The organism is Brevibacterium pigmentatum, from assembly GCF_011617465.1.
GTDB classification, from domain to species: domain Bacteria; phylum Actinomycetota; class Actinomycetes; order Actinomycetales; family Brevibacteriaceae; genus Brevibacterium; species Brevibacterium pigmentatum.
In genome coordinates, this window is sequence record NZ_CP050153.1 from 228,942 (window position 1) to 285,967 (window position 57,026).

Genomic DNA, 57,026 nt, shown 5'->3' on the forward strand with positions numbered 1-57,026 from the left:
AGGTCGGCGATCTCGCGGGAGAACCCGGTAGTCAGGCCCACCTTGATCCCACGCTCACGCAGGGTCGACAGGGCCTCCTCGATTCCGGGCAGCGGACGCGGAGGATTCTTGGTGTAGGTCTCGCGCAGCTCGGCACGGAACCAATGCCAAGCCCGCTCGTGGACCTCCTCGGTGACCTCGATTCCGCCGAGGCGAAGCAGATTCTCGATCGCCCAGTGCTTCTCCGTGCCCATCCACTTCTGGAAGACCTCATCGGAGTAGTCCGCGCCCTCCCTTTCGGTAGCCTCGCGCAGCACGCGGTAGACCTCGTCACGTTCGTCGATGGTGGTTCCGGCCATGTCGAAGACGGCAAGTTCAGTCATGTCGATTCTCTTTCTCTTGCGGTGGTGCCCACGTAAGTCCGCGGACAGAATTGGTTGGGTACGAGGCTCAGCGCACGGCTCGGCGCAGCCACATGGACAGGGCTTCGACTGCGAGGACGACCGCGACCATGAGGATGAGCACCGTCGTCACGACATCGAACTGGTTGACCCGCGAGGCGTTGAGCAGCAGGAATCCGATCCCGCCGGCGCCGACGACGCCGAGCAGCGTGGCCGAGCGGATGTTCGTGTCGAGCAGGTACATGATGTGGGCGACGAACGCCGGTGCCGCCTGCCGCAGGGTGGCCGAGAAGAACACCTGCGCCTCACCGGCTCCGGTGGCCCGCACCGCCTCCTGGACCTGGAGGTCCGTCTCCTCGATCGAGTCGGCGATGAGCTTCGAGAGCAGGCCGATTGCGCCGATGGACAGGGCCAGTGTTCCGGCCACCTCGCCGAGTCCGGAGATGACGACGAAGATGATCGCGAGGATGAGTTCGGGGATGCCGCGGACGACGACGATGAGGACGCGGAACGTCTTGTGCACCGCCCGATTCGCCACGACATTGCGGGCGGCGAGGATGCCGATGGGCAGCGCGAGGATCGCCCCGATGAACGTCGCCGCCAGTGAGATCTGGATGGTGACGAGCAGCTGCTCGACGAGGTTGGCAAGCGTCCCGCCGGTCGAGGGCGGTAAGAACAGCGCCAGGGTCTGCGGCAGGTCGAGCAAACCCGCGGCCAGAGCCGACCATGACACGTCCACCCGCCACAGAGCGGCGATCGTGAGGACGATGAGCACCGCCGCCGAGGCGAAACGACGGAACCGTGCCACGCTCCACGGTGGGGTGAGGTTGAGATCGCCGACCCCGGTGGCCCGACCCCGGTTGAAGATCCGGTCGACCCAGGTGCCGCCGGTGATCTTCGCCCCCGTCGAGGCCATGAGCGCTGCCCGGATGGAGCCGGAGACGAGTTCGATGACGATGCACAGGACGAGCACGATGACCGCCAGCGCCATCCCGCGCTGGTAGTCCAAGGTGCGCAGCGAGTCCGCGATGGCCAGGCCGATTCCGCCGACGCCGACATAGCCGAGCAGCACCGAGGTGCGCAGGTTGATGTCGAAGCGGTGCAGGGCCGTGGCGATGAGCTGCGGCATGAGCGTCTGCGGGATCGCGGTGAGGATCTGCTGGGAGCGGCTGCCGCCGAGGGCTTCGATCGATTCTCGGGGTCCGTCGTCGAGCTCTTCGATGGCATCGGCGTAGAGCTTGCCGATCATCCCCACCGAATGGATGCCCATGGCGATGATGCCGGCTGTGGCGCCGAGGCCGAACATCCGCAGGAACACAATGGCGAGCACGAGGTCGGGAATCGCCCTGGCGAGGACGATGAGGGTGCGCGCTGTCCACTGCGAACCGCGACCCATCCGGGTGGGACGAGCGGCGAAGAGGGCGACGGGGATCGAGAGCACGACGGAGAGCAGAGTCGCCAGGAACACGATCGCCAAGGTCTCGACGACAAGCGAGACCGTCTCACCGAACGCCGGGAAGTCGAGCGGGACGATGCGGGAGAAGAACCCCACGGCATTGTCGAACGACGAGGCGATCGTGGCGATGTCGATGCCGAGTGACCACACCGACCAGGCGCCGGCGACGGCGAGGCCGATGAGCACGATGACGGCCACGGCGGAGTTTCCCGACGGTCGGGGACGCTGCGGTTCGACGACGGCGGGAGCCTCTCGGTCGAGCACGAGACTCATCGGGTGGCTCCCACCCGGGCGGCCGCCTCGGTGTCGGACCTTGCCATCTGCGATCCGGCAGTGTTCGTCTCGCGCTCGCTCGCCTCGGCGGTGGTGTCCATTCCGGACACGCTCGAGTAGATCTGGGAGGCCTCCTCGGCGCTGAGCCCGGCGGTCGTGCGGTCGAGGACGACCTGGCCGGTGCGCAGACCGATGATCCGGTCGGCGAAATCGATGGCCAGCTGCACCTGGTGCAGGGAGGCGATGACGGTGAGGTCATCCTCGGCGGAGATCTGCCACAGCAGGTCGATGACGTCGCGGGCCGATACCGGGTCGAGGGAGGCGACCGGCTCATCGGCGAGGAGCACCTTCGGGTGCTGCATGAGTGCGCGGGCGATCGCGACCCGCTGCTGCTGACCGCCGGAGAGCGTGTCGGCGCGCTGGTAGGCGCGGTCGGCGAGACCGACCCGGTCGAGTTTCTTCAGGGCTTCGCTGCGGATAGCCTTCGGGTACATCATCAGCGTGATGCGCGGTCCGCGCAGCGATCCCAGTGCCCCGGCGCAGACGTTCTCGAGCACGGACATCGGACCGACGAGGTTGAAGGACTGGAAGATGACGCCGATGTCGCGGCGCACGGCCTTCAACTCCGATCGGCGCAGCCGGTCCATGTCCTCACCGAGGACCCGCACCCGCCCCGAGGTGGGGGTGTGGAGTCCGTTGATGTGGCGCAGGAGGGTGGATTTCCCCGAGCCGGAGAGGCCGAGGAGGACGCTGATCCCGCCAGTGCGGAACCCGAGATTGACGTCGTCGAGACCGAGGACTCCGCCGCCGAAGTCCTTCGTCACATGGTCGAGTTGGACGGAGTAGATGGAGTCGATCTCCCTTTGGAATTCGGGCGTGGTCGGTTTGCGGGTGGGGTGCGGGAGTGTCATGGTCATCCTTCTCAGCCGATGTTCTTGCAGGCGTCGGCCTGGGTGGCGTCGCAGATGTCGCGGATCGAATCGAAGTCGGAGTCGGAGACTTCCTTGTAGCCGTAGGTGATCTCTTCGGGCAGGACGCAGTCGTCCTCGGAGTCGCAGATCCCGGCTTCGACCATGGCCGGGACGTTGGCCTTCTCACGCAGGATGTTGGTGATCTTCGCGGCCGTATCGGCGTCGAGGGAGTCGTTGTTCACCGCGATCGGGTCCTCGGTGATCGGGTCGGATTCCCACACGGGTTCGAGGCTGCCCTTGTTGACCTGACCGGACTTCTCGAGAGTGGTGAGCATGGCGTCGTGGGCGAAGGCGACGTCGCAGTCACCGGAGTTCAGCGACAGCAGCGAGGCGTCGTGGCCACCGGACATCACCTGTTCGAGGTCCTTGTCCATGTCGATGCCCTCGTCTTGGAGGCCCTTCATCGGCACGAGGTAGCCGGAGGTCGAGGCGGCATCGACGAAGCAGACCTTCTTTCCCTTGAGGTCTTTCAGGTCTTTGACGTCCGAGCCCTTCTTCACATAAGCCAGCGAGGTGTAGGCGGGATCCTTGGCTTTGTCGTTCGTCGGTGCCGCGGCCGGTTCGATGTTGATGCCCGAGTCCTTGGCGATGACGTAGGCGAAGGGGCCGAAGGAGGCGGCGTCGATCTGGCCGGCGCGCATGCCTTCGACGACGGCGGCGTAGTCCGAGGCGTTCTGGAATTCGACCTTCTTGCCGGTCTCCTCCTCGAGCAGCTTCGTGACTTTCTCGAAGGAGGATTCCAGCGTCGAGGATGATTCGGCGGGGACGGCGGCGAAGGTGATCGTGTCGTCGCTTCCTCCTCCGGAGCTGCCGCAGGCGGCGAGCAGGGGCAGGGAGAGGAGACCGGCGGTGATCGTGCGGAACGCGCGAGAGCGGAAGGGGGAGGTCATGGTCATGGCGTGGTGGCCTTTCGGAGAGCAGTGCGGCAGAGGCGCTGAGGTGATCGTTCGAATTCATCGTGTCGAGATCACCGGAGAATGTCTATACAAGTAAGGGAAGTTCACCGACTGGACATGACAACTTCACGGTCGGTTCGGAGTTACCCCGACGTATCGTGGGACCGGTCACTGAAATGGACGGGTGGGTGCAAGCCGGACGTCGCATCTCTGAGGGCATCGAATCGGCCCCGAGGCGGTCGCGGATGGGCGCGACCGCCTCGGGGCCGATTGGGTTGGTCGGTGTCAGGGCGGGGAGGGGGAGTTGCCTCAGGTGTCGGCGGTGCCACCGGAGAGGATGAGGTCGGCGATGCCGAACGACAAGGTCATGCCGATCCCCGAGGCAACGACGGCGACGGTCGTGCGTTCGTCCGGGCGCTCGAGGACGAGGTTCGTCGTCGGGCTGTCGGCGTACATGCCCAGCCACCGCTGCAGCACACGCGGGCGCTCAATCCCGAGCATCGAGGTGGCCCGGTCGAGCAGCAGCGAACCGACCCGCTCGTCGATGAAGGGTTCCGGGCTGAGGTCGTAGGCGTGTGAATCGCCGATGAGCAGGCCCTGCGGGATGTCGGTGACCATGAGGTTCGCGATGCAGCCGCGCAGCTCCGGTTCCCGTTCGTCGAGGTCGTGGCGCAGCGCCCCGGCGCCGGGCATCGCCGCGAACCCGTCGTAGCGGGCCAGGGAGGTGCCGGTGAGCATCGCGAAGCCGGTCGGAATGTGCTGCGGGGCCTCGATGAGCGACATGACGAGCGAGCAGATGCGGATCTCGTGGGATTCGGCGATCTCGGGGAAGAGGCTGGTCAGCTGATAGCCGGGGCAGACGACGACCTGCTCGGCGTGGAAGTTCCCGCGTGTCGTCGACACGGTGCCGTCGGCCACCGCGGTGACGTGCGTGTTCCAGGTGAATTCCACGCCCTGACCGGCCAGCCATGCGGCGATTCTCGGGGCGGCCTGTCGCGGGTCGACGCGCATGTCCTGCGGCAGATGTGCGCCGCCGATGGCCGGGAGGTCGGGGTTGCCGACCGCCTCGACGATCGCCTCCGGGTCGAGCAGTCGAACTTGGTCGGGGCCGCGATGGGCGGCGAACTGCTCGAGGACGGTCAGCTCGGCCTCGGTCATGGCCGGGATGAAGGTTCCGGTCTCGGCGGCCCAGAGTCCCGTGGCGGCCGCGGCGTCGAGCCAGCCCTCGCGGGCCTTCGATGCGATCGGCTGCGCGGCATCGGACTGGCCGGTGAAGCAGGCGTGGCCGAAGTTCTGGATGGACGAGCCCACGGGGCGGTCGGAACGGTCGATGATGTGGACGCTGCGGCCCTGTCGGCGGGCGAGGAATGCGGTGGCCAGGCCGAGGATGCCCGAGCCGGTGATGATGAGATCTGTTGTCGGCATTCCCTCATATTCGTGCGGTTGTCGGATAAGATGAAGATATGTATGTACAAGTTTGATGTCTGTTCACCTGAATGTGACATTCGGACTTCGTTGAGCCATGCCGAGTTCACCGAGACAGCGCTTCCTCGACTCTGAGGCGCTGTCCTCTGAGCCGTCGAATGAGCACCGTCGAAGGAGAAGTGAGGTCATGACCACCGGCCCGAGGCACCGCACCCGTCAGCAGCATGACGAGATCGCACACTATCTGCGCACGGCGATTCGTGAAGGCTCGTTCCAGCCCGGCGATGAGCTGCCCTCCGAGGCGGAACTGACGCGGAAGTTCGCGAGTTCGCGTGGACCGGTGCGGCAGGCGATGTCCGCTCTGCGCGGGGAGGGGCTGATCTCCTCGGGGCGGGGGAGGCGCACGGTCGTGCTCGACAACGTCCTCACGCAGTCCTTCGACGACGTCATCTCCTTCTCCCAGTGGTGCCACGCCTCGGACATCGTGCCTGGTCAGGTCACGCAGCGTGTGGCGCGGGAACCGGCGGAGAAATCACTGGCCGCGAGCCTGCGGATCGAAGAGGGCGATCCGATCGTCTCGGTGTTCCGGCTGCGGCTCATGGACGAAGCTCCGGCCATGGTCGAGAGGCTGAACTATCCGTTCGAGTTCGGACGTCACGTGTTGGCCTTCGACACGGATTCCGGGTCGATCTATCAGGAGCTCATCGACCAGGGCGTCGACATCAACCGGGCGTCACGCACGATCGATGCGGTCGGAGCGAACGATGACGATGCCAGGCTCCTCGAAGTCCCCGTGGGCACCCCGCTGCTGCGGGTGCGCCGGAGGGCGTTCACGACCGCCGGTGATGTCATCGAGTCCTCCGATGACCGGTACCTGCCGTGGAAGGCGAGCTTCACGATGAACTCCACCCGCGGAAACCCGAGCTCCATGTCCCTCATCTCCGGCGACTAATTCCCTAATTACTACCCGACGGCGGCACAGCAACCTCGCGCGAGGTATCTGGGCCGCCGTCACGTAGTAATAAGGGGCGGGTACAGTGACAGACACCGACTCGAGAGGACGAGCATGACCACAGAGACAGTGACACAGCAGAGCGCCTCGACCGAAACCACCCCATCCTCCACCCCCACCGGAGCCGACCACACCGAACACGTCGACCTCCTCGTCATCGGCTGGGGCAAGGGCGGTAAGACACTGGCCGGCACAATGGCTCGCGCCGGCAAGAAGGTTGCCGTCGTCGAACAGTCGGAGATGATGATCGGCGGCTCCTGCATCAACATCGCCTGCATCCCCACGAAGATCCTCGTCCACGACGCCGAGAACAAACGCGCCGATGACGACGTCGACGAATACTTCGCGAAAGCCGTCAAACGTCGCGACACCCTGACCGGGGCGATGCGGAAGAAGAACCACTCGATGCTCGCCGACCTCGATTCAGTGCTGCTGGTGAGCGGCCGCGCCGAGTTCACCGGCGAACGCGAGGTCCGCGTCACCGGCGGCGCCGACACCATGACGATCACCGCCGACACCGTCGTCGTCAACACCGGATCCGTCGCGAACATCCCACCCATCGACGGTGCCCAGCTCGGCGGCCGCATCCACGACTCCGAATCGCTGCAGCACGTCGACCCGTTCCCGAAACGCCTCGTCATCGTCGGCGGCGGGTACATCGGACTCGAGTTCGGATCGATGTTCGCCCACTTCGGCTCGCAGGTCACCGTCCTCGACCGCGGACCCCGCCCGCTAGCGAACGAAGACGACGACGTCGCCGAGGTGGTCGCCCAAGCCCTCGCCGACGACGGAGTCACCATCGTCAACGACGCCTCCGTCACTGCAGTCAACGACGGCGCTGACGCCGCGACCGTGACCTACGAGGTGGGCGGTGAGACCAAGACCATCGACGCCGAGGCGGTCCTCCTGGCCGTCGGACGCAAGCCCGCAACTGCGGACCTCGGCCTCGAGAAGGCCGGCATCGACACCGACGACCGCGGATTCATCGTCACCGATGAGTACCTGCGCAGCTCCGCCGAAGGCGTGTACGCGTTCGGCGACGTCAACGGCGGACCGATGTTCACCTACATCTCGCTCGACGACAATCGGATCCTCGCCGATCAGCTCCTCGGCGAGGGCAAACAGTCGACGAAGGACCGCGGCTCCGTGCCGTACACGATGTTCCTCACTCCGCCCGTCGCCCGCGTCGGCTTGACCGAGAAAGCCGCTCGCGACGAAGGCTATGAGATCAAGGTCGGTGCGAAGCTCCAGGCCGATATCGCAGCGGCACCGCGGGCGAAGATCGAAGGCGACCCGCGCGGAATCGTGAAGTTCGTCGTCGACGCGAAGACCGATCTCATCCTCGGCGCGGCCCTCGTCCACGTGCACTCGCAGGAGGTCATCAACACCGTGGCGCTCGCGATACGCCACGACGTCACCGCAACCGAGCTGCGCGACACGATCTACACCCACCCCTCCGCCACCGAGGCGCTCAACGAGGTGCTCGGCGCACTCAAGTGAAGCCCGCGATAGGCTCGCCATCATGAGCCGTCGCATCGTCATCACCACCGATTACCTCGAACCCGGCGACAGCGTCGACCGGCTGCTGAGGGAGCACGGACTCGAACCCGTGTATTCCCCGGCGGCCGGTCGACGCACCGAGGATGAACAGCGCAACCTCCTCAAAGGTGCGATCGGTGCCATCGTTGCGAGCGAACCGATCACCCGTGACACGCTCGCCGAGGCGGCCGACCTCCGAATCCTCGCCCGCAGCGGAGTCGGATACGACTCCGTCGAAACCACCGCGGCCCAAGAGTTCGGCATCCACGTGGCCAACACCCCCGGCGTCAACCACCACGCCGTCGCCGAACTCGCGCTCGCTCTCATGCTCAACTGCGCCAAACACTTCAGTGACGTCATCAGCGGCGTCAACGCGGGTCAGTGGCCGCGCACCGCAGGCACGGAACTGCGCGGCAAGACGCTCGGCGTCATCGGCTACGGCCCCAGCGGAAAAGCGATCGCGCAGATCGGCGCGGCCCTGGGGATGCGCGTCATCGTGGGCACTTCCCACCCCGACACCGAGGCGGGCCCGAGCATCGAATTCGCCGACGTCGACACCGTCGTCGCGGCCGCCGACTACCTCACCCTCCACGCTCGGGCGACCGGCACCCCGATCATCGGCACCGACCGACTCGCTGCGATGAAGGACACCGCGTTCGTCATCAATACCGCCCGCGGATCACTCATCGACGAGGCCGCCCTCGTCGCCGCGCTCAACAAAAAGCAGATCGCCGGTGCCGCCCTCGATGTGCTCGAGACCGAACCGATGACGAAGGACAACCCGCTGCGGAAATTCGACAACGTCTGGGTCACCTCGCACCTGGCCGGTCAGACGGTCGAAGCCCGTGAACGCGCCGGGTTGGCCGCCGCTCAAGCCGTCATCGATGTAATCGACGGAAAGGAACCCGTCGGACTCATCGTCTGAAGAGTCCTATCCTCACCTGCCGGGGCGTACCGTTGACTCATGGCGCATCCGCAGATGTTCGATGACGACGATCCGATGCTCGAGCGGGTCCGCGCGATCGCGCTCGGCCTGCCCGAATCGGCCGAGAAGATTTCGCACGGCAGACCGGCCTTCTTCACGAAGAAGATCTTCGCTCACTACGGCGGCACTGAGAAGCTGGCATCGGGGGAGATGGTGCAGCACCCGCAAGCGCTGCTCGTCCTGCTCGACCCCATGGACGCCGAGGTGGTGCTCGAGCGACTGGACTCCTTCGTTCCCATGTACCTCGGCCCCTCCGGCTGGGTCGGACTCGGACTCGACGATCTCGACGACGAGGAGCTGCGCGAACTGATTATCGATTCGTACCGCAGCACCGCCTCGGCGAGGTTGGTCAGAGAACTTGAACCCTGAGTCTCAGCGCTGCCGCTTCCGAGCCCTCGCGACAATGAGCAGAACAACACCCAGCACGGCCAGGATCAGCCCCGCGATAAATCCATAGAACGGAAATCCGTGTTGCGTCACCGAGAACTCCTGACCGGTGACGGAGTCCCCGCTGCAGGTCAGGGCCGGCGGCAGATAGTCGGCCGTGACCGAAAACCCCAGCACATCGTCACCGCCGACGGATTCCGGGCAGATCCCAAAGCCGTCAGATTTCGCGTACCACTGAAAATACTGTCCAAGCATCATCAACGACAGCACGAAGACCCCGATCGCAATGAGCCGCAGCGGCCATCGATCTCGACCCGGTTCGGCCAGCGGCGACCGGTACAGCCCGAGCAACCGGGTCACCGCGAACGCGATCAGCACACCGAGAAGCACCGCGACGCTGAGAGCGGCGAATGCCATCGAGAACATGAACATCGCCGAGGTGGCTCCGGAGTGCTCGACCATCGCCGTGCCGCTGTCGACCGAGGCGCGGCAGACGAACCCGGACGGTGCGCGATCCTCGATTTCGATCGCATCGGGGTCGACGCTGAGGGTATCGACCAGATCGGAACAGGCATCGCCGGCACCCTGTGCACGGGCGACCGCTGTTGATATCCACGACGTCACCCACTGGGCAGCGTGGAGCAGCGCGGCGACCACCAATCCGGCGCTCGGCAGGAGAAAGGCCACCCGCCACCGCGAAAGCCTGCGAATACGGCGAAGGAATCCCCGCTCCGCAGCTCGCGCGTTCGTCTCCATGCGTCCACGCTAGCCCAAGCCGCATTGTGAGAATCCCGCGTCAGTGCTTCCTCGGAGGATCTCACAGGAAGAGTTCACCCACGACATCCTGCTCGAACTCAAGGAGAATGCTCTGGCCAGCAATGCCTCGGCGGTCATAGGGTGAATACATGACGACCCCAGCGAACACCCCCGCACAGAACTCACCGATCCCCACCCTCGACCTCAACGACGGACGTGCGATCCCGCAGCTCGGGCTCGGCATCTACGCGATGAAGGGCGACGAGGGGGTCGACGCCATCGTGGGTGCCGTCGACAATGTCGGCTACCGCCTGCTCGACACCGCGGTGAATTACGAGAACGAACGCGAGGTCGGTCAGGCCATCGCCGACTGCTCCGTCGCTCGCGAGGACCTGTTCGTCACGAGCAAGATCCCCGGCCGCCACCACGGCTTCGCCGAGGCGATCGCCAGCACCGAGGAATCGCTGGCCCGCCTCGGCCTCGACTACCTCGACCTCCACCTCATCCACTGGCCCAATCCCAGCGTCGGCAAGTACGTCGACACCTGGCGCGGGCTCATCGAACTGCGCGAACGCGGGCTCGTGAAGTCCATCGGCGTCTCGAACTTCACCGAGGAGATGCTCACGGAGCTCGTCGAGAAGACCGGGGTCACCCCGGCCGTCAACCAGGTCGAGCTTCATCCGTATTTCCCGCAGACCGAGCTTGTGGCCTTCCACCGCTCCATCGGTGTGCAGACCGAGAGCTGGTCCCCGCTCTACCGTGACCAGGGACTGTTCGACGAAGCCCCCATCGCCGAGGCGGCCGCCGCCCATGGCGTGACCCCGGCCCAGGTCGTTCTGCGCTGGCATATCGAGATCGGCAGCATCCCGATCCCGAAATCCGCGAACCCGGAGCGTCAGCGCCTCAACGCCGATGTCTTCGAGCTCGAACTCACCCCCGCCGAGGTGGCGGCGATCTCCGGACTCGAGCGCGGTCGCATGAAGGACCGGGATCCGCTCACTCACGAAGAGATGTGAGGCAGCACGGCGGTTGTTGACGCCGACCGCGAGGACACGTGGAATTCCGACGGACGACCAGGGCTGACTTTCCGCTGCTCGCGCGATGGCTAGGCTCGCCCCACGTTGCCCGCTTTTGGAATCACGAGACGACTCCGGAAGCGATCGAACGGGACTTCGGCGGCAGCGTCGATGGGACGGAAGCTTCGGATGACTTCATCGTCGAGGACGCGGGGGTGCCGGTCGGCTTCATCCAACGGAGCGCAATCTGGGACTACGCGGACGAGCAACGCGAACTCATGGCTGACGCCCCTCGGGATGCGTTGACGATCGACTATTTCATCGGCGAGGTCGCTGCGACAGGCAAGGGCTTCGGCACACGGATGATCCGGGAGTTCACCGAGCTCTGCTTCGCTGACTGCCCGGCCGCCTCGGCGATCATTGTGCCGGTGATCGCTGGGAATCCGGCGTCGTGGAGGGCTCTCGAGGCTGCTGGATATGAGCGGTTCGCCGCGGGGCACATCCAGCCCGACAACCCGATCGATGACGGGTGGCACGTCATCTATCGCCGGGATCGTCCTTGAAGGTTTGGCAGTCTAGGCTCGAGGTGCAGTCGCCGTTGGTTCGTGCCTCGGTGCTGTTGTCGATGCGGAGACCGAACTCCCGGCGCTGTCATCTCTCTTCCGGTACCTCGACGAGGCTGCCCTTGATTCCCGACAGATAGCTCGCTCCCAGCGGAGTGAGCGAGAGCAGTTTTCTCTTCGCCCCGGTCCGCGGAGCATCGACCGCCGTGCTTACCAGAAATCCGGAGTCCTGCAGGCGTTTGATGGTGCGATAGAGGCCGCGTTCTGTGATCTGCCATCCCGTGGCTGCGGTGACCGCCTCGGCGATGGTGGAGATCTCGGCCGGCTGATGTGTCGCGACGAGGGAGAGCGTGATCGGGGTGAGCATCGACTTCTTATACGTCTCGACCCAGGACTCGACGCGGTGGTCGAGCCACTCCCGCTCTTCCGGGGTGACTGCGGCCGGGCTGCCATTCGCCGCAGTCGTGATGTCGATTGCCTCGTTCGTGGTGTCGCGAGACTGTGCCGCCACCTCAGTCCTCCCAGCCGCGGCCGAGGACTGAGCCGAGGAGGTGGACCAGCAGTCCGAGCCCCCACAGGGCGCTCATCACGAGCGTGGCCCCGAACCAAGAGCTCTCGAGAAGGGTGTGGGTCGCGTCTCCGGCGCCGTCGACTTCGAAGCCGAGGAACATCACCCGGAGGATCGCGTGCAGATTGAAGGAGGTGGTGACGGTGACGAAGGCAATGGCATGGGCGATGACCACGCCGAAGCGGACACGTTTGAGCGCGGTCAGGTTCCGCCACAGCCACACCACGATTCCGATGGCGACGAGTGCTGTGAGTCCACCGGCGAGGATCGTGACCTCGCCGCCGGTGGCAGCGACGACGATCTGCACGATGGTCATGGCGATGATGAGACCGAGCGTGTATGGGAGCAGAAGGGTTCGGGCGTTGGCGGGCGATGACGTCTGCGGAGCTGTAGTCATGTTGGTACTGTACCTATGGTTCACTGCCTGGCGCAAGGGTCGATCCCGCACGATCATTCGGGTGGGTTCCACCTGTGTGACAATGGCACTGTGAGGATGAGAGTCAGGCACCGGCGCGCTCTGCGCGGCACTCTCGCCGCAGCGTTCGCGACCTTTGTCGCGCTGACGTCGCACATCCTCGGCGGTGGATCGTTTCCGACTGCGATGGGCGTCATCGTGCCGCTGGCACTGTCGACCCTCGTCTGCGTTCTCCTCGCGGGGCACCGCCTGTCTCTTCCTCGGCTGACGGTCTCCGTCGGAATCAGCCAGACGCTCTTCCACCTCCTGTTCTCCCTCTTCACTCCGCACGCCTCTGGCTCACCGACCGCCTCGGCGCAATCCGGCGGCGGGCTCGCCGCGCTTCTCGGCTCGCACTCTCACCACTCAACCTCACATGGTGCCGACCACGAGTCGATGCACTCGATGCACGGCGGCGCGGTGCAGATGACCCATGATTCCGCGGTCATGCCTGCCATGGACGGTTCAGTGGGCGCAGTAGCCGAGATGCATTCGCACTCGTCACCGGGGATGCTGCTGGCCCACTGCGTTGCCGGGATCGTGACGATCGCGATGATCTATTGGGCCGAGCGACTTCCGGTCATGCTCGGCGACTTCGCCCGCCTTATCATCAGAGCCGTCATCCCGCGCCTCGTCGTCCGGCGGGCGCAGATCGAGAAGCCTCGGTCGCTGATCGGCTTCGAGCCCGAACTGCCTCGCAGTCTCGGTGTGCGCCGATCCCCGGTGCTCCGGCGAGGGCCACCACAGCCTGCTTTCTGACACTCATCACATCCGCGCATCGGCTCCCGTGAGCCGGTGCGATCACTGCTGACCGCAACTGGTCGTCGACCGCGACTGCTTGTCGTCCGCGAACGCTGCCGACCGCAACCGCCAGTCGCCAGCAACTGCCCGTCGATCGCGACTGCTTGTCGGGGGCATCCGGCCGACCCGATCCGGCTCAGCGCACCTGAGAGAAAGCATCATCATGACCACACCTTCATCAACCGTGCCCGAAAGCTCGGGTCCGGAACCGACTCCCCACCGTGACCACCCCGACCGATCCGATAGGCCCGTTCCGTGGCTCGGCCCGCTCCTGCGGCGCCTGCACTTCTACGCGGGGATCCTCGTCGGCCCGTTCATCCTCATCGCCGCGCTCACCGGGGCGGCCTACGCCATCAGTCCGACGGTGGAGAGAGCGATCTACGCCGACGAACTCAGCGCCCCGGCCACCGACCATCCGCTGCCACTGGCCGACCAGATCGAGGCCGCGAACACCGTCATCGGAGACAGCGACGCGACGCTGTCCGCCGTGCGGCCGGCGTCCGAACCGGGCGACACCACCCGCGTGATGTACGACGACCCCAGCCTCGGCGAGAGCGAATCCCGGGCGATCTTCGTCGACCCTGCCACCGCCGAGGTGGTCGGTGACCTCACCGTCTACGGAACCTCGGGTGCCCTGCCGCTGCGGACCTGGATCGACCAGATGCACCGCAGCCTCCACCTCGGCGATGTCGGACGCTTCTACAGCGAATTCGCCGCCTCATGGCTGGGAATCGTCGCCGCAGCGGGGCTCGTGCTGTGGATCCTCCGCGCTCGCCGGACGCGAAAGCCGACAGCGATGCTGCGACCGAGCCGGAAGGGGAATGGGCTGAGACGCACCTTCTCCTGGCATGCCTCTGTCGGAGTGTGGGCGGCCATCGGCATGCTCTTCCTCTCGGCCACCGGCATCACCTGGTCACAGCTCGGTGGGGAGAACGTGACCAAGCTGCGCGCGGCGCTGAGCTGGGAGACGCCTGCGGTCTCGACGGAACTCGGCGGAGCCTCGGCGACTGATGGGCACGCTCATCACCACGGTGACAGTTCTGCCGCCGAGGAGGCCGACAGCGTTGCCGATCACGCCGCGATCGATCCCGCTGACTTCGACATGATGCTGTCGATGGGACACGACGTCAATATCGATACCGGGCTCGTCGAGATCCTGCCTCCGGCCGATGCCGATTCGGCCTGGGTGGTGCAGGAGATCCAACGCAGCTTCCCCACGAAGGTCGACGCCGTGACCTTCGACACCGAGACGATGGAGGTGACCGACCGGGTCGACTTCTCCGATTACGGTGCGGCGGCGAAACTCGCCCGCTGGGGCATCGACCTGCACATGGGCACACTGTTCGGACTGGTCAATCAGATCGTGCTCTGCGTCCTCGCGCTCGGCATCGCGGCCATGGTCGTCTGGGGGTACGTCATGTGGTGGCAGCGGCGGCCGAAGCGGAATCCGGCGAAGAGGTTCGGATCCGTGCCGCCGCGTGGAGGACTGGCTGATGCGCCGTGGTGGGGCGTCGGTGCGGTTGTCCTCGCCGCCGTCGCGATCGGGTTGTTCCTGCCGCTGGTGGGCATCAGCCTGCTCGCGTTCCTCGTCGTCGACGTGGCTCTCGGGCTGAGGACGCGGCGACGCGAGCGACGGGCCATGGCGAGCTAAGGCGCGCAGCCTCCCGCCTATGTGCTGAAACATCGCTTCAGTTGCAAGTCGACATCACGTTAGGTGCGGGCTGTCATCACCTTTTGGGCAGGTCATCGGGTTGCGAACCGATGATCTGTCCAAAAGGTGATGCGGCCAGAAGCTCGGGCTGGCAGGCGCGGAGTCGAGCGGCGCGAGCGGCCTTCGTGATTGGCCGCCCGCCGCATCACTCGAACGACACGGAACCTTTCGCACGGGTGTCGACTCGCAGCTCGAAGACGTCCGGCCGGGCGTAGTGGCCGACCGGGTCGAAGTCGAGGTGCGAACGGGTTTTGGCCCCGAGGTCGATGTCGGCGTAGAGGATCGTCTCCTCCTCGTAGACCGGTCCGGCCAGCACCTCGCCGGTAGGTGCGATGATGACGCTGCCGCCGCGGATGGCGGTCTCACCGTAGGGCAGTTCTTCGTCGAAGGGATGGTCGTCGGGGAATTCGCTCTTCGTGATGAACTGGCATGCCGAGAGCACGTGAGTGCGGCCCTCTAAGGCGATATGCGTCATCGTCGCCGTCCACGTCGGACGGTCATCGACGGTCGGCGCGCAGTAGAGTTCGACTCCCTTGGCATACATCGCCTGGCGCAGCAGCGGCATGTAGTTCTCCCAGCAGATGACACTGCCCACTCGGCCGAAAGGTGTGTCCATCGTGTCGAGGGTCGACCCGTCCCCGAAACCCCAGATCACACGCTCGGTGCCGGTGGGCATGAGCTTCCGGTGTGCGCCGACGACCCCGAGTTCCGGGTCGACCATCACGGCTGTGCAATAGAGGGTGTTGCCGGAACGTTCGATGATGCCGATGACGACGAAGGCACCGACCTCGCGGGCTGCCTCGGCGAGCTTGCCCATCTCGGGGCCATCGACGGCGATCGCTCCGTCGAAGTACCGCTGGAACTGCGCGCGACCTTGCTCGGTGCGCATCCCGACGGGGGCACCGAAGGTGCTGCCCTTCGGATAGCCGCCGATGAATGCTTCGGGGAACACGACGAGCTCGGCCCCGTTGCCGGCGGCCTCCCTCAGCCTGGCGATCGCCTTGTCGACCGACGCTTCGGCATCGAATGGAACGGAACCTGCCTGGACGACTGCCACTGTGCGCATAATGCTCGACCCTCTTCGCTCGATGGAATCTCCTGGCTCAACTGTCGAACGGTTGACAGTAAAGGTCAAACAGCCGGAGCGCTCGCCTCGAACGGACGGGCGCCCCGCGATTCTGTATCGAATCGCGGGGCGCTCTTTCAGTAGGGGGCATCAGCTCCAGAACGAAGCGGACCGAGCCCGCATGCTGTCGCGGAACTGTCCTGTTGACTTCTCGAGCAGTTCACCGGTGCCCCAGTCGAGGACGACGCCATACTGGCGGATGACGTCGTGGACGGTGATCTCGCCGTCGCGGTAACGGCGGGCCACCTCGGCGGGGTCGGCGTCCAGCCAGGATGCACGTTCGGAGCGGATCCGTTCCCGTTCCTTGGCTGTCGCGGCCTCGTCGATCTCGTATTCATCGAGTTCGGCATCGATCTCACGGACGACCACGCCGTAGTCCTTGGTCGCACGGTCGATGGAGACATAACCGTCGATGACGTCCTCGAGCACCTCGGCTGTGCTCCGCTCGAGCGGATCCCCGAAGCCTCCGCCTCCGGCGCTGGGGCGTTCGAACGTGTCACCAGGGCTGATGGCTACGTTCGAGAATGTGGCGCCCAAGTAGCGTGGGTTCTCCGACGACGGATTGAGCCAGACTCCGTGTGGGATCGAGGGCAATCCGCCATTGATGCCCCACGTCGTCGAACGGCCCCGGTCGCAGCAGTAGCTCATCACGGCGCCGGTCGCATCGGTGAGGATGCCGCCCTTGTTGACGCCGCAGCCTCCGCGGAATCGGCCGGGTCCGCCGGAGTCGGTACTGATCGAGTGCTGAGTGGTGACCACTGGGGTCAGTCGTTCCTGGCCCTCGACCGGCTGAACAGCGAGACCAGTGCCGAACACCGGTGACGTCGCCGACGAGCCGTCCTTCGTCGATCGGCCGCCCCAGCCGCCGGCCATCCAGTCGTACCACATGAAGTACGGGCTCGATTCGGTCCTGGCATCATGTCCCCCGACGAGCAGATACTCGAGGTTGAATGCACACGCCATCGCGCGTTCGGGCATGATGTGGGACCAGAGTTCGAAGATCGCGTTCATGACCTTCTCGTACGGTCCCGAGCAGAACCCTGTCACCGCGTGCGGCCAACCGGCATTGACGACCGTTCCCTCCTCGCCGATCTCGGCCGTCACGGCCTGATAGAACCCGGAGTTGAGCGGAACTTCGGGGAAGAAGGTCTTCGTGCCGGCGTAGATCGCCGAGAACGTCGTCCCGTAGCCGGAGTTGAGGAAGGTTGAGACCGCCTCGGCGGAGCCGGTGAGGTCGTAGTGGATGCCTGTTCCGTCGAGGGTGAGCTTCACCCGGATCGGAGCCAGACCCTCACCCTTGGCGGGGTCGCCGTCGAGGAAGTCGACGGTCTCCCACTCGCCCTTCGGCAGGTCGCCGAGGCCGGCGAGGACCGTGCGGCAGACATAGTCCTGCGTCTCCTGCATCGCGTCGAGAACCGTGTCCTTCGAATATTTGTCGACGAGGCGGAGCACTTCACGTTCGCATACAGCAGTGGCTTCGGCCTGGGCGTTGAGATCACCGAGCGCCTGGTCCGGAGCGCGAGTGTTCGATACGAGCAGCTGCGCGACATCGTGGAGGAACCGGCCCTTGTGCCACACTCGCAACGGGGTGATGCGCAGTCCCTCACCGAAGTGCTCACTGGCCGAGACATCGAACGAGCCGGGTACGGATCCACCGATATCGGCCCAATGCCCCTTGTTCTGCGCGAAGCCGATGATCTCGTCGTCCGCGAAGATCGGACGGATGAAGCTGACATCGTTGAAGTGCGTGCCGCCGCGGTAGGGGTCGTTGATGAGGAAGACGTCGCCGGGGTTGATGTCGTCACCGAACTCCTCCATGACGGCCTTGCACTGGAAATGCAGGGTGCCGACGTGAACGGCGATGTCAGCACTGCCCTGCATGACGGTGTTTCCGTAGCGGTCGCAGAGAGCTGACGAGAAGTCGCGGGAATAGATGACAAACGAATAGCAGGTCCGCAGGATCTGCTCGCTCATGAGGTCGACGCTGGTGGCGAAGGCGTTCTTCAGCACTTCGAAGGTCACCGGGTCGAGAGTGGACGTCGACTGTTCCGTCGTTGTGGTCATGGGTTTCTCCTCACAGGCCGTTCTGTGTCGTTTTCTCGGAGGCGGAAGCCAGCGCCGGCTCGCCTGCCTCGGAGTTCAGTGCGATGCGGATGTTGAACCATTCGTCGATCACAGCCGAGGAATTCGGCGGGATGACAGTCGTCGAATCGATCTGGTTGAGAATCGCCGGTCCGATGAACGCCGCGCCCGACGGCAGGTTCTCGCGCTGGTAGACCGGCGTCGCATGCCACTGACCGTCGAAGTAGACATCGCGGACCTCGATCGGCTCTCCGGGCTCCTTGCTGCTGACCGGAGTCGGTTTGAAGGTCGGTTTCGGCGTTCTGCCGAGCGCTTTGAGATGCAGCTGATAGATCTCGACGGGGGTGTCGTCCTGCCGGAAGGCGTACTGTTTCTCGTGTTCCTCGTGGAAGAGCTGGACGGCCTCGCGCAGAGCATTCGGCCCCGATCCCATCTTCACCTGCAAAGACCTCCACTGGCCGTGATAGCGCATCGAGATCCCGCGTTCGAAGACCGCGTCTTCGTCAGGGACCTTCTCATGTCGCAGCCGATCTCGACCTTCGAGCTCGAGCTCACGGAAGTGCTGTTCGACGGATTCGGCATCAGCGGAGTCCGCGACGCCGGTGAACATCTGCGACAGGTCGTGCTGAATGTCGACGAGGAGGCATCCCAGCGCCGAGGTGACTCCCGGGCTGGGCGGGACGATGACCGAGGGGATGTTGAGTTCGCGAGCCACATCCGCTCCGTGCAGGGCGCCCGCTCCGCCGAAGGCGATGAGCGCGAAATCTCGCGGATCGAGGCCTCGGCGGATGGACACGAGACGGACCGCATCGGCCATGTTTGCATTAGCGACCTTGACGATGGATTCGGCTGCGGTGTCGATGTCGAGCCCGAGCGGGTCGGCGATCTTCTCCTTGATTGCCGCCTGAGAGCTGTCGCGGTCCAGAGTCATCTCGCCGTCAGCGAGATCGGTGCCCAGCCGGTTGAGCCAGAGGTTCGCATCTGTGTTCGTCGGTTCCTTCCCGCCTCGTCGATAGCAGACAGGACCTGGGTCGGCACCCGCTGACTGAGGGCCGTTTCGCAGTGAGCCGGCAATGTCGATGTGTGCCAGCGATCCTCCGCCTGCTCCGATTGTGAGCACCTCGATGCTGGGGAAGACGATGGGGTGACCGTATTCGACTTCCCACTCGTTCGTCTCCCGCAGCTCACCATCTGCGATGAGCGAGATGTCTGTCGAGGTGCCGCCCATGTCCAGTCCGACAGCATTGTCGTACCCACACTGCTCGGCGACGTGCTGGGCGGCTATGGCTCCTGCGGCGATCCCCGAAGCCGCCAGTCTGACAGGAAATTTCTTGACCATTTCCGATGTCATCGAACCGCCTCCGGAGTGGAGCAGCAGCAGTTCTCCGGCATAGCCGTCGTCGGTCAGGCTGCTGTCGAGCTGCTCGACGTAGCCGGACACCAGCGGTCCGAGCACGGCATTGGCAACCGTCGTGTTGAATCGGTTGTGCTCAAAGATCTCCGGCAGCACTTCCGCCGACGTCGAGATGCTGGCCTCGGGCAGCTCCTCGGCGAGGATCTCTCGCATCCGGATCTCATTTGCGGAGTTCGCATAAGAATTGATGAAGCAGACGGCGATGGTCGTCGCTCCGCGCTTCTTCAGCAGTCGCCCGAGCTTCCGGGCCTCATTTTCATCGAGTTCGGTGACGATATTGCCGGCGTAGTCGACGCGTTCTGTGACTTCGAATCGGTCGCGGCGACGAATGTAGGGACCGGAGACGTCTGAGTACGCGTCCCACAGGTCGTCCTTCGTGCCATCACGGATCTCGATGACATCGCGGAATCCTTTGGTCGTCACCATCGCCGATTTGGGGAATCTACGAGTGATGAGCGCGTTGGTCGCCACGGTCGTTCCGTGCGAGAAGAGTTCAACCTGGCTGAGGTCGATGTTCGCTCGCTTCACTCCGTTGAGAACGGCTTCCATCGGGTTGTCCGGAGTCGAAGGTACTTTCGTCACCCTCATCTTCTGGGTGGATTCGTCGAAAACGCAGATGTCGGTGAACGTTCCGCCGACGTCGACTGCGACGCGTAGATCTGCCACGGTCATCTCCTTTGATTGAGGTGTTCTCCATAGACTGGCTTTCGGCGCACTGGCAGGTCAATGGAGCAGACGAAGGAAGAATCAGTAGGATTTGTGAAAATCACAAAAGCTCATCATCGTTGCTGGAAGCCGGCCCGCCGGTGTGTCGGCAATGGCGACGCCAAGGAGAGACGCAGATGTGTTCGAACCGAAATTCGCTGACCCGAGAGCAGATCTTCGACGAGCTGATGAGCGGTCTCAACTCCGCAGATCCCCTCGAGTCGACCCTTCTGCGTGCCGCGAGAATCTGCAGAGGTGCGGGACTCGTCGTCAACGAGCTCGGAGAGGTCGTCCGATCGGTCGGTTCGGCGCCGACTCATCTCATCTCTCAGTGGATACACGATGAAGTCGTCACGGACGCTGACAGTGCACGGTGGGGCGAACCGAAGGCAGCAACAATCGGACGCTGGCACGTTCACGCTCAGGCCGTTCGTCTTCGCAGTCGTAACCACATCATTGTCGTCGCAGTGCACGATGATGAGTTGGTGGAAAGAGAGGACGGCGCAGCCGGTGGGCGGATCCTCGACGTCTTGTCCAAGTTATTGCGGGCTTTCGAGGGCTTCGAATCGTTCTCGATCAGCAATCGGCGGGAGGAATCGGTCCGAGTTCTGCGGGATCTGGAAGCTGGAGTCTCACCGGGACGTGAACCGGCGCTGTGGCGGCTCCTCGAGAGCTTCGGATTCGTCGCCTACGAGCCGATTCGAGCCGTGCGGATTCGTCTCGACACTGCGGACTCCGAGTCAGCGCGACCGGCTCTGCCTCCTGGAGGCGGACTCGTCATCAGGGAATCTGGGTATGGAGCATCGGCGATCGACCAGACCGTGGTGTGCTCGGGGGACTTCGATATCGAGGGCCGCCTGGATACTCCAGGTCTTCTCGGAGTCGGGGTCTCCGGACTCTTCACGGCACTCAGTCAGGTACCGGAGATGCTGCAGACGGCGGACGTGGCGCTTGGCTCAGTGCGAGGTACGAAGTTCGCTTTCGTCGATCGCATGCGCCCGATCGAATGGGCGGCGGCCCGCATGAGTTCACGATTCGACCGCCGCCTCGTCGCTGCTTTCCTCAACCCGATAGTGACCAAGCCCGAAACTTCCACCACACTGCGCACCTACGTGGAAAGCGGCGGCAACATTTCTGAGGCTGCAGGTCGGCTGCATGTGCACGAGAACACTGTTCGTTACCGAATCGGGCAGATCGAGAAGGTATTGGGCGCACGCCTCACCGATCCACGGACGGCCGCAGAAATCGTCCTCGCACTGCAATGTCTCGATTCCGCCGAACACGCGTAGGCTGAGACCATGCCCCGTCACCTCCTGACCTCGACGCCGCCGAACCCCGACCCTCGCCGAGGGGGTCCCGCCGGTGACGACGTAAACGGCGCCGACACAGCTGCCGCGCCCAAACAGCACCCCAAGGGTCCCGTCCGCGGCCGTGGGGCACTGCTCGCACTCTTCGCCGTCCTCCTCGTCGCCTGGGTCGGCATCTCCGGTGTCGGAGGTCCGTACTTCGGCAAGATCTCCGAGGTCGCCACGAACGACCGCTCATCGTTCCTCCCCGAATCCGCGGAGTCCACTCGCGCCCAGGACCAGATCGAGAAGTTCAGCGACCTCGATTACGTTCCCGCCATCGTCGTGCTCGAGAACAGCGACGGAGTCACCGACAACGACCGGTCCCGGCTCGATGAGCTGACGAAGACGCTCGAAGATGATGAGCTGCTGGCCGCCGATCCCTCGCCGGCCATTCCCTCCGATGACGGCGAGGCCCTCCAGCTCATCCTCCCGGTCTCACAGGCGACGACGTCCGATGATGTCGAGTCCATCAGAAGCGCGATCGGCAAGGTCTTCCCGACCGCGTCTGCCGCCGATATGACCCCGGATCAGGCCGCCGAAGCCCCGACCACCGTGGCAGACGTCCACGTCACCGGTCCGGCGGGATTCTCCGCCGACCTCTCCGAAGCCTTCGCCGGCATCGACGGCATCCTCCTGCTCGTCGCGCTCATCGCGGTCTTCGTCATCCTCATCATCGTCTACCGGTCACCGCTGCTGCCCGTCATCGTCCTCTTCACCTCGGTCGCTGCTCTTGCCGCCTCGATCTTCATCGTCTGGCATCTCGCCGATGCCGGTATCCTCCTGATCAACGGGCAGGTCCAAGGCATTCTCTTCATCCTCGTCGTCGGCGCCACCACGGACTACTCCCTCCTCGTCGTCGCCCGGTTCCGCGACGCACTCCTCCATGAGTCCGACCGAGTCAGAGCCGGTCTGAGCGCCCTCAAGGGTGTCCTCGAACCGATCGCGGCCTCCGGCGGCACCGTTATCGCTGGGCTCCTCGTCCTCCTGCTCACCGACCTCGCCTCAACCAGAGCGCTCGGCCCCGTCGCCGCGATCGGCATCGTCGTGGCGATGCTCGCGGCCCTGACCTTCCTGCCCGCCGCACTGATGATCATCGGCCGCGCCGCGTTCTGGCCCTTCCTGCCGCGCGTCCAGGCAGAAACGGCCACACCCAAGCGCGGGATCTGGGCCCGCATCTCCGAGGCGGTTGCCGACCATCCGCGCCGCATCTGGGTCACGCTCGTCATCATCCTCGCCATCCCGCTGCTCGCCCTCCCGCAGTTCAAGGCCGAGGGAGTCCCACAGTCCGACTTCGTCCTCGGCGACTCCGAAGCCCGCGACGGCCAGGACATCCTGGCCAAGCATTTCCCCGGCGGCTCCGGGTCCCCGGCACAGATCGTCGTGGCGAAAGATGAGCTCAACGATGCCGCGAAGGCGGTCGGTCGCCTCGGCGGGGTCGAATCGATGACCGTGGTCGCCAATGATTCACCGAGCGGGACGCTGTCCATCGGCACGGACGGAGAGATCGACCCACCGCGCGGAATGCCGAACGGGGCAGGATCGGGCGGGTCCGGTCAGCCGGAGACGCCGGCCCCCACCGAGGTCGACGGCAATGTCCTGCTGGAAGCGACGCTGAAGTCGGTCGCGGATTCGGACGAAGCCGAAACCGCAGTCACCGAGATCCGCGAGGCTGTGCACGACATCGACCGGGAGGCCCTCGTCGGCGGGGAATCCGCGGTCGACCTCGACACGAACACCACCGCCGAGGCGGACCGGGCCTTGGCGATCCCGCTCATCCTCGTCGTGGTCACGATCGTGCTCATCCTGCTGCTGCGGTCCCTGCTGGCACCGCTGCTGCTCGTGGCGCTGACCGTCCTGTCCTTCGGCACTGCGCTGGGAGTCTCCGCGCTCGTGTTCAACGACGTTATCGGGTTCTCCGGAGCAGACCCCTCGGTGCCGCTCTATGCGTTCGTCTTCCTCGTCGCGCTCGGCATCGACTACAACATCTTCCTCATGTCCAGGGTGCGCGAGGAATCGCTGCGTCTGGGAACCCGGGCCGGCGTGCTCAAGGGACTTGTCTCCACGGGCGGGGTGATCACCTCGGCGGGAATCGTGCTGGCCGCGACCTTCGCCGCGCTCGCCGTCATCCCGGTGATGTTCCTCGTCCAGCTCGCCTTCATCGTCACTTTCGGCGTGCTGCTCGACGCCATCCTCGTGCGCTCGCTCGTCGTCCCGGCGCTCGTCTACGACATCGGACGCGGAGTGTGGTGGCCGTGGCGGAAGCGGATCCCGCAAGACTGAGCCGGGCGGGGATCGGGCGAGCCGCCTCGGCGAGGTCGAACCGATGATGAAGGGCCGACGGCGGCAACACGATACCCCCGGAGTGAGACCGGAGTCCGGGCGACTCTGCTCAATCTCTCCAGCCGGGGGTACGTTGGGGATGTGCCGGGTACTGACGCCGAGGGGTGGTCGACGGGCCCCGAATCTGGGGCCAGTTATATCATTGAACTACTATTCTGTTGACTATGCAACAAAAGTGTGGCATGACACATCGACGAGCGGGGGCGGACCGATGGACAAGACGACTCCGGTGAGCAGCATGATCAGGCAGAACGGCCCAATCAAGATCGCGGCCTGGCGTCTGATGATGGAGAAGTATCAGGACTTCTATACGAGGTTCGTACACGAGTTCCGGACACGGCACGGGCTGACCGTGAACGAGTTCGACGTGCTCATCAACGCCCGACCCGAGGCCCAGGTGCGCCATCGAGACCTGCTGCGCAGCCTCGTGATCAGCCGCAGCGCGCTCAGTCGATTGCTCGGCAAGCTCGAGGATCGTGGCTTGGTCACGCAAGAGCCCGACCCGGAGGATCAGCGCGGGGTGCTCGTCGCCCTGACCGAGGAAGGACTGCGGCTCTGCGACGAGGCGGCCGCGACGAATGCGGAGATCATCTTCGCCAGTTTCGCCGGGCTCACGGATGCCGAGGCCGACGTGATCTTCGAGCTCGTCTCGAAGATCTGCCCGGTCGAGTAGGGGAGCGGGCGAGCGGCATTCGCGCGGAACTGTCCCCCTCCCCGCGCCTGTCGAAGACGGCTAGGCTGAGGCCATGAGCAACGTTGAGACCCGCCCCGATCAAGTGGTCTGCAAGGCCGGGGGACTGCCCGGGCCGGCCTGTGACCAGCAGGGGCGTTCCGCGGTTGAGATCATCACCTCCCGTGAGGTTCCGCTCGGCGGTCCACGGGCGATGATCGTGCGCCGCACCCTGCCGCAGCGGCAGCGCTCCCTCATCGGCCCCTGGTGCTTCGTCGACCATTACGGACCCGCCGATGTCTCGGTCACCGGCGGCATGGACGTCGCTCCGCACCCGCACACCGGACTGCAGACCGTGAGCTGGCTGTTCGAAGGCGCCATCCAGCACATCGACTCCGGCGGCAACGCCGGCCTCGTCATGCCAGGCGAGGTCAACCTCATGACCGCCGGCGCCGGCATCTGCCACTCCGAGGTCTCGACCGAGGAGACCACGACCCTCCACGGGGTCCAGCTGTGGCTGGCCCTGCCCGAGGCCACCCGCCACCAGCCCGAACGCGAATTCGAGCACTTCGAACCCGCCCCTATCTCCTTCGCCGGCGGAGAGATGCTCGTCTTCCTCGGAAAACTCTGGGGAACGGAGTCTCCGGTGCAGACTCATTCGCCGCTGCTCGGCGCCGAGATCCGCCTCGACCCCGGTGCGAGCATCGACCTGCCCGTGAATCCGAGATTCGAGCACGGCGTCCTCGTCGACTCCGGCGATATCGCCCTGGAGAACGTCGACCTGCCCGTCGCGGCGGTCGGCTACACGGGCACCGGTGTTGAAGAGCTAAGCATCGCCAACCGCAGCGACGAACCCGCCCGACTCATCCTCCTCGGCGGCGAACCGTTCCCCGAAGAGATCGTCATGTGGTGGAACTTCGTCGGCCGCACCCATGAAGAGATCGCGGCCTACCGTGAGGAATGGCAGGCCGAAGGTGACCGCTTCGGCGTCGTCGACGGCTACGTCGGGAAGGGTGGGCCCGGCCGCAATGCCGACGGCATGGGGAGGCTTCCCGCGCCGAGGCTGCCCGACGTCACGATCAGACCGCGGAAGAATCCGCCGCCCCAGGTCCAAGGTGGACCCGCGGAATAGAGCCGTGCCGAATTCCGCTCCACCCAGTACCAGCAGAGCACGACGAAAGGGTTATCGCCATGGTGAAGACATTCGAGGACAAGACCGGCGCCGAGGTGACCGTGTCGATCAACGAGGCCACCCGGTCCTATGACATCGCCGTCGCCGACGGCACCGTCGCCGGCCACGCGTATTTTCTGCCCGGTCCCGACCCGGAGACCGAACGCATCTTCCACCACACCGTCGTCGACGAGCAGTTCGGCGGTCGCGGACTGTCGAAGTTCCTCGTCGCCGAAGCGCTCGATGATTCCCGCGAACGCGGAATCACGGTGGTGCCCGTGTGCCCGCTCTTCGTCAAGAAGCTCCAGGAGGCCGGCGACGACTACACGGCACAGGGCGGGAAGTACCGCAACGCCACCGGCGCCGACATCGACATCGTGAAAAGCCAGGCGTGAGCGGGTCGATGAGCAACGCGAGTCGCCCCTTCATCGACAAGATCCACCCGGAGAACTATAAAGCCATGGCCCAGGCGGCCGCGGCATCGCGGAAGGCGTCACGCACTGCGGGCCTGGATGACGGGCTCATCGAGCTCGTCAACACGCGGGTCTCGCAGATCAACGGTTGCCGCACCTGCCTGAGCATCCATGCTCCGGCCGCACGGAATGCCGGGATCTCTCAGCTCAAGCTCGACGTGCTGCCCAGCTGGCACGAGGCTGAGATCTTCACCGATCAGGAGTTCGCGGCCCTGACCCTCGCTGAGTCGCTGACCGTGCTCGACAAGGCCGCCGATCGCGACCAGATCGCCGCGGACGCGGCCCAGCATCTGACAACCGAGCAGATCTCGGCGATCGAGTGGTCGATCATCCTCATCAACGCGTTCAACCGCATCTCGATCGCCAGCGACCACCCGGTGTTCGGAGCTCAGCAGGACTGAGCGTCTGCCGGCCGATTGGGTGCGGTCGACCGAGCGGTTGGACTCGGCGGGCCTCAGTTGAGGACCTGCTTGTCATCGTCCGCGCGGATCGCGGCGAGACGCCCCGCCACATCTGCAGATCCTGCGGGCTCAGGCTGGCCGTGCCATGGCCCACGGCTGCTGCGCCGAATGCCACCGACAGGGAGGGCATCGGGCCCGGTTGTTGAGACTGCTCGTCCCGGAGGGCTGCCGATCAGTCACACTTGAACCCGACCGTTGCCCGACCGCTGAGCCTGAACGACCGGAGCCCGCCTATGTCCACCTCCCACATCGACGACCACCGACGGGGCCACCTCGGCGCCGGTGACCTTCGGAGGACGCCTGCGGCTCATCGGACCCGGAATTGTGCTCGCGCTCGCCAGCGTCGGCGCATCGGACATGATCACGACGATGAACTCCGGTGCCGAATACGGACTGGCGCTCATCTGGGTCTTCACGGTGGGCATCGTGCTCAAGTTCGTGCTCTCCGAGGCGGTCTCCCGGCTGCAGATGAGCGGGGACCGGTCGCTGCTGTCCCACCTCACCGGCTTCGGCGGGCGGACCTTCCCGGTGCTCTTCCTCATCGCCGAACTGCTCGTCGGGCTCTTCTTCGGCGCCGGCGTCGTTGCGGTGACGACGAACATCCTCCAGGCGATCTTCCCGGTGCTTCCGTTCTGGCCGACGGCCGTCGTCGTGCTGCTCTCGGCCTCGGTGCTGGTGGGCATCGGCCGCTACGGTCTCGTCGAAAAGGCGATGATGGGCTTCGGGATCATCATGTTCTTCGGCATCATCGCGCTCGCAATCTCCGTCTTCCAAGGTGACGGCGCCCAACAGGTCGCCGCCGAAACCGTGGTCCCGCCGTTCCCGAACACGTCCATCATCACGGTCATGTCGCTCATCGGCGGCGTCGGCGGGGCGACCGGCATCCTCGCGTACTCGTTCTGGATCCGGGAGAAGTCCTGGCGGAGTCCGGACTGGAAACCCGTCGTCCGCCTCGACCTCGTCATCAGCTACGGCCTCGTCTTCGTCTTCGCCGTGGCGATGAGTGCGGTCGGGGCCTTCATCCTCTACGGCCAGGGCTTCACGATCGCGGACAACGACTCACTGTTCGCGATCGCCGACAGTCTAGTCAGCCGCATCGGTGACGTCGGACGGATGGTCTTCCTCATCAGCTTCCTCGCCGTGGTGTACACGAGCGTGCTCGGCGGATTCTCCGGCATCGCCTACGTCACCGCCGACTGCCTGCGAGTGCTCAGGCGTTACCCGCACCAGGACGAGGCGCGCTTCGACATGTCGGCGAAGTCGGTCGAGTTCCGCGGCGCGCTCGTCTACCTGTCCGTGGCGACGCTGGTGATCATGGGGCTCGGCAAGCCCGTCACCCTCGTGCTCGTCTACGCTGCGATCAGCGCGTTCATCCTGCCGGTGCTCGCGCTCGCCCTGCTCGTCATCCTCAACCGCGGATCCGTGCCGGCCGGCCTGCGCAACACGTGGTGGTCGAATCTGCTGCTCACCGTGTGCCTGGCACTCTTCGGATTCTTGGCGATCCTCCAGGTCAAGGAGTCGGTGATGGGGTTCATCGGGTGAAGTGAGGCGCACCCGACAACTGTCGGGTGACTGCGCGAAAAGCTCGATGGTCTGGCGGTAGTGCCGCGGTGCCGGGGTCGGCATACTTGGTGACATGACACAACGACGGTCACGATTCGACACGGAGCTCGCCGCGAGTCTGTCCGTCATCGGCGGGGTCTTTCCGCCGACCATCACTCCTTCGCTCATCGACTTCATGCGAGTCTCGTACGCCTCGGAGCCGCTGGCGGAGACTCTCAGCGGCCGTCGGGTCGAACATTCCGAATATCAGGTGCCGGGCCACCTCGGCGAGGACATCACCGTCTCCGTCTTCAGACGATCCGGGGACATCGGACGACGACCGACGATCGTCTACGCCCACTCCGGCGGGCTGATGTTCGGCGATCGCTTCAGCGCGCTCGGCCTCAACCTCGACTGGGTCGAGAAGATCGGTGCGATCCTCATCTGCCCCGAATACCGCCTGGCGCCCGAGTTCCAGGACCCCTATGCGCGTGAGGACATGTACGCCGCGCTCTTGTGGACGGCAGAGAACGCCGACACCCTCGGCGTCGACCGCGCCCGACTCATCGTCGCCGGAGCCAGCTCCGGAGGGGGACTGGCCGCCGGAATGGCGCTGGCGGCCCGCGACCGGCACGGACCGAAGCTCAAGGGCCAACTGCTCATCTACCCGATGCTCGACGACCGAGGCATCACACCGTCGACCCATCAGTTCGACGGCATCGGCGTCTGGGATCGAGTGAGCAACGAAACCGGATGGCAGGCGATGCTCGGCGATGACTACCGCACCGAGGCGGTCTCGCCCTACATCGCACCATCGCGTGCCAACGACCTCACCGATCTGCCGCCCGCGTACATCGACGTGGGCTCGGCCGAGATCTTCCGGGACGAAGCCGTCGCCTACGCCTCGGCCCTCTGGAACGACGGCAGCGAAGCGGAGCTGCACGTGTGGCCCGGAGGCTTCCACGCCTTCGACATCTTCGCCGCCCATACACACCTTGCGCAAGGAATGATCAGCACCCGAATGGCCTGGATCGAGAAGCTCCTGGCCGACTGAAAGGAACATCATGTCTGAGAACACAGCTGTCAACGACGCAGTTGTCCGCGTGGCCACGAAGACCGTCGACAGCGGCGGCGTCCCAGGCGTCGTCGCCGGAGTGACCACCGACAAGGAGACCATCAGTCTCACTGCTGCAGGAGTCCGCTCCCTCGACGATTCGCAGCCGATGACCACGGACTCCGTGTTCATGATCTTCTCCACGACGAAGGCCCTGACCGGCACCGTGGCACTGCAGCTGGTGGAGTCGGGAGAACTCGACCTCGACGCCCCGGCGAAGGACTATGCCCCAGGACTGGCCGACGTGCAGGTCATCGACGGCTTCGACGACGGCGGAGAACCGATCCTCCGGGCACCCGCCAGCGAACCGACCACCAAACAGCTGCTGCTGCACACCGCCGGCTTCGGCTACGACTTCTTCAACGAGAAGTACGAACGACTCGCCCGCGAACACGGCCAGCCGAGCATCGTCACCGCCACCAGGAAGGCGTTGGAGACTCCGCTGCTGTTCGATCCCGGCACCCAGTGGGAGTACGGGTCGAACATGGATTGGGTCGGCCAGGTCATCGAAGGCATCACCGGAAAGACTCTGGGTGAGGCGATGCGCACCCGAGTCCTCGAACCGCTGGGCATGGACGACAGCACCTTCCGTCCGACCGCGTCGATGCAGGAGCGGCAGGCCACGATGCACCAGCGCACCGACGGCGAACTCGCGGCGACCGACTTCATGCTGCCCGAACCGGAGGTGGAGATGGGCGGCCACGGACTCTTCTCAACCGTCGATGACTATCTGAAGTTCATCAGGATGTGGCTCAACGACGGAGCAGCTGACGACGGAACCGTCGTCCTCCGCCCCGAAACGGTGGACATGGCCACGCAGAACCACCTCGGCGATCTTCGGGTGAAACTGTTGCCCGGAGTCATCCCGAGCTTGTCCAACGATGCGGAGTTCTTCCCCGGCATGCCGAAGACCTGGGGATACACGTTCATGATCAACGAGGAGGACGCCCCGACCGGACGCCCGGCCGGCGCCGCCGCATGGGCGGGTCTTGCCAACCTCTACTACTGGTTCGACCGACAGAACAAGATCGGCGGGTACTGGGCCACACAGATCTTCCCCTTCGCCGACCCCGAATCCGTCGGTGGGTACCTCGAGATGGAGACGGCAGTCTACGATGCTCTGAAAGGCTGATTCGCGACCGAGGCGAATCGCGACCGTCGGGCGACAATCGTGGACAGCCAATCGTCGACCGACGGACGAACGAGGAGGTGGTGACGTGCAGGAGCTGCTCGGCAGGATTGCCAAGCTCGATCCCGAGGCGAGCCTGGGTCTGCGCGTCATCGCCTGCTTCGACGAACTCATGGCCGGCGAGGTCAATTCCCATGCCCTCGCCTCTGCGGCCGCGGCTCTGGCCGGTTGCCCGGCCGGCTTTCGCAGTGGGGACGGGAGCAGGCAGCTGAGGGTCGATTCAGGCGGAGTCTCGATTCCGGGAGACCGACCCGCCGAGGTGGCCGCCCTGTCCCTGCCGAACGATTCCGAGGTCTGGCTCGAGCGGGAGGACGTTGCCTTGCCCAACGATGAACTCATCCTTGAGAGATTCGGCCTGGCCATCGGCGTGAGATTCGGTCTCGAACGGCAACAGCTGGAGACCCCGCGGGACGTGGCGCTCGCCCTCGATCCTGCTGCGACGCCCGAAGACCGGAGTGCTGCCGCGGTTCGCCTCGGGTTGACGCCTGGTTCGGGATATCGAGTCCTCGCGGCCCCGCTGTTCGCCGTCTTTGAGAAACGACCCGCCGGTCCCACCGATGTCATCACCAGCGAACATGGCACTCTGCAGGTGGTCATCGTGACCGACGACACCGAGGGTATCGCCGTGACACCGGCCGGACTGGGGCCGTCCGGGTCGATCGGAGAATTGCCGCGGTCACTTCGGGCAGCCGTGGTGGCACTGCGGCTCAGCCGCCCGCCCGAGGAAGGGCTCGTGCGGGCGGAAAACTTCGGTGGGCTCGTCGAACTGCTCGCCGAATCATCTGACACAACCGATCCGGACGCTGCGCTGATCGACGAGATCATGGACTCGCCGTGGGCAGAGTCCACGGTGCGCGTGCTCCTCGAAGCACCGACGATCAGGCAGGCGGCCCGCGACCTCGGTCTGCACCACAGCACGGTGCAGAGCCGGGCCGAGCAGATCGAACGCTGCCTCGGCTACGACCCGCTGTCGGGCTACAACCGCACCAGGTTGGGCATCAGCGTGCTCCGGTGGCGGCTTCGCAATTCCCGAGTGCTTGAACTTCCGGGGCCCGTGGGGTGAGGGGTTCTTGGCCGCTGTCGGGTGAGCGACTGGCGGCGCTCCTCCTTCACTCCCGTCCGGAACTGATCCACTTCGGATTGTCGACGATGTTGCGGCCGCCTTCGACGAGGGTGCGGATCTCATCGAGTGGACTCATGGCCTCAGCGTCGATTCGCAGGTCGAGCGCGCCGAGGTTCTCCAGACTGCGTTCGGGCTTGCGCGAGCCCGGAATCGGCACTGCACTGACACCCATCTCTGCCGCACGGTGAAGAAGCCAACCCAACGCCACCTGAGCGTTGGTCGCACGGTGACGGTCGGCCACCTCGGCGACGGTTGAGAGGATCCGCTGGTTGGCATCCCACGCCTCACCCATGCGCGCGGTTCCGCCGCGGACATCGCCGGCCACCTGATCCTTGGTCAGGGTGCCGGTGAGGAATCCGCGACCCAGCGGGCGGTACGGGACGAACCCGATCCCGAGCTCGGCGCAGGCGGGCACGACGTGGTCTTCGACGTCGCGCGACCACAGGCTCCATTCGGACTGGACCGCGGTGATCGGGTGGATCGCGTGGGCGCGGCGCAGCTCGTCCGCGGTGACCTCGGACAGGCCGATGTGCGCGACCTTGCCGGCCGCGACCAGTTCGGCCATCGCCCCGACCGTGTCCTCGATGGGAACGTCGGGGTCCGGCCGATGCAGATAGTAGAGATCGATCGAATCCACGCCGAGGCGGCGCAGCGAAGCATCGCACGCTTGGTGCGCGTATTGGGGTCGTCCGTCGGTGCGTTTCGTCGATCCGTCGGAGAGCGTGCGCAACCCGGTGATGCCGAATTTCGTGGCGAGCTGGACATCATCGCGGCGCTTGGCGAGGAACGGAGCGAGCATCTCCTCGTTCGTTCCAGCAGGACCGGTGGCGTCCTCGCGAGGTTCGCCGTAGACGTCGGCAGTGTCGAGCAGAGTGATGCCGGCGTCGACGACTTTGCCGAGTGTGGCGCGGGCATCGTCGTCGGTGGTGCCGCCGTAGACGTGGGACAGTGCCATGCAGCCGAAGCCGATGGGAGAGACCTCGAAGTCGTTGAGGAGAGTCATGGCCCCCAACCTACGACTGTGAGTGCGCTCGTCGTCAAGAGGTGGCGGCGAACTCACTGTTCATCGATCTGGGACCGTTCTCTATTGAATGTCACTGCGCGTCGTTGAGACACTTGGACGCATGTCCGGGTCAGAGCAGTCTCTCCGCGCCGTAGTCTTCCTCGGGTTGAGCGTCGACGGGCGAATAGCGCGGCCCGACGGGGACTTGGAGTGGCTGACCAGCCGAGGCGCAGCTGCCGGAGACGCGGGGTTCACTCCGTTCCTCGAGTCGGTTGATTCCTTGGTGATGGGGCGGAGGACCTTTGAAGCCATCGCAGCCTACGAAGACTGGCCGTACCTCGACCGCCCGATCCACGTGATCAGCACGACCCTCCCACCGGATGTCGACTCTCGAATCACCGTGCACCGCAGCCCCGAATCCGCCATCGACGCATTGCAGAGAGATGGTCGTCGGAGGGTCTATGCCGATGGCGGGGAGACCATTCGTTGGTTCTTAGCTGCGAAACTTGTCGACGAGATCACGCTCTCCTACGTACCCGTGCTCATCGGCGATGGGCCATCACTGTTCGGTCCGCTCGGCGGCGATGTCGACCTGGAACACGTCCGGACTGAGGTCCTCGACGGCGGAATGGTGCAGACCACCTACCGCGTCGTGGATGGGCCGACGTTTCGCGCATCCGAATAGGCCGTCTGCGGCGAGCGACGACTCACTGTCACTTGTGACAGAGACCTCCGGAGACAGAAAACCGCGGGCCAGGTCGACTGCACTCACTGTGCCCCGACCCGGCCCGCGGTCCCAATCGAATCGCGCGGCTCGCTCTGACTTACACGCTCACCCCACGAACGCCGTGGCGAAGAACGGCACGAACGTGACCAGTGCGAGTGCCGCGAGCAGCACCAGCGCACTCGGGATCGCGGCCTTCGCCACTCCGACGACGCTCATACCCGACATGCCGGAGGCGACGAACAGGTTGAGACCAAGCGGCGGTGTGATCATGCCGATCTCGAGGTTCATCACCACGATGATGCCGAAGTGGATCGGGTCGATGCCCAGCTCCATCGCGATCGGCAGCAGGATCGGGGCGAGGATGAGGATCGCCGAGGATGTCTCCATCACACAGCCGACGAACAGCAGCAGGATGTTGACGAGGATGAGGAACTGCCACGGCTGCAGGTCCCATTCGGTGATCGTCGTCGAGATCTGTCCGGGAATCCGCTCGCTGGCGAGCACGAAGGTGAAGAGGATGCCGTTGGCGATGATGAACATGACCATCGCCGAGGTCTTCACTGACGCGAGAGTGACCTCCCACAGCTGCGAGATCTTGATCTCGCGGTAGATGAGCAGCGACACGACCAGCGAATACGCGACGGCCACGGCGGCCGCCTCGGTGGGGGTGAACCATCCGGAGTAGATTCCGCCGAGGACGAGGAATGGCAGCGCCAGCGCAAGGATCGCATCCCGGAATGCCTTGAGTTTGTCTTTGTTCGACATCCGGAAGCCGACCCCGGCGTGACCGTAGCCCTTCTTCCAGGCGACGAAGACAGCCATCCCCAACAGCATCACACCGGCGAGGATGCCCGGCAGGACGCCTGCGAGGAACAGGTCGCCGATGTTCTGCTCGGTGGCGATGCCGAAGACGATGAGCGGAATCGACGGCGGGATGAGGATGCCCAACGACCCCGAGGTGGCGACGAGTCCCGTGGAGAATTCCTTCGGGTACCCGTTCTTGATCATCGCCGGAATCATCAGCGCACCGACCGCGACGACCGTGGCCGGTGAGGAACCGGAGACCGCGGCGAAGAACATGCACGCGAGCACCGTGGTGATCGCCATACCGCCGCGCAGATGGCCGACCATAGCCGCACCGAAGTCGGTCAGCCGCCTCGAGATCCCACCGCGGGACATGATGTTCGCCGCGAGAATGAAGAATGGGATCGCCATGAGCGGGAACGAATTGAGTGCATTGAATAGACGTTCCGAGACCTGGGTCATCGGAATGAGCGTGAAGTAGTAGAAGTAGACGAGGCTGGTCAGGCCCAGGGCGACTGCGATGGGCGCCGAGGTGACGAGCAGTGCGATGAGAACGACGACGAGGACGATGGTTGCTTCGAACATCAGCGATCGCCTCCCTTCTCTTCGGTCCCGCCATCGCCGAGGCGGTCATTCCCGTTGTCCCCGTCCGCGCGGTTCGCGCGGTCGCTTCCGTCATCGACGATCGCGAGGTCCTCAACATCGATGCCGACGGCGGCGGCCTCCTCGGCGAGGACATCCTTGTCGAGCTCTGTCGCAGGAGTGCGCAGGGCTCGGATGGTCATTTCCACCGCTCGGATGAAGAACAGAGTCATCCCCACAGCCAGTGAGAGTTCGACGACCCACAGCGGCAGCTTGAGCGCCGGGGTGATCGTCGTCCGTGAGAACGGTTCGGTGATGAGCGCCCACGACAGGTAGGCGATGAAGCCGGCGTAGACCAGAGTGGCCAAGCCGCCGAGGACGACGAAGAACTTCTTCGCCTTGCCCTTGAGCAGCGCTGGCATGATGTCGACGGCCACATGCTCGTTGTGGCGCAGGGTGACCACCGCGCCGAAGAACGTCGAGAAGATGATGAGGTAGATGACCGCCTCTTCGGACCAGAAGAGGACGTCACCGGTGATATTGCGCAGAAGCACGGCGAAGACCGCCAGGGCCGTGGCCGCGATGAGGCAGCCGCCGGCGAGAACGTTCTCGAGCCGACTGAGGTACGTGTCGAAGGTCTTCATCATCAGCCCCGTTCCTCATTGCGCTTGAGAAGTTCGTCGACGACCTCAGGACCGATGACATCGCGGTACTTCTCGTATTCGGACGGCACGACCATGTCCTTGAAAGCTTGGCGCTCTTCCTTGCTCGGGATGACGATCTCCGTGCCGCCGGATTCCTCGATGGTCTTCTTCGACTCTTCGTTGACCTTCTGAGCTTCCTTGCGGTTGAACTCGCTGGCCTCATCGGCGGCTTCGTCGACTGCGGTCTGCAGGTCGTCGTACCAGCGCTTGTTCACCGTGAGGATGTAGCCGATGTAGCCGTGATCGAGTTCCGTCACGTACTTCTGGACCGTGTGCATGTTCTGCGACTGGATGTTCGAGTAGGTGTTCTCGCCTCCGTCGATTAGTCCCTGCTGCAGTCCGCTGTAGACCTCGGCGAACGCGAGCGGAGTCGGAATCCCACCCCAATTCTCGAACTGGGTGCGCAGCACGTCCGAGGGCTGGATGCGGTATTTCTTGCCCTTCATGTCCTCGGGCTTCAGAGTTTTGTTGTTGGAGTGGATCTGCTTCATGCCCGAATCCCACAGACCGAGGACCTTGAGCCCGTTCTCCTCGAGATCGGGGTTCGCGTAGATGGCCTTGCCGATCTCGGTATCGGGACTGGCGACTTCGGGGATCTCGTCCGGTTCGTCGAAGATGAACGGCAGGTCGAGAACCTGCAGGCTCGGCGCGATCGTCGTGAACTTCGCGCTAGCCGGAGCCAGCATCTGCACGGCATTGGACTGGATGGCCTGCATCTCGTCCTTATCGCCGTAGAGTTCCGAGTTCGGGAACACCTCGACTTCGATGCGGCCGCCGGACTTCTCTTCGACCTGTTCGGCGAAGAAGTCTGCGGCCAGTCCCTTCGGTGTGCCCACCGAGGTGACATGGGCGAAGCGCAGTTCGAATTTCTGTTGGTCTCCGCTGCGTGCGGGATTGCATCCGCTCAGCAGCAGGAGGCTTATCGAGAGGCCCGCGATGAGCGGCTTCCACCTCGGTCGTCTCATTGACGTCATCGTCAGCTCCAGTCTGGTTGGCCAGGGGCGAAGCCGATCGGGAGTGTCTGTGTGCGGACGAGCTCACCGAAGACGACGGCCGTTCATTGCCGTGCGGGGAGTTCGTGCCGAGTCATGTTCTCGATCGACCGTTCACGAGCCTAGAGGACTTTACGCCAATTTCCAATATGATCCGTCAAATAATGCATTATTTGTCGGGGAGTGGCTTCCCGGGTGTGGATCCCGGAGGAGTGGCGACCACGGTCCGTACTGAGGCAGTCAGTCCGCGTCGAAGTCGAAGGGGTCGGAGACTGCCTGACCGGTCGTCGACTCGGCCAGGCGAAGGAAGCCGTTCGTGATGTGATCGCCGAGGTGGCGCGCCGCCGCGTCCGGATCGACGTAGCGGACGGCGTCGACGATCGACTGATGTTCGGCATGCACCTGATCGAGCCGCTCTGGACTGTCGAGGGTGAGATCCCACGGGAATGCTCGCCAGCGTGCAGCGATGTCGTCGCGCAGCGCGGGCATTCCGCAGCGGTCGTAGAAGAAGAAGTGGAACTCCTCGTTGCGGGTGTTGCGCCCCAGTGAATCACCGTCGGCGCTCGCCTCGTCGAGGGCCTCGAGCAGACGCTCGGCCTGGCGCAGCTCGTGCCGGGAGATCCGCGTGGTCGCACGGGCGATTGCGAAGGTCTCGGTGAGCTTTCGGGTGACGAAGAGGGATTTGAGACGGTCGACATCGACGCCGGCGACGCGCACGCCGCGGTGAGCTTCGGAGGTGACGAGACCCTCGGCTTCGAGGATCCGCAGGGCCTCGCGGACGGGGGTGATGGAGGCATTGAACCAGTCGGCGACCTGATCCTGTCGCAGTCGTTCGCCGCGATCGAGCTCGCGAGAGAGGATCTTTCGGCGCAGGCCGAGGACGATGACGTCCCGTTTGGTCGATGCCGACTCCTGATCCACCCGATGCCTTTCGTTCATGCGTCACCCGCTGTTGGGGTGTCAGTTTCATGTCTCGGTGGTGCCAGTCTACAGGCTCGGGCATCCGCTGAGACTAAAGAATGCATTATCTGTGAAGATATGTATGATGTGGATGTCAACGTTTCACACCTCGTCGTGGAGGGCCGATGGCCACTGCTGCACCGACGTCCGTACCGAGCCCCGCGGGCCAGGACGACGCGACCGCCTCGAACCTGCCGCTGTCCGGCATCACTGTCATCAGCTGCGAACAGGCTGTCGCCGCCCCCTTCGCCTCACGCCAGCTTGCCGACCTCGGAGCCCGGGTCATCAAGATCGAACGCCCAGGCGTCGGCGACTTCGCCCGCGGATACGACACGACGGTCAATGGACTCTCGAGCCACTTCGTGTGGATCAACCGCAACAAAGAGAGCCTGGCACTCGACCTCAAGAGCCCCGACGGACTGAAGATCCTGCACGAGCTCATCGCCTCGGCGGATGTCTTCATCCAGAATTTCGCGCCCGGCGCGGCAGAGAGACTCGGCCTCGGTGCCGAAGACCTTCGGTCGATCAACCCTCGGCTGATCCACGCCTCGATCTCCGGATACGGAACGGACGGCCCGTACAAAGATGCGAAAGCCTACGATGCACTTGTGCAGGCCGAGGCAGGACTGGTCTCCGTGACCGGAACAGAGGAGTTCCCCGCGAAGACGGGAATCTCGACGGCAGACATCGCCGCGGGAATGTACACGTACTCCGGCATCCTCACCGCTCTGTACAACCGTGAGCGCACCGGTGTTGGCGCCACCTTGTCGACGAGCCTCTTCGACTCCCTCGTCGAATGGATGGGCTACCCCCTCTACTTCACCCGCTATGGCGGCACCCGCCCCACCCGCGCCGGCACCTCCCACGCCGCCATCGCCCCTTACGGTGCGTTCACCTGCGGCGACGGCACACAGATCATGCTCGCGATCCAGAACGAACGCGAATGGGAACGCTTCGCCACCCAGGTCCTCGACCGTCCCGATATGGTCACCGACGAACGCTTCGACCGTGCCGCTCACCGCTACGCCCACCGACACGAGCTTCAGGAGATCATCGAGCGAGCCTTCTCCGCGCTCACCGGCGAAGCCTGCGACGCTCTGCTCGAGCAGGCAGCGGTCGCCCACTCCCGGCAGCGCGATATGAGCGAGATCGCCGACCATCCGCAGCTGACCGAACGCCACCGCTGGCACGATGTCGATACCCCCGCTGGACCGATCTCTATGCTCGCGCCCCCGGTCGAGATGTCCGGAGTGGGCCATCGCATGGAACCGATCCCGGCGGTGGGGCAGAATTCGGAGTCCATCCTCGGCGAGCTGGGGATGGATGCCGAGACGATCGGCGAACTGCGCAACGATGGGGTGATCTGACGGCGATGAATGAAGAACCCGCACAACCGACCGACGGCGGGGCCGCCTCGGCGGGGGCCGATGACTTCGCCTACTCACCTCTGCTGCCCACGCACGGTGACGGCCCGGTGATGCGCCAGCTCGACATCGCCGGAGTCGAGCAGATCCACGCCGAGGTGGCCGGAGCGTCCCGCTCCTTCCTCCACGTGGCACCGTCGACGCTGACCGACCTCGCCGAGGTGGCCTTCAAAGAGGTCTCCCACTACCTGCGCACCGACCACCTGGCGAGCCTGCGCGCAATCATCGATGACCCCGAGGCCAGTGACAACGATGTCTTCGTCGCCCTCGACCTGCTGCAGAACGCCGCGGTCTCGGCCGGGGAGATCCTGCCGATGTGTCAGGACACGGGCACCGCGATCGTCTCGGCCAAGCGAGGCCCGAATGTGCTCACCGACGGTGACGATGCCAAGCATCTCTCGGCCGGAATCCACCGCGCCTATGAGGAGCTCAACCTCCGCTACTCACAGCTCGCCCCGCTCAGTCTCTTCGAGGAGACGAACACGGGAACCAACTTGCCCGCCCAGATCGAGCTGGGCTTGAGCCCGCGTGATGACTACGAGCTGCTGTTCATGGCCAAGGGCGGAGGGAGCGCGAACAAGTCCTTCCTCTACCAGGAGACGAAGGCCGTGCTCAACGAGAAGGCAATGCTCGACTTCCTCGCCGAGAAGATCTCCACCCTCGGCACCGCAGCCTGCCCGCCGTATCACCTGGCCGTGGTCATCGGCGGGCCGTCGGCCGAGTTCACGCTCAAGACCGCGAAGCTCGCCAGTGCCCACTACCTCGATGATCTGCCGGAGACCGGCGACGCCGAATTGGGCCACGGATTCCGGGACCGGGAATTCGAGCAGACCGTCTTCGAACTCACCCAGAACCTCGGATTCGGTGCCCAGTTCGGCGGCAAGTACTTCTGCCACGACGTCCGCGTCGTCCGGCTGCCCCGGCACAACGGATCCCTGCCGATCGCGATCGCCGTGAGCTGTTCGGCCGACCGGCAGATCATCGCCCGCATCAACGCAGACGGCGTGTTCATCGAAGAACTCGAACACGATCCGGCGAGGTTTCTGCCCGCGATGGGCCGGGTCGAGGAGATCGAATCCGGCAATGTCACCGCCATCGACCTCGACCGACCGATGCCGGACCTGCAGGCGCAGCTGTCCGGGCTCTCCGTCGGCGACCGTGTGTCGCTGACGGGAACGGTCATCGTCGCCCGCGACATCGTGCACGCGAACCTGCGCGACCGCCTCGACGCCGGTGGGGAGCTTCCCGAGTATTTCAAAGACCATCCGATCTACTATGCGGGGCCGGCGAAGACGCCCGAGGGGATGCCCTCGGGGTCGTTCGGTCCGACCACCTCGTCGCGGATGGACACCTATGTGCGGCAGTTCCAGGAGGCCGGCGGGTCGATGATCATGCTCGGCAAGGGCAATCGGTCTGCGCAGGTGAAGAGCTCCTGCGCCGAATTCGGGGGCTTCTACCTCGGATCGATCGGCGGCCCTGCCGCCCGGCTGGCCCAGGACTGCATCACCTCGGTCGAGGTCCTCGATATGGAGGAGCTCGGGATGGAGGCAGTGTGGAAGATCCACGTCGAAGACTTCCCGGCGTTCATCATCACCGACGACAAGGGCAATGACTTCTTCGACAGCACCGGTCCGCCGACGCTCGGCCTCGGCCGGACCCGCACGGTGCGTGACGGCACCCGACTGGACTGAACTTTCCAAATGACGACCACAGCGCATCAAGGAATTGAGGATTTCACCATGGCAGTGAGCAATGAAGAGCAGATGATGATCGACCTGGTCGCCGAGTTCATCGACGAGCAGGTCAAACCCGACGTCAACCGTGTCGAGCACGCGAACGAATACCCCGAAGCGTGGATCCAGACGATGAAGGACATGGGCATCTACGGGCTCGCCATCGACGAGCCGTGGGGGATGGGCAAGGTCTCGACCGAGGCGTATGCGCTCATCACTCAGGAGCTCGCGCGCGGGTGGATGTCCCTGGCCGGTGCCATGGGCGGGCACACCGTCGTCGCGAAGCTGCTCCAGGAGTATGGCACCGATGAGCAGAAGGATAAGTACCTGCCGCGGATGGCCACGGGTGAGCTGCGGGCGACGATGGCGCTGACCGAACCCGGCGGCGGATCCGATCTGCAGGCCATGCGCACGACCGCGACGAAGGACGGCGACGACTACGTCATCAACGGCTCGAAGACGTGGATCACGAACGCCCGGAAATCCGACCTCATTGCGCTGCTGTGCAAGACCGACCCCGAGGCGGAACCCCGTCACAAGGGCATCTCGATCATCCTCGTGGAGAAGGGGGAAGGTTTCACGGTCTCCCAGGATCTGTCGAAGCTCGGGTACAAGGGCGTCGAGACCTGCGAACTGTCCTTCGACGGTCTGCGGCAGCCGCAGTCGCAGCTGCTCGGCGAGGCCGAGGGCGTCGGGTTCAAACAGATGATGAAGGGGCTTGAGATCGGCCGCATTCAGGTCGCCTCCCGGTCACTCGGTGTCGCGCAGGCCGCCCTCGATGACGCGGTGAAGTACTCGCAGGAGCGTGAGTCGATGGGCAAGCCGATCTGGAAGCACCAGGCCGTGGGCAACAAGCTCGCGATGATGGCGACGAAGCTCGAGGCCGCCCGGCAGCTCGTCCTCCACGCCGCTCGCACCTATGATTCGGGGGCGCGTGTGGACATGGAGGCAGGAATGGCGAAGCTCTATGCCTCGGAGATGGCCGCCGAGGTGGCCCTTGATGCCATCCGCGTCCATGGCGGTTACGGATATTCCACCGAATACGACGTCGAGCGCTACTACCGGGATGCGCCGCTGATGATCGTCGGCGAGGGCACGAACGAGATCCAGATGAACGTCATCGCCAAGCAGCTCATCGGCCGGAACAAGGCCTGAGGGGCGTCAGCCCTGTTCGGTCACGGCGTGGAAGGTGTCAGCTCGATGAGGAATCCGGATCTCCCCTCCTGCGCCTTCTCGCCGTGCTGATTGAACAGGGTGAAGCGCCGGTCGACGAAACCCTTGTCGCCCGCGGAGACCTTACGGCAGGACACGATCTCCATCTCGACAGTCACCGTGTCTCCGATACGCAGCGGCGTGAGGAACTTCCAGTCGTCGAGTCCGGTCATGGCGATCGCCGATTGCGCGAACCAGCCGGCCCGGTCCATCAGCCCGGTGAGGACGGCGATTCCCAAGGCGCCGTGCAACAGCCGTCCTCCTCGGTCCTCCATGTATTCGGCATCGGCATGGACTTGGTTCCAGTCGCCCGAGAGCATCGAGAACATTGTGAGGTCGGCTTCCGTCAGCGTTCGCGCGGGAGACCGATAGACCTGACCGACCTCGAGGTCCTCGAAGTAGAGGCTGTTGTCGGTGGTGTGCTTCTCGGGCATGGAGTCCTCCTGGGCCAGGGGCCGAAATCGGGCGCCTGTTGCCTGGGTGGAGCGCCTCTGTCATACTCAGCATACAAGAACGAACGTTCTTCCCTGCTCAATGAGGAGTGATAATGCAATCAGCACCCAACTCGCCCACCGGCCCTGACGCGACCACGTCCGGCATGACCACGACCGAACTCGAAACACCCGACGAAGGCAAGATGACCCGCCTCGCTGCCGCATCTGTCATCGCCACAGCGCTCGAGTGGTTCGACTTCCTCATCTATTCGACCGCCTCGGCGCTCGTCTTCGGCCATGTCTTCTTCCCCTCGCTCGAAGGAGCCTTGGGAACCATCGCCTCGTTCGGCACCCTCGCGGTGGGCTTCATCGCCCGTCCCGTCGGCGGCATCATCGCCGGTGCTCTCGGCGACAAGTTCGGCCGCAAGGGACCGCTCGTCGCCTCGATGATCGTCATGGGGCTCGCGACAACGTCGATCGGACTGCTGCCCAGCCACGAGACCATCGGAATCTGGGCGCCGATCCTCCTGGTGACCGCACGCTTGGTCCAAGGACTCGGCGTCGGCGCACAATGGGGCGGCGCCACGCTGCTGTTGACCGAGCATTCGCCGCTGAAGCGTCGCGGTTTCTACGGATCCCTGATCCAGCTGGGCACCGTCGCCGGCATCATCATCGGCAATGCCTTCTTCCTCTGTATCCTGCTCTTCGTCGATGAAGGCGCCTTCATCGAGTGGGGCTGGCGCGTGCCGTTCCTGTCGGGCATCCTCCTCGTCGCCGTCGGAATCTTCGTGCAGATGAAGATCGAAGAGACCCCCGTCTTCAAGTCCATGCAGGCTAAGGCGGAGGCCGCAACCGCCGGGACGAAGATGCCTCGCGTCTCCTTCCTGCGCGCCCTGCGGCTGTACTGGAAGCAGATCCTGCAGGCCGCCGGCGCATTCTTCGTCGTCAACGGCACCTTCTACATCATGATCTCCGGAATGCTGTCCTACGGCACCGCGAATGTCGGGCTCTCTCAGACGACGATGATCATGATCGTCTGCCTCGCAGTCGCCACTCAGATCTTCACGATCCCCTACTTCGGGGCCTGGTCCGACCGACACGGCCGCCGCAAGATCTTCCTGCTCGGCACCGTGCTCATGGCCGTGTGGGCGTTCCCGTTCTTCTGGCTCGTCGACACCGGCAATCCGTTCCTCGTCGCGGCAGCCATCATCGTCGGACTCACCCTGCACGCCATGATGTTCGGGCCTCAGGCAGCACTGTTCGCCGAGATGTTCCCCGCCGATGTCCGGTACTTCGGAGCCTCCCTCGGATATCAGCTGGCGAGCGTCTTCGCCGGTGGCCTCGCACCGATGATCATGGTCTCGCTCATCGAAGCGACCGGCACCTCGGCGAGCGTCTCCCTCTACATCATCGCGATGGCCGTCATCACCTTCGTCGCCGTGTACTCCATCAGGGAACGCTTCCAGGCGAACCTGCATGAGACGGCCGCAGACATCGAAGAACGCGAACTTCGGGAAGCAGGCAAGCTCGATGCGGCTTCGAAATCGACAACCGCGGAGGGGGCCGAACATGCCTGAGACGACTCTGACCCTCGAAGAGAGGATCACTCGCCTCGAAGACATCCACGAGATCGGGCAGCTCCGCGCCCGGTACTGTCAGGAACTCGATGACGGTCGCTGGGAAGACCTCGCCGACACGTTCACCAAGGACGGCGCGTTCATCGGTCTGTCCACTGCACGCGGCCGTGCGGAAATGCTCGAGTTCTTCCCACAGCTCAACTCCTCGACCGTGACATCGTGGTGGCACTTCAGCTCCAATGAGACAGTCGAGCTCGACGGCGACTCCGCGACCGGAACGACCTGGCTGCTCCAGCCCTGCGTCGTCGACGGCGAATCCCAGATCGCGGCCGGTCGGTACGAAGACACGATGGTCAGGACGGCACACGGGTGGCGTTTCCAGGAGCGTCGAGTCTCGTTCTTCTTCTGGTCGTCGCTCGAATCCGGATGGGACGCGGCGCGATTCTCGTTCCCGCCCGCCGTCGACGCGGCCGATGCCCGAACGGTCGAACGGCTCGGATGATGTCAGTCGGAAGAAGCAGGCCGCTTGGCGGCACGGACCAGACCGAAGACGAGGTCGACCTGCAGATCGGCGAGTTCGGCGGGCGAGAGCTCACCGTCGGGCCGGTACCACGTCGACATCGAGTTGCAGAGGGTGACGACGCCGCGCACCGCCGAGCCGAGATTGCGCACCTCGCACTCTCCTGCGGCAGCACCGTCACCGATCGCTGCCTGGAACACCGCTTCCGTCCTGTCTCTTTCGGTGACCACCTCGGCGCGGTTCTCCCCTTCGAGGTAGCGGAACTCGGTGATGCCCACCACCGAGGCGCGGGGCTGGGCCACGATGAAATCGACGTAGGCACGCACCGCGGCCTCGAGCCTCGACAACGGGTCCGTTCCCGCTGCGCCGACCGCTTCCTCGAGCGAATCGGCCAGCGTTCGCGCTGTCTCTTCGAGCACGAACTCGAGGATCTCGCTCTTGGATCCGAAGTAATTGTAGAGATTCGACAGGGAGGTGCCCGCCGCCTTCGCGATCTGCCGCGTCGATGCGCCGTGGAAACCCTGGGCGGAGAACACCTCGAGGGCAGCGTGGACAACCGTGTCACGGTCGATGAATCTCGGCGCTGCTCGCCGCCGGCTCGCGTTGGCTGGGGTGTCCTCCATGGGCACCAATCTACTCATAAGTTCACGCGCTCTCATAAGCACACCTGGAAGGAACTGTCATGACCACCCCGCTCAAACCGGGCCATAGACTGCTCGTGAATGCTGACGCACTGGCCGCAGCCAGTCCGCTGGCACTGGCCGACTCCGTTGCCGAGGCGATCGGTCAGGAGCTGGGGCAGTCGGTCCGACTGGTCTCCGCCGAGCTGGATACCAATGGCACGGTCCAGACCGACGACGGCGAACTCATCTCCCCCTCAGCAGTGGTGACGGCTGTCCTGCCTCAAAAGGGGCGGGAGCTGCGGACCGAGGTGACAGCCCACCTCGAAGCGGACGCCGCCTGTTCCGCCTCGGTGCGTTTCGCCTTCGCTGAAGCCATCGACAACAGCGACGACGTGTCCGATCTGCTCTGCCCCGGCAGTGCCGGCTGGAACAGCGCATTGCGCGATCGGCTGCGCGAGGACTCCGAGTTCTCCACACTCATCGAGGCTTACGACGGAACGATCGGCATCTCCATCGGCGGTCGCCCCGTACACATCCGGGGCTACCGCGGTCAGGTGCTCGAAGTCGTCTCCCGCTCCATCCTCGGCGCCGCCTTCGTGCTCTCCATCCCCGGCGACGTCTTCATCGACCTCATGACCGCAGAGCGCAACCGCTTCATGGAGACCGCGATGAGCGGGAAGATGCGCTCCTCAGGATCCGGGTACGAGTACCTGCGCATGACCAGCGCACTCATGCGCATCATCGACCACGCTCGAGCCATGGCTGTCACAGCCGGCTATGTCGGCTCCGAATCCGTCCTCGACAAGAATCTGCAGGTGGCCTGAGATGACGACACTGAACCACACGAACGCTCCGGCAGCGACGACCCTCCGCGCTCACCAGCTGATCATCGACGACCGCATCGCCTTCGTCGAGGACTGGGGCGACATCGACGCGACGCCGCTGCTCGCTGTTCACACCGCAGGTCAGTCCGGAGTCCAGTACCGTCATGTGGCGGCGGACCTCGCCGCCCTCGGCTACCGGGTCATTGTTCCCGACCTGCCCGGACACGGCCGCACGGAGCCGGTGAAGAATGGCCCGGTGACCGACCTCGGTGAGTACGCGCGATTCGGTCTTGACGTGCTCGATCAGCTCGGGATCGACCGGTTCGTCGCCGTCGGGTGCTCGATCGGCGGCAAGATCACGATCGACCTGGCCGTGCGCGCCGGTGACCGCATCATCGCGGCCATCGCCATGGCCGCCGGATCCCGTCCCGGCCACGTCTCGCTGCGAGGACTGACGCGTGAGCTCGTCGACATCTCGACGCCGTCTCGCGGCGATCGCACCTACTGGGGGACGCGAGCCGTCGTCGGCTCGGCGATCGACGAGGAGCGGCGAGAGCTCATCGCCCGCATGCACTGCAGGGAGGACCCGATCGTGTCGAACTCGGATCTCATCGGCTGGGGGCGCCACGACGTCAGCGAGGGCCTGCCTGGTGTCGTCTGCCCGACGGTGCTCGTCGCCGGTGAGGACGACCTGTGGATCGACACCGCAGCGATCCGCCATGACGCGGAGGCCATCCCCCGAGGCACCTTCGTCCTCCTGCCGGGAATCGGGCACTATCCGATGGAGGAGATGTCGGACTTCGCCGAGGCGGTCGACTCCTGGGGTGCGCAGTGCTGGCACTCGCGGTGCCGATACCGATCTTCCCGATTCCGGCAGTGCCGATGCCTGCAACGCTGACCGAAAGACCGAAGAATTGGAGGCCGCCCGCTCATGAATTCACCCGCCACTCTCTATGGTCATCTGAAAACCTGGGCGGAAACCGACCCGCAACGGACGGCCCTCATCGACCCGCTGCCGACCGGTGCCGGCCGTGAAACCACCGAGTCCGGGCACGTGCGCATCAGCGTCTCGGATCTGCTGGCCCGCACCAACGAGTTGGCCGATCTGCTCGCCGAGCACGGTGTCGGCCCGAACGACTGCATCGCGGTCTGGCTGCCAAGCTGGTCCGACACCTATGCGTGGCAGTTCGCGGCTTCCGCGCTCGGTGCGCACGTGATCGGGGTGAACACCCGCTACAACGTCGCCGAGGTGGGGCACGTCCTCACCAAGGCCCGTCCGCAGGTGCTCGTCGTGGCCCACGGATTCCGCAATCTCGACTTCCTCGCTACCGCACGGAAGGCCATCGCCGAGGTGGACCAGGAAACTGCCGCACAGCAGGACCGTTCACCGGGGAAGCCGTTCACCCCGCCGAAGGCATTCGTCTGGGCGGTGCCGGGAGCCGCGAGCGAACCCACGATCGCGGACTACGACCTCGGCGCCGGGGCGGTGCTCGTCCCCGCAGAGTCGTCAACCATCGATCAGGCAGCGACTTCATTCGCCGCGGCCGCACCCGAAGAATCCCGGCTGTCGGTTGCTTTCACGACTTCCGGCTCCACGGGGATGCCGAAGCTCGCGGCTCACCGGGAGTCCGCCGTCATCACTCATTCCCAGCAGGTCGCCTCTCGAATCGGCTTCACCACCGGTGACGTCCTCGTCGAACCCCTCCCGTACTCGGGCGTCTTCGGATACTCGGCGGGAATGGGGGCACTCTTCGGCGGAGCGGCAGTCCTCCTTCACCCGGTCTTCGACGAACAAGAACTCGTCCGGGCCTGGAGCACCTTCTCCGGCTCACACTTCGTCGGAGCCGACGACATGCTCTCCCGAGTGCGCAAGGTCTGCGAAGACACGGGCACGAAACTCGAATCGTGGCGATGGGCAGGCGTGGCCGATTTCCAAGGAATGTCCGCCGACATCGCCGAATGGGCGGCCGAACAGTTCGGCACCCGCACCGTCGGCGTCTACGGATCCTCCGAAGTCTTCGCACTCACTTCGTTCTGGCCGAACGACACCCCGGAAGAGCTGCGGTACTCGGGAGGCGGTCGCCTCGTCGACCCTCGCTACGAATACCGCATCGCCGATCCGGTCACGGACCAGCCTGTGTCCGAAGGCTCGGAAGGTGAAGTCCAACTCCGGGGTCCCAACGTCGTCGACCACTACCTCGGTGATCAGGGAGAAGGAAGGAAGAACTTCACCTCCGACGGATGGTTCCAGACGGGGGACCTCGGGCGCGCTCACGGGCCCGAAGCCTTCGAATACGTCTGCCGAATGGGTGACGTCATCCGTCTGCGGGGGTTCCTCGTCGATCCCGCAGAGATCGAGCTGCACCTCATTACCCATCCGAACATCGAGTTGGTCAAGGTCGTCGGGCGCAGCAGCGACGTCGGCGAGCCCGAAGTCGTCGCTTTCATTCAGCCAGTGCCCGGAACTACTCCCGAACCTGAGGACATCCGGCAGTACTGCCGGCAGCAGCTCGCCAGCTTCAAGGTCCCGACCGAGGTCCGCCTGGTTGAAACCATGCCCGTCACCGCGGGAACGAACGGCTCGAAGATCAAAACCGCCGTCCTTCGAGAATGGGCGGCTCAGCCGGCGGTGGTCGGACAGTGATACGAATCGAAGAAGACATGAAGACCCCAGAAAGGGCAGAAGATGACTCATAAGCCGCGTCCGCGTCCGGACACTCCGCACATGATGACCGAGGAGCGCCTCGAGATCCAGGCGCTCGCCCGTGAGTTCGCCCGTGATGTCGTCCTGCCGATCGCCAACGAGCTCGACCCTGTTGAAGGGCAGTTCCCGGATTCGATGGTCAAACAGATGGCGGAGATGGGGTTCTTCGGCATCCTCATCCCCGAGGAATACGGCGGGCTGGGGCTCGGCGTGTTCGAGTACTGCCTCGTGGCCGAGGAACTCTCCCGTGCCTGGATGTCGGTGGCCGGTCTGTTGGCTCGTGGCAACGGCATGGGTGGCGGATTCTCGCCCGAGCAGGAAGCGAGGCTGTTGCCGAAGGTTGCCAGTGGTGAGTACCTCGGGGCCTTCGCCCTCTCCGAGGCCGAAGCCGGGTCGGATGTGGCGAACCTGCGGTGCAAGGCCGAACGTAATGCCGATGGTGATTGGGTCATCAACGGCACGAAGATGTGGTGCACGTATGCCGATCAGGCCGACTATATCGTCCTCTTCGCCCGCACCTCGGTGGAGGAGAAGCGGCACCGCGGGATCTCGGTGTTCCTCGTCGAGAAGGAACGTGGCACCTTCCCCGAGGGGATCTCCGGGGCGCCGGCGAAGAAGATCGGGTATCACGGGTGGAAGACGTGGGAGCTGTCGTTCGATAACTTCGTCCTGCCTGCTGATGCCGTCCTCGGTGAGGAAGGCCGCGGGTTCTACCAGGCGGTGTCCGGCCTCGAGGTCGGGCGTGCGCACACGGCTGCGCGGTCGATCGGGTTGGCGCAGGCGGCGCTCGAGGACTCGGTGAAGTACCTCAAAGAGCGGGAGCAGTTCGGGCACCCGCTCGCGGACTTCCAGCATCTGAGGTTCAAGGTCGCGGACATGGCCGCTCAGATCGAGGCGTGCCGGCAGCTGATGTACCACGTGTGCACGGAGATCGATTCGGGTCGTCGCTGTGACAAGGAAGCGGCGATGGTGAAGTACCTGGCCGGAGAGATGAGCGAGAAGGTCACCTCGGAGGCGCTGCAGATCCACGGTGGTGCCGGATACACGAAGGACTTCGCCGTCGAGCGCCACTGGAGGGATGCGCGGTTGACGAAGATCTTCGAGGGCTCGTCGGAGATCCAGATGCGCATCATCTCTGACGAACTCCTCGGCCGCTGAATTACTACCTGACGGCGGCCCAGCAACCTGGCGCCAGGTATCTGCGCCGCCGTCGGGTAGTAATTGGCAGGTTGTGGGCGCATTAACGAACTGATGATAGGAACTTGACTGCGATGAGTGAGACGAACCTCCAAGACTGGGTCGGCCGCAGTGCCACCGCCACTGAGATCGCCGATGGGGAACGGGCCGCACGCCTGGCGACACTGCTCGGCCATGACGGTGACCCGGCGTCGCCGCTGTTCCCAATGGGGCACTGGCTGCACTTCTCTGAAGATGATGTGCCGATGAGTGACCTCGGCGCCGACGGGCATGCCGCGCTCGGTGGGTTCATGCCCCCGGTGCCCCTGCCCAGGCGGATGTGGGCCGGCAGCGACCTGACCTTCCACGCTTCGATTCTACCCGGGCAGACGATTGAGCGGACGACGACGATCGACTCGATCACGGAGAAGACCGGCAGCACCGGCCCGTTGTGTTTCGTCGTGCTTCGTCACGAGCTCACTGCTGACGGGAAGCCTGCCACGACGGATCGGCACACAATCGTCTACCGGGAAGCCAACTCGGTACCGGAGGGATCGGCGACGAAGCCCCCACGTGCGGACAGCGCGGTCCCGGAAGGCTGGGATTGGACGCGTACGGTCAGGCCGAACGAAGTCATGCTCTTCCGTTATTCGGCGCTGACGTTCAACTCCCACCGCATCCACTATGACCACCCGTATGTCACCGAGGTGGAAGGCTACCCCGGCCTCGTCACACACGGGCCGTTGACCGCGACGCTGCTGCTCGACGCGTTCATGTCCACCCATCCCGAGGCGTCCGTGACCGGTTATCGATTCACCGCGAAGTCCCCGTTGTTCGCGAATGAGCAGATCCACCTCGTCGGCAGAGACACCGAGCCCGGCGTGCACGAGCTGCGAGCCATCGCCCCAGGTGGGAAGACCGCGATTGCTGCCACTGTGACGACTAAGAGCTGAGGAGCACCACTATGTCCGACACCCGCCCGGCACCCCTGACCGGCCTCAAGATCGTCGAGATCTCTGCATTCGTCGCAGCCCCCTTGGGTGCGATGACCCTCGCTCAGCTCGGCGCCGACGTCATTCGCATCGACCCGATCGGCGGGAACATCGATGCGAACCGGTGGCCGATCAGCGATGACGGCACCTCAATCTATTGGGCGTCTCTGAACAAGGGGAAGCGTTCAGTCACGCTGGATCTGAAGTCCGAGGAAGGGCAGAAGATCGCCACCGACCTCATCGCCGAGGCGGGCACGCTCATCACGAATCTTCCGGCCCGCGGATGGTTGAGCTATGAGAATCTCAAGCAGCATCGCGAAGATCTCGTCATGCTCCGCCTAGGCGGGTGGCATGACGGTTCCCCGGCAGTGGATTACACGGTGAATGCGGCCAGCGGGTTCCCGATCATCACCGGTGATGACGAGCGCCCAGTGAATAATGCGGTGCCGGCATGGGACGTTGCTGCGGGGCTCTATATATCCAACGGGATCATGGCCGCCGAGTTGGATCGTCGTACCTCGGGCAAGGGCCAGGAGATCACGCTGGCGCTGTCTGATGTCATGCTCGCGACAGTCGGCAATCTTGGCTATATCGCCGAGGTGCAAGCGACGGGCAAGACCCGTGGGGCCTTGGGCAACGGTCTCTACGGTGCCTATGGTCAGTCGTTCGAGTGCGCGGATGGGCGTCAGGTGATGGTCGCTGTCATCTCGAACAAGCACTGGCGGGGTCTGGGGAAGGCGACCGGTCTGAGCGAGAAGCTCGAGATGATCGGTCCTCTGCTCGACGTGGACTTGTCGACCGAAGGCGGTCGGTTCGAAGCACGCGAGGCCATCGACGCGGTCGTGCGTCCGTGGTTCGCCCAACATAGTTCGGAGGAGGCGACGAGGCTGCTCGCCGATGCGGGAGTGCTCGTCGGCGGGTTCCAGACGTTCGAAGAGCTTGTCACCAGCGACCCTCGGTGTTCGACGGAGAACCCGCTGCTGACCGAGATCGATCAACAGGGCGTCGGACGGGTGCTGGCGCCGCGTGTGCCGTTGACGTTCGGAGGAACACCGGTAGCGGACGCTGCACCGGCTCCTGCGTTGGGCGGCAGCACCGAGGATGTGCTCGCGGACGTGCTGGGTCTTGCATCTAACGAACTCGCCGGTCTGCGAAGTTCTGCAACGATCGATTCGTGAAGTCCGCGAACTAACCGTTGAGTCAGGTGGTTTGAGGATTGCGGTTCGAGTTTGTCAGTTTTAACGCCTTAAGGTCGCCTTCTGAAATTCGTCAAATTTGATCTCCAGGAACTCACGTTTCGGTCGTTCCTTGCGCTGCAAAGGGAGTTTCATCAATTTGCGGCCGTGAAGCGCTTGCAGACCATGTTTGAGCATGGGACCATCGACTTCTTCTAGGAGGTCATGACGGACGTGGACGACAAAATCAGGGTGAACACCGAGGAAGTTGCCGTCAAAAGCTGCATGATGGATTTTGCACATGGCCAGTCCGTTATCAACCGCAGCTATTCCTCTTTCATCTCGATCAGGGACAACATGAGCTGCGTCAAGCAAGCCAGAATGACCAAGGTTGCAGATAGCGCAACGGTTTTCGTATGCAGATAAAACCATTGACCTGAATGCTGGCTGATGCACTCTTGCCTTTGCCATACGCTGGAGATATCGGCGGGCGACTACCTCATGAGCAGATTCAGAGAGCTCAAATGCTGTAGCAGCATCTTCCGCCGCAGTGAATGCAAACTGTTGCTTCTCGGGCTCTTCGCCCACGATATAGACAGGGGCGATGACCTGGTACCTTGCAGGGCTCATCGCAACGCCGAGAAACCAAATCAGAGGCAAGCGGAGCTTCATTGCCGCACGTAGGCCGACGTTTTCCGGGTGATTTGGATCTGTCCCGCGCCACTTGTACCGGAATAGCCCATCACTGCCGGTGGCGTCCTCGTAGGGAGGCTTTTCTCCGGGTTTGGTGTACGCCGTCCTAAAGGATAGAGCTGCCTGGTAGCCCCGCGGCTTCCAAATGCCTTGCATGGGCGCCTGCAGGCGAACAGTTTCGTCTGCGAAGTGGAAGTCGAGAATATCGTCTCGCGTCAAGGGTTCGTTGCCACCGTCTGTTCGCAACTGTAGCCACTCAATTGCTGCTTCCCTCATTCCTGAAGGCTCCCTGTCTAACAAGATATGCTCCCTTCAGATGGGCCATGTGGACGAATGTTGTTTTGTACTAGCGAATCGACAATCGGCCGATCGGGGAGAGCCCAGTCCAAAGCCGGTAATTGGTCTGTGGGGCACCATTTCAGCGCATCGTGGTCAGTGCTTCTAGTCGGTGAACAGCGTGTCGAAACGCGGTAGCACGCGAGGTCTATCAGCTGACCATTGCTTTCTGTAGTTTGGCGTTTGACGAGATCGAGCACTTCGGCGTCGTGAACATTGAGTTCTTCGGCGAGTTCACGCGCTAACGCCTGCTCTGCAGATTCGTTCGCCTCGACCTTGCCGCCGGGAAACTCCCATTTGCCACCTTCGGACTTCCCAGCGCGGCGTCTACACACAAGAAATTCACCTTGATGCTCGATGACTGCGCCTACGACTTTGAGAGCCCCGTCCATGACTACATGTTATGTCAGGCCGCCGTTGCATGGGGCCGTGGCAGCGATATACTCGCCCGATTCTCACTGAAATGTTGCGGTGTAAATTTGGGCTCTGCGCCGACGGTAACTGAATCTTTTGACCGCATTCAGTCGTATTGTTGTCGAAGTCGATGACCGGGAGGGTGCTTCTCCGGAAATGGGCGAGAACCAGACGCGTCGAGCTCAGTCTCGGTTTTTCGCCATTGCCCGCCATCTGAATTTCAGACAGCGACCATCTAGAACCGCTGTTGGAACTCGAGTGCGAGCGTAACTAGGCTCAAAAATGTCATAGCCACACTCGCCTACCTATTGGTAAACGGCGACTGTTCGCGCGCTAAAACTGCTCGTCAGAGCACCCAACATGCCGAGGAAGTCATGTCCGAATTCCAGACAGTCGATGCCGCTGGTGCTGCCGAAAGCCCCGGCGCCGAACAGTCAGTAACGACTAGGGTTAAGCAGCCGATCGGTCTATTCACCCTTTCAGCGATCGAGATGTGGGAGCGCTTCAGCTTCTACGGACTCCAAGTCATTCTCGCCTATTACATCTATTACTCCGCGGGTGACGGCGGGCTGGGCCTGACCGAAGGCGAGGCATTGGCAATTACCGGTGCCTACGGAGGTGCCGTCTACCTCGGGCAGCCTCTCGGAGCGTGGTTTGCCGACCGACTTGTCGCCGCTAGAACGATGGTGATGGCTGGTGGTGTCATTATTATGGCCGGTCACATCAGCCTCGCGGTCATCCCGGGCGTTGTTGGACTTCTCACTGGTCTGGCGCTGATCACCATCGGCACCGGAGCACTGACACCCAACGCATACGCCATGGTCGGTCGCCTTTATAAGGAACAGTCACCTCGGCGAGATTCCGGGTATGCGATCTTTTACACCGGCATCCTTATCGGTGCGCTCCTCGGTCCCCTGGCTACCGGCTACCTTCAGGCGGAGTTCGGATTCCACTATGGATTCGGGGCCGCAGCCATCGGAATGGCCATTGGCCTCTTCACCTACTTCCTCGGCCGTCACACGGTCCCAGAAGAGTCAAAGATCGTGCCCAACCCAATTAGCCTGTCAGGCAAATGGAAGGCTCTAGGGTTTGGCGTCGCGCTGCTCGCAGTAATCGCCATCCTGGTGAGCACCGGACTTTTGTCAACCGGCAACCTCAACAATTACGTACTTGGGACGATTCTTATAGTCTCTGTCGCCTATTTCGTCGTTATGCTCCAATCGAAGAAGGTGACAGTCGATGAGCGGCAAAGAGTCAAGGGCTTCATTCCGCTATTCATCACCGGTGCAATATTCTGGACAATGATCCTTCAGCTTTTCACCACCTTTGCGGTCTATGCCGACACCCGCGTCAATTTGAGCATTGGCAGCTATTCGATGCCCGCCGCCTACATCAGCACCTTTGAAGTCATCGCCGGCATCATCGCCGGACCGCTGATCGCAGCTTACGGACAGAAACTCGCCGCCCGACCCAATCGCAAGGTTCCGAGCACCATCTCGAAACTCGCTCTAGGATTCGTTCTCATGACGTTGACGTTTGGACTATTCGCACTCTTTCCACTGATCTTCACCGGCCGGATTCCACTCATCCCGGTCATCATCGGCATGATTGTCATGGGAATCACCGAGGTGATGTACGCTCCGATTGGTATGTCCGTGGCCTCCCAACTGTCCCCAGTTGCCTTTAACTCGCAGATGATGGCCCTGTGGGGGCTGACTACCGCCGCCGGAGCCAGCCTTTCCGGCTTTATGGGCCAGCTGTACTCGGGAACCAGCGAAGTCGGGTTCTTCACACTTATGACTGCTATCAGCCTGGTCACCGCCGTATTTCTCTATTGCCTACGCGGTCCGCTGCGTCGTCTCGGTGTCGCCTGACTCTTCAACCATTCTTCTGACCCACATCGAAGGAGCGCCCCATGCCTCTCGCCGACCGTATCTATCGAGCCGAAGTCGTTCATACCCTGGATCCCAGGATGCCGGCCACGGATGCCGTTGCCGTCCACGACGGAACGATCATCGCCGTTGGTGAGATCGACTGCGCGGCAGTGACCGGCCCCGACACAGAGATTGTCGAGCTCAACGGCCAAACTATGGTCCCAGGATTCCACGACGCCCATGCCCACCCCGTGCTCGGCGGATTGAGCATGGTCGAGTGCAACCTCGACGACATCCATGGTTACAGGCCGTATCTCGACCGCATCGCCAAATACGCTGCCGAGAATCCAGACGATGACTGGGTGCTCGGATCTGGTTGGTACGGGGACGTCTTCACTGACGGCTTTCCACATCGCCGGGACCTCGACTCTGTCGTCCGCGACCGTCCCGCTTCGATTACCAGCCATGATGCGCACGGCACCTGGGTCAACACCCGAGCTCTCGAGGTTGCGGGGATTACACGGGAGACCCCCGATCCCGACGGCGGCCGCATCGTCAAAGATGATGAGGGAAATCCGACAGGGTTGCTCCTCGAGGCTGCAGCCGAACTTGTCACGGGCTTATTCCCAGCGAGTACCGCTGCTGACGTGGAACGGGCGCTCTACAACTCGCAGGACTACTTCCATTCGCTGGGGATCGTTGGATGGCAGGACGCCGGAGTCGGTGTCCTCACAGGTTCACCGGTCGACACGTTCCACCCGTATATCTCGATCGCCGAGCACGGTGGCTTCGCCAGCAAAGTTACGGCTGCACTGTGGTGGGACCGTACGGTGCCATATGCCCGACAAATCGAGACCATCAAGGAACGACGCGCTGCAATCCAGGGCGTTGACGGTAATCGACGCCGCGGCGGTTTGCAGTCCACGGTCGTCAAGATCATGCTCGACGGAGTCTGCGAGAACCTCACTGGCGCGCTCAAGCGCTCTTACCGGGGCCACGATCACGAGCATGGCTTACTGATGTTTGAAGCCGAGGAACTCAACGAGATCGTTAGTGGTCTCGAAGCGAACGACTTCGACGTACACATCCATGCCGTGGGAGACAACGCCGTCAAGTTGGCCGTTGACGCCTTGTCCAAGAACGGTGGGCCGGCGGCGGAGCGGCGCCATCAGATTGCCCATCTCGACATCGCCGACCCGGCAGAACTGGTCCGGATGGCTGAAGCCGGAATCATCGCCAATGTACAGCCGTTATGGGCAAGGCGTGACTCCGTCCTCGTCGACACCAAACTGCCTCTGCTGCATGAGGATCAGCAGTCCCATCACTTCACCTTCGCCTCGATGAGAGATGCAGGTGTCCGGCTCTCCTTCGGCAGCGACTGGCCAGTCTCGAGCCCCGATCCAATTTGGGGTATGCACGTGGCAGTCAATCGCACGGCTCCGCACAATGACCCTCACGGTCAGGACGATGTCGCACAGAACGAGCCACTGCTTCCTGACGAACGAATCACCCCCGCCGAGGCGCTCCGGGCCTACACGATTGATTCGGCCTATGCGAACGGCTATGACGATGTCTCCGGCAGCATTGAGGT

52 protein-coding genes (2 of these 52 cut by a window edge) are annotated in these 57,026 nt (G+C 64.0%); 32 read left to right on the forward strand and 20 right to left on the reverse strand.

Translation table 11 applies throughout. The features are described from left to right. From GUY30_RS01020 to GUY30_RS01040, 5 genes are all read right to left on the reverse strand, one after another. Positions 1-362, reverse strand: partial view of a phosphonatase-like hydrolase gene (locus GUY30_RS01020; protein ID WP_167193344.1) — the 5' portion only. It extends 331 nt beyond the left edge of the window; 362 of the gene's 693 nt are visible here — the first part of the coding sequence; its start codon is at positions 360-362; its stop codon lies off the left edge, out of view. A gap of 67 nt (positions 363-429) precedes the next feature. Further along, entirely contained in the window at positions 430-2,109 is a 1,680-nt protein-coding gene (gene phnE / locus GUY30_RS01025; RefSeq protein WP_167193346.1) for a phosphonate ABC transporter, permease protein PhnE, read from the reverse strand. Then, entirely contained in the window at positions 2,106-3,020 is a 915-nt protein-coding gene (gene phnC / locus GUY30_RS01030) for a phosphonate ABC transporter ATP-binding protein (protein WP_167193348.1), read from the reverse strand. Before phnC ends, phnE begins: the two co-directional genes overlap by 4 nt. 11 nt (positions 3,021-3,031) lie before the next feature. Beyond that, on the reverse strand, positions 3,032-3,976 hold the full coding sequence (locus GUY30_RS01035) for a phosphate/phosphite/phosphonate ABC transporter substrate-binding protein (protein WP_167193350.1): 945 nt from the start codon (positions 3,974-3,976) through the stop codon (positions 3,032-3,034). Between the two features lie 309 nt (positions 3,977-4,285). Next, entirely contained in the window at positions 4,286-5,401 is a 1,116-nt protein-coding gene (locus GUY30_RS01040) for a TIGR03364 family FAD-dependent oxidoreductase (protein WP_167193352.1), read from the reverse strand. Between the two features lie 187 nt (positions 5,402-5,588). On the opposite strand from GUY30_RS01040, the gene GUY30_RS01045 reads away from it, so the two are divergent. The 4 genes from GUY30_RS01045 to GUY30_RS01060 all read left to right on the forward strand — a co-directional run bounded on the left by GUY30_RS01045 (position 5,589) and on the right by GUY30_RS01060 (position 9,306). Then, the gene (locus tag GUY30_RS01045) at positions 5,589-6,353 is read left to right on the forward strand and encodes a GntR family transcriptional regulator (RefSeq protein ID WP_062860559.1); all 765 of its coding nucleotides are present in this window, start codon (positions 5,589-5,591) and stop codon (positions 6,351-6,353) included. 114 nt (positions 6,354-6,467) lie between these two features. After that, positions 6,468-7,913 (forward strand): dihydrolipoyl dehydrogenase family protein, encoded by a 1,446-nt coding sequence (locus tag GUY30_RS01050; protein WP_167193354.1) that lies wholly within the window; start codon positions 6,468-6,470, stop codon positions 7,911-7,913. 22 nt (positions 7,914-7,935) lie between these two features. Next, on the forward strand, positions 7,936-8,877 hold the full coding sequence (locus tag GUY30_RS01055) for a phosphoglycerate dehydrogenase (RefSeq protein ID WP_167193355.1): 942 nt from the start codon (positions 7,936-7,938) through the stop codon (positions 8,875-8,877). A 39-nt stretch (positions 8,878-8,916) separates the two neighbouring features. Then, entirely contained in the window at positions 8,917-9,306 is a 390-nt protein-coding gene (locus GUY30_RS01060) for an MmcQ/YjbR family DNA-binding protein (protein ID WP_062860561.1), read from the forward strand. A gap of 3 nt (positions 9,307-9,309) precedes the next feature. Here the strand turns inward: GUY30_RS01060 and GUY30_RS01065 are convergent, their stop codons facing one another. Next, entirely contained in the window at positions 9,310-10,080 is a 771-nt protein-coding gene (locus tag GUY30_RS01065) for a hypothetical protein (RefSeq protein WP_167193357.1), read from the reverse strand. A gap of 149 nt (positions 10,081-10,229) precedes the next feature. Between GUY30_RS01065 and GUY30_RS01070 the strand changes: the two genes are divergently transcribed. Both GUY30_RS01070 and GUY30_RS01075 read left to right on the forward strand, forming a co-directional pair. Then, complete coding sequence (locus GUY30_RS01070; protein ID WP_167193359.1) at positions 10,230-11,096, forward strand: aldo/keto reductase; 867 nt, start codon at positions 10,230-10,232, stop codon at positions 11,094-11,096. Between the two features lie 38 nt (positions 11,097-11,134). Then, entirely contained in the window at positions 11,135-11,659 is a 525-nt protein-coding gene (locus GUY30_RS01075; protein ID WP_167193361.1) for a GNAT family N-acetyltransferase, read from the forward strand. An 88-nt stretch (positions 11,660-11,747) separates the two neighbouring features. On the opposite strand, the gene GUY30_RS01080 is transcribed toward GUY30_RS01075, so the two are convergent. Both GUY30_RS01080 and GUY30_RS01085 read right to left on the reverse strand, forming a co-directional pair. After that, positions 11,748-12,170 (reverse strand): PadR family transcriptional regulator, encoded by a 423-nt coding sequence (locus GUY30_RS01080; protein ID WP_167193364.1) that lies wholly within the window; start codon positions 12,168-12,170, stop codon positions 11,748-11,750. A 1-nt stretch (position 12,171) separates the two neighbouring features. After that, entirely contained in the window at positions 12,172-12,624 is a 453-nt protein-coding gene (locus GUY30_RS01085) for a hypothetical protein (RefSeq protein ID WP_167193366.1), read from the reverse strand. A 96-nt stretch (positions 12,625-12,720) separates the two neighbouring features. Between GUY30_RS01085 and GUY30_RS01090 the strand changes: the two genes are divergently transcribed. Both GUY30_RS01090 and GUY30_RS01095 read left to right on the forward strand, forming a co-directional pair. Further along, entirely contained in the window at positions 12,721-13,440 is a 720-nt protein-coding gene (locus GUY30_RS01090; RefSeq protein WP_167193368.1) for a hypothetical protein, read from the forward strand. A 205-nt stretch (positions 13,441-13,645) separates the two neighbouring features. Beyond that, a complete protein-coding gene (locus GUY30_RS01095; protein ID WP_167193370.1) occupies positions 13,646-15,133 on the forward strand; it encodes a PepSY-associated TM helix domain-containing protein in 1,488 nt (495 codons plus the stop codon). Positions 15,134-15,338: 205 nt separating this feature from the next. Here the strand turns inward: GUY30_RS01095 and GUY30_RS01100 are convergent, their stop codons facing one another. The 3 genes from GUY30_RS01100 to GUY30_RS01110 all read right to left on the reverse strand — a co-directional run bounded on the left by GUY30_RS01100 (position 15,339) and on the right by GUY30_RS01110 (position 20,481). Next, complete coding sequence (locus tag GUY30_RS01100; RefSeq protein ID WP_167193371.1) at positions 15,339-16,259, reverse strand: carbon-nitrogen hydrolase family protein; 921 nt, start codon at positions 16,257-16,259, stop codon at positions 15,339-15,341. A gap of 150 nt (positions 16,260-16,409) precedes the next feature. After that, complete coding sequence (locus GUY30_RS01105; protein ID WP_167193373.1) at positions 16,410-18,383, reverse strand: hydantoinase B/oxoprolinase family protein; 1,974 nt, start codon at positions 18,381-18,383, stop codon at positions 16,410-16,412. A 10-nt stretch (positions 18,384-18,393) separates the two neighbouring features. Further along, positions 18,394-20,481, reverse strand: coding sequence for a hydantoinase/oxoprolinase family protein (locus tag GUY30_RS01110; RefSeq protein ID WP_208091459.1), 2,088 nt, complete (start codon positions 20,479-20,481; stop codon positions 18,394-18,396). A gap of 20 nt (positions 20,482-20,501) precedes the next feature. Here GUY30_RS01110 and GUY30_RS01115 point away from each other — a divergent pair, with 20 nt between their 5' ends. From GUY30_RS01115 to GUY30_RS01160, 10 genes are all read left to right on the forward strand, one after another. Next, positions 20,502-21,809, forward strand: a complete 1,308-nt coding sequence (locus GUY30_RS01115) for a PucR family transcriptional regulator (protein WP_228281919.1) — start codon at positions 20,502-20,504, stop codon at positions 21,807-21,809. Positions 21,810-21,818: 9 nt separating this feature from the next. Beyond that, on the forward strand, positions 21,819-24,149 hold the full coding sequence (locus GUY30_RS01120) for an MMPL family transporter (RefSeq protein ID WP_167193379.1): 2,331 nt from the start codon (positions 21,819-21,821) through the stop codon (positions 24,147-24,149). Positions 24,150-24,384: 235 nt separating this feature from the next. After that, on the forward strand, positions 24,385-24,882 hold the full coding sequence (locus GUY30_RS01125; protein WP_167193381.1) for a MarR family winged helix-turn-helix transcriptional regulator: 498 nt from the start codon (positions 24,385-24,387) through the stop codon (positions 24,880-24,882). A 73-nt stretch (positions 24,883-24,955) separates the two neighbouring features. Continuing rightward, positions 24,956-26,011, forward strand: coding sequence for a pirin family protein (locus GUY30_RS01130; protein ID WP_167193383.1), 1,056 nt, complete (start codon positions 24,956-24,958; stop codon positions 26,009-26,011). Between the two features lie 59 nt (positions 26,012-26,070). Continuing rightward, positions 26,071-26,445, forward strand: a complete 375-nt coding sequence (locus GUY30_RS01135; RefSeq protein ID WP_167193385.1) for a GNAT family N-acetyltransferase — start codon at positions 26,071-26,073, stop codon at positions 26,443-26,445. 8 nt (positions 26,446-26,453) lie between these two features. Beyond that, positions 26,454-26,924 (forward strand): carboxymuconolactone decarboxylase family protein, encoded by a 471-nt coding sequence (locus tag GUY30_RS01140; protein ID WP_167193387.1) that lies wholly within the window; start codon positions 26,454-26,456, stop codon positions 26,922-26,924. Between the two features lie 342 nt (positions 26,925-27,266). Then, entirely contained in the window at positions 27,267-28,526 is a 1,260-nt protein-coding gene (locus tag GUY30_RS01145) for an Nramp family divalent metal transporter (protein WP_167193389.1), read from the forward strand. A gap of 94 nt (positions 28,527-28,620) precedes the next feature. Then, positions 28,621-29,580: an alpha/beta hydrolase gene (locus GUY30_RS01150; protein WP_208091460.1), complete on the forward strand. Its 960-nt coding sequence runs from the start codon at positions 28,621-28,623 to the stop codon at positions 29,578-29,580. A gap of 10 nt (positions 29,581-29,590) precedes the next feature. Beyond that, positions 29,591-30,772 (forward strand): methyl acetate hydrolase AcmB, encoded by a 1,182-nt coding sequence (locus tag GUY30_RS01155; RefSeq protein ID WP_167193390.1) that lies wholly within the window; start codon positions 29,591-29,593, stop codon positions 30,770-30,772. Between the two features lie 85 nt (positions 30,773-30,857). After that, complete coding sequence (locus tag GUY30_RS01160; RefSeq protein WP_167193392.1) at positions 30,858-31,892, forward strand: helix-turn-helix domain-containing protein; 1,035 nt, start codon at positions 30,858-30,860, stop codon at positions 31,890-31,892. A gap of 46 nt (positions 31,893-31,938) precedes the next feature. On the opposite strand, the gene GUY30_RS01165 is transcribed toward GUY30_RS01160, so the two are convergent. Further along, a complete protein-coding gene (locus tag GUY30_RS01165) occupies positions 31,939-32,955 on the reverse strand; it encodes an aldo/keto reductase (protein ID WP_167193394.1) in 1,017 nt (338 codons plus the stop codon). A gap of 121 nt (positions 32,956-33,076) precedes the next feature. Between GUY30_RS01165 and GUY30_RS01170 the strand changes: the two genes are divergently transcribed. Further along, the gene (locus GUY30_RS01170) at positions 33,077-33,640 is read left to right on the forward strand and encodes a dihydrofolate reductase family protein (RefSeq protein ID WP_167193396.1); all 564 of its coding nucleotides are present in this window, start codon (positions 33,077-33,079) and stop codon (positions 33,638-33,640) included. A 147-nt stretch (positions 33,641-33,787) separates the two neighbouring features. On the opposite strand, the gene GUY30_RS01175 is transcribed toward GUY30_RS01170, so the two are convergent. The 4 genes from GUY30_RS01175 to GUY30_RS01190 form a co-directional block, all read right to left on the reverse strand. Then, a complete protein-coding gene (locus GUY30_RS01175; RefSeq protein ID WP_167193398.1) occupies positions 33,788-35,071 on the reverse strand; it encodes a TRAP transporter large permease in 1,284 nt (427 codons plus the stop codon). Then, a complete protein-coding gene (locus GUY30_RS01180; RefSeq protein ID WP_167193400.1) occupies positions 35,071-35,715 on the reverse strand; it encodes a TRAP transporter small permease in 645 nt (214 codons plus the stop codon). The genes GUY30_RS01175 and GUY30_RS01180 overlap by 1 nt, the downstream gene beginning before the upstream one ends. Next, positions 35,715-36,737, reverse strand: coding sequence for a DctP family TRAP transporter solute-binding subunit (locus GUY30_RS01185; RefSeq protein ID WP_167193402.1), 1,023 nt, complete (start codon positions 36,735-36,737; stop codon positions 35,715-35,717). Before GUY30_RS01185 ends, GUY30_RS01180 begins: the two co-directional genes overlap by 1 nt. Before the next feature lie 267 nt (positions 36,738-37,004). Further along, positions 37,005-37,703 (reverse strand): GntR family transcriptional regulator, encoded by a 699-nt coding sequence (locus tag GUY30_RS01190; RefSeq protein ID WP_167193404.1) that lies wholly within the window; start codon positions 37,701-37,703, stop codon positions 37,005-37,007. A 146-nt stretch (positions 37,704-37,849) separates the two neighbouring features. Between GUY30_RS01190 and GUY30_RS01195 the strand changes: the two genes are divergently transcribed. The 3 genes from GUY30_RS01195 to GUY30_RS01205 are packed head-to-tail and all read left to right on the forward strand — an operon-like array spanning position 37,850 to position 42,036. Then, positions 37,850-39,091 (forward strand): CaiB/BaiF CoA transferase family protein, encoded by a 1,242-nt coding sequence (locus tag GUY30_RS01195; protein WP_167193406.1) that lies wholly within the window; start codon positions 37,850-37,852, stop codon positions 39,089-39,091. Between the two features lie 5 nt (positions 39,092-39,096). Continuing rightward, on the forward strand, positions 39,097-40,839 hold the full coding sequence (locus GUY30_RS01200) for a FumA C-terminus/TtdB family hydratase beta subunit (RefSeq protein WP_407645293.1): 1,743 nt from the start codon (positions 39,097-39,099) through the stop codon (positions 40,837-40,839). Positions 40,840-40,887: 48 nt separating this feature from the next. Next, positions 40,888-42,036 carry an acyl-CoA dehydrogenase family protein gene (locus GUY30_RS01205; RefSeq protein ID WP_167193408.1) on the forward strand — a complete coding sequence of 383 codons (1,149 nt, stop codon included), beginning with the start codon at positions 40,888-40,890 and terminating at the stop codon, positions 42,034-42,036. Positions 42,037-42,056: 20 nt separating this feature from the next. On the opposite strand, the gene GUY30_RS01210 is transcribed toward GUY30_RS01205, so the two are convergent. Beyond that, the gene (locus GUY30_RS01210; RefSeq protein WP_167193410.1) at positions 42,057-42,527 is read right to left on the reverse strand and encodes a MaoC/PaaZ C-terminal domain-containing protein; all 471 of its coding nucleotides are present in this window, start codon (positions 42,525-42,527) and stop codon (positions 42,057-42,059) included. A 113-nt stretch (positions 42,528-42,640) separates the two neighbouring features. On the opposite strand from GUY30_RS01210, the gene GUY30_RS01215 reads away from it, so the two are divergent. Both GUY30_RS01215 and GUY30_RS01220 read left to right on the forward strand, forming a co-directional pair. Then, positions 42,641-44,104, forward strand: coding sequence for an MFS transporter (locus tag GUY30_RS01215; RefSeq protein WP_208091461.1), 1,464 nt, complete (start codon positions 42,641-42,643; stop codon positions 44,102-44,104). Then, positions 44,097-44,606, forward strand: coding sequence for a nuclear transport factor 2 family protein (locus GUY30_RS01220; protein WP_167193412.1), 510 nt, complete (start codon positions 44,097-44,099; stop codon positions 44,604-44,606). The genes GUY30_RS01215 and GUY30_RS01220 overlap by 8 nt, the downstream gene beginning before the upstream one ends. 2 nt (positions 44,607-44,608) lie before the next feature. Here GUY30_RS01220 and GUY30_RS01225 read toward each other — a convergent pair whose 3' ends face one another. Beyond that, the gene (locus GUY30_RS01225) at positions 44,609-45,247 is read right to left on the reverse strand and encodes a TetR/AcrR family transcriptional regulator (protein ID WP_167193414.1); all 639 of its coding nucleotides are present in this window, start codon (positions 45,245-45,247) and stop codon (positions 44,609-44,611) included. A 59-nt stretch (positions 45,248-45,306) separates the two neighbouring features. Between GUY30_RS01225 and GUY30_RS01230 the strand changes: the two genes are divergently transcribed. The 6 genes from GUY30_RS01230 (at position 45,307) to GUY30_RS01255 (ending at position 52,121) form a co-directional block, all read left to right on the forward strand. Continuing rightward, a complete protein-coding gene (locus tag GUY30_RS01230) occupies positions 45,307-46,071 on the forward strand; it encodes a hypothetical protein (RefSeq protein ID WP_167193416.1) in 765 nt (254 codons plus the stop codon). Position 46,072: 1 nt separating this feature from the next. After that, positions 46,073-46,969 (forward strand): alpha/beta fold hydrolase, encoded by an 897-nt coding sequence (locus GUY30_RS01235; RefSeq protein ID WP_167193418.1) that lies wholly within the window; start codon positions 46,073-46,075, stop codon positions 46,967-46,969. Positions 46,970-47,002: 33 nt separating this feature from the next. Next, a complete protein-coding gene (locus GUY30_RS01240; RefSeq protein ID WP_167193420.1) occupies positions 47,003-48,715 on the forward strand; it encodes an AMP-binding protein in 1,713 nt (570 codons plus the stop codon). A 42-nt stretch (positions 48,716-48,757) separates the two neighbouring features. Then, positions 48,758-49,933 (forward strand): acyl-CoA dehydrogenase family protein, encoded by a 1,176-nt coding sequence (locus tag GUY30_RS01245; protein WP_167193422.1) that lies wholly within the window; start codon positions 48,758-48,760, stop codon positions 49,931-49,933. 113 nt (positions 49,934-50,046) lie between these two features. Beyond that, positions 50,047-50,904, forward strand: coding sequence for an HTD2 family dehydratase (locus GUY30_RS01250; protein WP_167193424.1), 858 nt, complete (start codon positions 50,047-50,049; stop codon positions 50,902-50,904). 11 nt (positions 50,905-50,915) lie between these two features. Next, complete coding sequence (locus tag GUY30_RS01255) at positions 50,916-52,121, forward strand: CoA transferase (RefSeq protein ID WP_167193426.1); 1,206 nt, start codon at positions 50,916-50,918, stop codon at positions 52,119-52,121. A gap of 60 nt (positions 52,122-52,181) precedes the next feature. Here GUY30_RS01255 and GUY30_RS01260 read toward each other — a convergent pair whose 3' ends face one another. Continuing rightward, positions 52,182-53,087: an HNH endonuclease gene (locus tag GUY30_RS01260; protein ID WP_167193428.1), complete on the reverse strand. Its 906-nt coding sequence runs from the start codon at positions 53,085-53,087 to the stop codon at positions 52,182-52,184. A 17-nt stretch (positions 53,088-53,104) separates the two neighbouring features. Further along, complete coding sequence (locus GUY30_RS01265) at positions 53,105-53,539, reverse strand: (deoxy)nucleoside triphosphate pyrophosphohydrolase (RefSeq protein ID WP_167193429.1); 435 nt, start codon at positions 53,537-53,539, stop codon at positions 53,105-53,107. Between the two features lie 396 nt (positions 53,540-53,935). On the opposite strand from GUY30_RS01265, the gene GUY30_RS01270 reads away from it, so the two are divergent. Next, positions 53,936-55,435 (forward strand): peptide MFS transporter, encoded by a 1,500-nt coding sequence (locus GUY30_RS01270; RefSeq protein ID WP_167193431.1) that lies wholly within the window; start codon positions 53,936-53,938, stop codon positions 55,433-55,435. Between the two features lie 41 nt (positions 55,436-55,476). Continuing rightward, a protein-coding gene (locus tag GUY30_RS01275; RefSeq protein ID WP_167193433.1) for an amidohydrolase crosses the window boundary here: on the forward strand, positions 55,477-57,026 show its 5' portion. Its footprint extends 136 nt past the window's final position; the window shows 1,550 of its 1,686 coding nt (coding positions 1-1,550); its start codon is at positions 55,477-55,479; its stop codon lies off the right edge, out of view.

What these genes read in the sequence shown, in the direction of transcription:
- GUY30_RS01105 (WP_167193373.1), bottom strand. Translation starts at nt 18,383, where the DNA reads ATGACCACAACGACGGAACAGTCGACGTCCACTCTCGACCCGGTGACC.
- GUY30_RS01055 (WP_167193355.1), top strand. Translation starts at nt 7,936, where the DNA reads ATGAGCCGTCGCATCGTCATCACCACCGATTACCTCGAACCCGGCGAC.
- GUY30_RS01245 (WP_167193422.1), top strand. Translation starts at nt 48,758, where the DNA reads ATGACTCATAAGCCGCGTCCGCGTCCGGACACTCCGCACATGATGACC.
- GUY30_RS01155 (WP_167193390.1), top strand. Translation starts at nt 29,591, where the DNA reads ATGTCTGAGAACACAGCTGTCAACGACGCAGTTGTCCGCGTGGCCACG.
- GUY30_RS01185 (WP_167193402.1), bottom strand. Translation starts at nt 36,737, where the DNA reads ATGAGACGACCGAGGTGGAAGCCGCTCATCGCGGGCCTCTCGATAAGC.
- GUY30_RS01205 (WP_167193408.1), top strand. Translation starts at nt 40,888, where the DNA reads ATGGCAGTGAGCAATGAAGAGCAGATGATGATCGACCTGGTCGCCGAG.
- GUY30_RS01090 (WP_167193368.1), top strand. Translation starts at nt 12,721, where the DNA reads ATGAGAGTCAGGCACCGGCGCGCTCTGCGCGGCACTCTCGCCGCAGCG.
- GUY30_RS01070 (WP_167193359.1), top strand. Translation starts at nt 10,230, where the DNA reads ATGACGACCCCAGCGAACACCCCCGCACAGAACTCACCGATCCCCACC.
- GUY30_RS01200 (WP_407645293.1), top strand. Translation starts at nt 39,097, where the DNA reads ATGAATGAAGAACCCGCACAACCGACCGACGGCGGGGCCGCCTCGGCG.
- GUY30_RS01165 (WP_167193394.1), bottom strand. Translation starts at nt 32,955, where the DNA reads ATGACTCTCCTCAACGACTTCGAGGTCTCTCCCATCGGCTTCGGCTGC.
- GUY30_RS01195 (WP_167193406.1), top strand. Translation starts at nt 37,850, where the DNA reads ATGGCCACTGCTGCACCGACGTCCGTACCGAGCCCCGCGGGCCAGGAC.
- GUY30_RS01230 (WP_167193416.1), top strand. Translation starts at nt 45,307, where the DNA reads ATGACCACCCCGCTCAAACCGGGCCATAGACTGCTCGTGAATGCTGAC.
- GUY30_RS01085 (WP_167193366.1), bottom strand. Translation starts at nt 12,624, where the DNA reads ATGACTACAGCTCCGCAGACGTCATCGCCCGCCAACGCCCGAACCCTT.
- GUY30_RS01260 (WP_167193428.1), bottom strand. Translation starts at nt 53,087, where the DNA reads ATGAGGGAAGCAGCAATTGAGTGGCTACAGTTGCGAACAGACGGTGGC.
- GUY30_RS01215 (WP_208091461.1), top strand. Translation starts at nt 42,641, where the DNA reads ATGCAATCAGCACCCAACTCGCCCACCGGCCCTGACGCGACCACGTCC.
- GUY30_RS01095 (WP_167193370.1), top strand. Translation starts at nt 13,646, where the DNA reads ATGACCACACCTTCATCAACCGTGCCCGAAAGCTCGGGTCCGGAACCG.
- GUY30_RS01265 (WP_167193429.1), bottom strand. Translation starts at nt 53,539, where the DNA reads ATGGACGGGGCTCTCAAAGTCGTAGGCGCAGTCATCGAGCATCAAGGT.
- phnC (WP_167193348.1), bottom strand. Translation starts at nt 3,020, where the DNA reads ATGACACTCCCGCACCCCACCCGCAAACCGACCACGCCCGAATTCCAA.
- GUY30_RS01120 (WP_167193379.1), top strand. Translation starts at nt 21,819, where the DNA reads ATGCCCCGTCACCTCCTGACCTCGACGCCGCCGAACCCCGACCCTCGC.
- GUY30_RS01270 (WP_167193431.1), top strand. Translation starts at nt 53,936, where the DNA reads ATGTCCGAATTCCAGACAGTCGATGCCGCTGGTGCTGCCGAAAGCCCC.
- GUY30_RS01060 (WP_062860561.1), top strand. Translation starts at nt 8,917, where the DNA reads ATGGCGCATCCGCAGATGTTCGATGACGACGATCCGATGCTCGAGCGG.
- GUY30_RS01220 (WP_167193412.1), top strand. Translation starts at nt 44,097, where the DNA reads ATGCCTGAGACGACTCTGACCCTCGAAGAGAGGATCACTCGCCTCGAA.
- GUY30_RS01210 (WP_167193410.1), bottom strand. Translation starts at nt 42,527, where the DNA reads ATGCCCGAGAAGCACACCACCGACAACAGCCTCTACTTCGAGGACCTC.
- GUY30_RS01180 (WP_167193400.1), bottom strand. Translation starts at nt 35,715, where the DNA reads ATGATGAAGACCTTCGACACGTACCTCAGTCGGCTCGAGAACGTTCTC.
- GUY30_RS01255 (WP_167193426.1), top strand. Translation starts at nt 50,916, where the DNA reads ATGTCCGACACCCGCCCGGCACCCCTGACCGGCCTCAAGATCGTCGAG.
- GUY30_RS01100 (WP_167193371.1), bottom strand. Translation starts at nt 16,259, where the DNA reads ATGCGCACAGTGGCAGTCGTCCAGGCAGGTTCCGTTCCATTCGATGCC.
- GUY30_RS01240 (WP_167193420.1), top strand. Translation starts at nt 47,003, where the DNA reads ATGAATTCACCCGCCACTCTCTATGGTCATCTGAAAACCTGGGCGGAA.
- GUY30_RS01140 (WP_167193387.1), top strand. Translation starts at nt 26,454, where the DNA reads ATGAGCAACGCGAGTCGCCCCTTCATCGACAAGATCCACCCGGAGAAC.
- GUY30_RS01040 (WP_167193352.1), bottom strand. Translation starts at nt 5,401, where the DNA reads ATGCCGACAACAGATCTCATCATCACCGGCTCGGGCATCCTCGGCCTG.
- GUY30_RS01250 (WP_167193424.1), top strand. Translation starts at nt 50,047, where the DNA reads ATGAGTGAGACGAACCTCCAAGACTGGGTCGGCCGCAGTGCCACCGCC.
- GUY30_RS01035 (WP_167193350.1), bottom strand. Translation starts at nt 3,976, where the DNA reads ATGACCATGACCTCCCCCTTCCGCTCTCGCGCGTTCCGCACGATCACC.
- GUY30_RS01190 (WP_167193404.1), bottom strand. Translation starts at nt 37,703, where the DNA reads ATGAACGAAAGGCATCGGGTGGATCAGGAGTCGGCATCGACCAAACGG.
- GUY30_RS01065 (WP_167193357.1), bottom strand. Translation starts at nt 10,080, where the DNA reads ATGGAGACGAACGCGCGAGCTGCGGAGCGGGGATTCCTTCGCCGTATT.
- GUY30_RS01225 (WP_167193414.1), bottom strand. Translation starts at nt 45,247, where the DNA reads ATGGAGGACACCCCAGCCAACGCGAGCCGGCGGCGAGCAGCGCCGAGA.
- GUY30_RS01130 (WP_167193383.1), top strand. Translation starts at nt 24,956, where the DNA reads ATGAGCAACGTTGAGACCCGCCCCGATCAAGTGGTCTGCAAGGCCGGG.
- GUY30_RS01045 (WP_062860559.1), top strand. Translation starts at nt 5,589, where the DNA reads ATGACCACCGGCCCGAGGCACCGCACCCGTCAGCAGCATGACGAGATC.
- GUY30_RS01175 (WP_167193398.1), bottom strand. Translation starts at nt 35,071, where the DNA reads ATGTTCGAAGCAACCATCGTCCTCGTCGTCGTTCTCATCGCACTGCTC.
- GUY30_RS01170 (WP_167193396.1), top strand. Translation starts at nt 33,077, where the DNA reads ATGTCCGGGTCAGAGCAGTCTCTCCGCGCCGTAGTCTTCCTCGGGTTG.
- phnE (WP_167193346.1), bottom strand. Translation starts at nt 2,109, where the DNA reads ATGAGTCTCGTGCTCGACCGAGAGGCTCCCGCCGTCGTCGAACCGCAG.
- GUY30_RS01050 (WP_167193354.1), top strand. Translation starts at nt 6,468, where the DNA reads ATGACCACAGAGACAGTGACACAGCAGAGCGCCTCGACCGAAACCACC.
- GUY30_RS01150 (WP_208091460.1), top strand. Translation starts at nt 28,621, where the DNA reads ATGACACAACGACGGTCACGATTCGACACGGAGCTCGCCGCGAGTCTG.
- GUY30_RS01235 (WP_167193418.1), top strand. Translation starts at nt 46,073, where the DNA reads ATGACGACACTGAACCACACGAACGCTCCGGCAGCGACGACCCTCCGC.
- GUY30_RS01135 (WP_167193385.1), top strand. Translation starts at nt 26,071, where the DNA reads ATGGTGAAGACATTCGAGGACAAGACCGGCGCCGAGGTGACCGTGTCG.